This is a genomic window from Phreatobacter aquiterrae, assembly GCF_053471285.1.
Genome location: NZ_JBJPHW010000003.1, coordinates 1 through 55,624, shown reverse-complemented (window position 1 = coordinate 55,624; position 55,624 = coordinate 1). Strand labels below are relative to the sequence as shown.

Sequence of the window (55,624 nt, the reverse complement as noted above, 5' to 3'; positions counted from 1 at the left end):
CATGTCGATCTTCGCCGTCAACCACTGGCCCTGGTCGGAGATGGCGGTAAGCCGCTGTCCCGTCGCATCCATGCGCAGGGACGACAGTCCGCCGAAGCCGCGATAGTCGGATTGCAGTTCGAGGCCGCCGCGGTATTCGAAGGCGCCGAACTGCGTCTTCTCCGCCTCGCGCGGCGTGAAGGCGTTGATCGGGAACGAGCGGATTTCGATATCGACGGGTGCGCGCGGTACGGGCCCGCGCGCAGAGGCAGCCGTGACGGTGGCGGGCAGCATGAGCCCGCCGCCGACGAGCCCGAGAGCTTGCCGCCGCGTGAGGCGCGCCATCAGGCGACCCGGCGGCGCGGCGCGGCGTTGCCTTCGGCGGCGTGCTCGTCGAAAAGCTCGGCGAGCTTCTCGGTCATGGCGCCGCCCAATTCCTCGGCGTCGACGATGGTCACGGCGCGGCGATAGTAGCGGGTCACGTCGTGGCCGATGCCGATGGCGATGAGCTCCACCGGCGAGCGGGTTTCGATGTCCTCGATGATCCAGCGCAGGTGACGCTCCAGGTAGTTGCCGGGGTTCACCGACAGGGTGGAATCGTCGACCGGCGCGCCGTCCGAGATCATCATCAGGATCTTGCGCTGCTCGGAGCGGCCGAGCAGGCGCTTGTGCGCCCAGTCGAGCGCCTCGCCGTCGATGTTCTCTTTCAGCAGGCCCTCGCGCATCATCAGGCCGAGGTTCTTGCGCGCCCGACGCCAGGGGGCATCCGCCGCCTTATAGATGATGTGGCGCAGGTCGTTGAGGCGCCCGGGATTGGCCGGCTTGCCGTTCTGCAGCCAGAACTCGCGGGACTGGCCACCCTTCGAGGCGCGGGTGGTGAAGCCGAGGATCTCCACCTTGACGCCGCAGCGTTCAAGCGTGCGGGCGAGGATGTCGGCGCAGGTCGCCGCCACCGTGATCGGACGGCCGCGCATGGAGCCGGAATTGTCGAGCAGCAGCGTCACCACCGTGTCGCGGAACTTGGTGTCGCTCTCCTGCTTGAACGACAGCGCCGCCATCGGGTCCATGATGACGCGCGGCAGGCGGGCGGGATCGAGGATGCCTTCCTCAAGGTCGAAGTTCCACGACCGGTTCTGCTGCGCCATCAGGCGGCGCTGCAGGCGGTTGGCGAGGCGCGAGACGACCGGCCCGAGATTGGACAACTGCTTGTCGAGATAGGCGCGCAGCCGGTCGAGTTCCTCGGCGTCGCACAGGTCCGGCGCGTCGATGATCTCGTCGAACTTCGGCGTGAAGGGCTTGTAGTCGGGACCCCGGTTCTCGGCGCCCTGGCTCTTCGGCCGCCACGGCTCGCTGGCGTCCTCGGCGTCGCCGAGGTCGTTCTCGTCCGGCAGCTCGGCGGTCTCGGCGTCGGAGGCCTCCTGGGCGCCGTCCGGCGACTCGTCGGCCATCTCCTCGGCATCCTCCATCTGCATGCCGTCGGAGGATTCCTCGTCCTGGCTGTCCGGGCTCTCGCCCGATTCCGGCGTCTCCTGCTCCTGGGTGTCGGAATTGTCGTCGTTGTCCTCGTCGGAGCGGCCCTGCTCGTCGCCCATGTCGAGCGAGGTGAGGAGGTCGCGCACCGCCTTGCCGAAGGCGCGCTGGTTGTTCTCCAGGCCCACGAGCGCCTCGAGGTTCTTGCCCGCCTTGGTCTCGATCGTCTCGCGCCAGAGATCGACGATCTTGGCGGCCTGCGGCGGCGCCTTCTGGCCGGTCAGCCTCTCGCGCACCATGAGGGCGAGGGCATCCTCCAGCGGCGCATCGGCCTTGTCGGTGATGTCCTCGTACTTGCCCATGCGGTGGTAGTGGTCTTCGAGCCGCGCGGTGAGGTTCTGCGCGACGCCGGTCATGCGGTTGGAGCCGATGGCTTCGATGCGGGCGTTCTCCACCGCCTCGAAGACCGAGCGGGCCTGCTGGCCCTCCGGCGCCATGGAGCGGTGCATCTTGGGATTGTGAACGGCGAGCTTGAGCGCCATGGCGTCGCCATGGCCGCGCACGATCGCAGCGTCCTTGGCGTTCAGCTTGCGCGGCGGCTCGGGCAGGCGCGCCTTGTCGCCGACGAGGCCAGGCTTGTCGGCGGCATAGGTGACTTCCAGGTCGCGGCGGGCGATGGCGCGCATGCAGGAGGCGACGGAGCGCTTGAACGGCTCGGTCGGGCTCTCCTTGGAATTCGGCTTGGCCTTGGAATTGGAGCTCACGAAAGATCCTTTTTCAGCCAGATGCGGCGATGCCCGGGCGGAAAGTCGCCGAGTTCGCCGAAATTCTCATATCCCAGCTTCTGGTAGAAGCCGTCGCCCTGGAACGAGAAGGTGTCGAGATAGACATGGCGTGCGCCACGCCTCGCCGCCACCGCCTCGGCGCGGGCCATGAGTTCGGTGCCGAGACCCGAGCCGCGCAGGGCTTCATCGAGCCATACGAGCTCGATGAAGCACCAGTTCCACATCGTATAGCCGACGACGCCGCCCTTGATGACGCCCGCATCGTCGCGCACCGAGACGGCGAAGCGCTTCCACTTCGTCGGCCCCGCCTTCGCCGTGTTGTAGGCGATGAGGCCCTTCACGACGGCTCGCGCGGTCTCGGCGACGCGACTGTCCTCGGCGACGACGAGGCCGGCCTTCGGATGTTTCGTCCGGCCGGCCATGGCGTCTCCCCTGCCGGTCCTCAGCTCAGCGCCACGTTGACGGCGCTTTCCGGCAGTTCCTGGCCGAAGCAGCGCTGGTAGAACTCGGCGACCAGGGTGCGCTCCAGCTCGTCGCACTTGTTGAGGAAGGTGAGCCGGAAGGCGAAGCCGATGTCCTTGAAGATGTCGGCGTTCTCGGCCCAGGTCAGCACGGTGCGGGGGCTCATGACGGTGGAGAGGTCGCCGTTCATGAAGGCGTTGCGGGTGAGGTCCGCCACGCGCACCATCTTGTTCACCTGGTCGCGGCCCTCGGCCGTCTTGGCGAAGCTCTTCGCCTTGGCGAGGATGATGCCGACCTCGTGGTCATGCGGCAGGTAGTTCAGCGTCGTGACGATGGACCAGCGGTCCATCTGCGCCTGATTGATCTGCTGCGTGCCGTGATAGAGGCCCGTCGTGTCGCCGAGGCCGACCGTGTTGGCGGTGGCGAAGAGGCGGAAGGCCGGGTGAGGGCGGATGACGCGGCTCTGGTCGAGCAGCGTGAGACGGCCCGAGCTTTCGAGTACGCGCTGGATGACGAACATCACGTCCGGGCGGCCGGCGTCATATTCGTCGAAGCAGAGCGCGACATTGTGCTGGTAGGCCCAGGGCAGGATGCCGTCGCGGAATTCGGTGATCTGCTTGCCGTCCTTCAGCACGATCGCGTCCTTGCCGACGAGGTCGATGCGCGAGACGTGGCTGTCGAGGTTGACGCGGATGCAGGGCCAGTTGAGGCGGGCGGCGACCTGCTCGATGTGGGTCGACTTGCCGGTGCCGTGATAGCCGGACACCATGACGCGCCGGTTGAAGGCGAAGCCCGCGAGGATCGCCAGCGTCGTCGGCTTGTCGAACAGGTAGTCCGGATCAAGATCGGGGACGTGATCCTCGCCCTGCGAATAGGCGGGAACCACCATGTCCGAATCGATACCGAACGCCTGGCGCACGGAAAGGGTCGTATCCGGGAGCCCGGACACCTTGTCGGTCTGCACTGTCACGAAAGAACCTCCGATGCCGCGCGCGGCGCAGCGAGCCAAATCCGCATGATGGAACCAACCTTACCAGAACGCCGCGGGCCGCCGGAAGGGCGCCCTTTGCGGGAATGCCATTCGAAATTCTGATGCGTCGCATCAGGGGCGGAAGCCGCCCGTTCAGCAGAAGCCGACGGATTTCAGGTAGTTATACGCCTGAATGATCTCGCGCAGCTTGTCCTCGCGCGACCGGTCGCCGCCATTGGCGTCCGGATGCAGGCGTTTCGCCAGTTCCTTGAAGCGCGCCTTGATCTCTGCCGCGGTGGCGTGGATGTCGAGATTGAGCGTGTCGAGCGCCTTGCGTTCGGCATTGCGGATCATCCGCCCCTCGGGCTCGGCCGTGCGCTCGCTGGCCTGCCGCCAGTCCGCGCCGTCGAACATGCCGAAGGGGTCGGCGGCCTTGCGCGGATCGAAATCCGGCTTGGGGGCCTCGCGGCGGCCGGACTTCGTCCAGGAGTTGACGCCCATGCCCCAGGTCGGCCGGTGGCCGGTGATCGCGTCCTTCTGATAGGCCGCCACCGCCGCGTCGTTCATGCCGGCGAAATAGTTGTACTTCGCGTTGTATTCCTTGACGTGGTCCAGACAGAACCAGACGAACTGCCCTTCGTGGTCGCGGCCGAGCGGCGCCCGGTGCGTCGCCTCGCAGCCGCAGCCCTGGTGCGCGCAGACGCGCGTCCCCGGCCGGGCGCGGGTGCGCCGGTCGTCCTCGGGCTTGACCCGGATGCTGTCAAAATAGGGCGAGTCGATTTTCATGGGGGTCCGGCGAAGCAGATTGGCAATTATGGGGTCCAGGGCCGCCAGCGGCAAGGCGAGGCGGTGAGGCGGTGCCCTCCGGGGCCGCCCCCTTGACCGGGCCGGACCGGGCTGTGCAGGGTCCTTCGCCAACACGACCAGGCCTCCCGAGGAAATGCCCCCATGTCGATCATCCTGCGCTCGTCGCCTTTTTCCCCCTTCGGCCGCAAGGTGAAGCTGGCGATGATGCATCTGGGCCAATTCTCCGGCATCGAGGTCGTCAACACCGATACGATGAGCGCCGAGGATCCGATCCGCGCCCAGAACCCGCTGGGCAAGATTCCCGCTCTCATCCTCGACGACGGCATGGTGGTCTATGACAGCCGCGTCATCCTCGAATGGGTGGATCTCCAGGCGGGCGGCGGCGTGATCATCCCCGCCGAACCCCGCAAGCGCATCGAAGCCCTCACCCTGCAGGCGCTGGCCGACGGCATCATGGATGCCGGCATCCTGCAGCGCTACGAGGTCATGTTCCACAGCGAGGACCGTCGCGACGAGAAGTGGCTCACCCACCAGCGTGACAAGGTGGCGCGGGCGCTCAAGACCCTCGAGGCCGCGCCGCCTGCCGTCGAGGTCCATGTCGGCACGATCACGCTGGCCTGCGCGCTCGCCTACCAGGACTTCCGCTTCGAGGGCAAATGGCGCGCCGGCCATCCCCGTCTCGTGGCCTGGCTCGACGCCTTCGCCGCGCTGATGCCGGAGGCCTGGGCCGAGACGAAGCCCGTCATCTGAGCCGGAGGCTCATTCAAGCCCCAGGCGCAGCGCCGCCGCTGCCGCGATCGGCCCGAGAACCACGCTCATCAGGCTCAGCCCGACCAGGATGGTGAAGGGCTGGCCGAAGGGCAGCGGGCCGACGATCGCGGAGGTGGTGGCGGCGACGCCGAAGATCAGGACGGGGATCGTCAGCGGCAGCACCAGGATCGCCATCAGCAGGCCGCCGCGCCGGAGGCTGACGGCGAGCGCCGCGCCGACGGCGCCGATGAGGCTCAGCGCCGGGGTGCCCGCCGCCAGCGTCAGGACGACGGCGCCCATCGCCTCCGGCGGCACGTTGAGGAAAAGCCCGAGCATGGGGGCGGCCGCGACCAGCGGCAGGCCGGTCGCCAGCCAGTGCGCCGCCGCCTTCGCCGCGATGACCAGCGGCAGCGGCGCCGGCGCCATCAGCATGAGGTCGAGCGAGCCGTCGTCGGCATCCGCCTGGAACAGCCGGTCGAGGCCGAGCAGCGTCGCGAGCAGCGCACCGATCCACAGGATGGCCGGGCCGATCCGCGCCAGGAGGTTCATGTCCGGCCCGACCCCGAAGGGCACGATGGTGACGACGGCGAGGAAGAACACGACGCCCACCATGGCGCCGCCGCCGATGCGGACGGCAAGGCGCAGGTCGCGCAGGAAGACGGCCTTGAGGGGTGCGATCATGACGCCCGCCCGATCGCCAGTTCGCGCGTCGGCAGGCCGAGCGGCCCGTGGGTGGCCGCGAGGATCATGCCGCCGCCGGCGACATGCTCCACCATGATGCCGGCGAGGACCTTCTGGCTGGCAAGGTCAAGGGCTGCGGTCGGCTCGTCCAGAAGCCAGACCGGGCGGGCCACCGTCAGGAGGCGCGCGAGCGCCAGCCGCCTCCGCTGGCCGGCCGAGAGATAGCCTGCCGGCAGATCGGCCAGATGATCGATGCCGAGCCGGCCGAGCGCCGTTCCGGCATCCGTGCCGCCGCCGCCGAGGTAGTCTGTCCAGAAGGCGAGGTTCTCGGCGACCGTCAGCGATCCCTTGAAGGCGTCCTGGTGGCCGCAATAGTGGCACTGCTCGCCGATGGTCGCCTCGTCGTCGCCGCCGTCGAGCATCAGGCGCCCGGCCTCGATGCGGACGAGACCTGCGATCAGGCGGAGAAGACTCGATTTCCCGGCCCCGTTCGGACCGGTCACCTGCACGGCCTCGCCGCTCGCGACGGCGAAGCTAAGCCCGGCAAACACGACCCGTCCGCCGCGCTGGCAGGTCAGGGCATCGGCGGTGAGGCGCATCATGCCGCATTCCTACGCGACGAAAGGGTGATCTGCGAGGCGAGATTAGCGCTTCTAACCATATGGCGGGCTGATTGGAATCCCTCTATAACGCCGCCGATCGGCCGCCGCGTCTTCCCGCGTCGTTTTGTGAAGTGCTCCGCCCCGGGCGCGACGTCGGCCTCCAGAATGAGGGGATCATCGCCACATGTCGCTCGACAGCTTCAAGGCCCGCAAGACGCTCAAGGTCGGCTCCAAGTCCTACGTCTACTACAGCCTGAAGGAGGCCGAGAAGAACGGCCTCGCCGGCATTTCGGCCCTGCCCTTCTCGATGAAGGTGCTGCTCGAGAACCTGTTGCGCGCCGAGGACGGCCGCTCCGTCACCAAGGCCGACATCGAGGCGGTCGCCGCCTGGATCAAGGACAAGGGCAAGGCGGGCAAGGAGATCGCCTTCCGCCCGGCCCGCGTACTGATGCAGGACTTCACCGGCGTGCCCGCGGTCGTCGACCTCGCCGCCATGCGTGACGCCATGAAGGCGCTCGGCGGCGACCCGCAGAAGATCAACCCCCTCGTTCCCGTCGACCTCGTCATCGATCATTCGGTCATCGTCGACGAGTTCGGTTCGCCCAAGGCGTTCAAGAAGAACGTCGACCTCGAATATGCCCGCAACGGCGAGCGCTACCGCTTCCTGAAGTGGGGCCAGCAGGCCTTCAAGAACTTCTCCGTCGTGCCGCCCGGCACCGGCATCTGCCACCAGGTGAACCTCGAATATCTCGCCCAGACCGTCTGGACGAAGAAGGAAAAGGCCGTGAAGACGGTCAAGGGAAAGAAGACGACCGTCACCTACGAGGTCGCCTATCCCGACACGCTGGTGGGCACCGACAGCCACACCACCATGGTCAATGGTCTCGCCGTGCTCGGCTGGGGCGTCGGCGGCATCGAGGCCGAAGCCGCCATGCTCGGCCAGCCGCAGTCCATGCTGCTGCCCGAGGTCATCGGCTTCAAGCTGACCGGCCGGCTGAAGGAGGGCGTCACCGCCACCGATCTCGTGCTGACCGTCACCCAGATGCTGCGCAAGAAGGGCGTCGTCGGCAAGTTCGTCGAGTTCTACGGCCCCGGCCTCAACAACATGACGCTGGCCGACCGCGCCACCATCGCCAACATGGCCCCGGAATACGGCGCCACCTGCGGCTTCTTCCCCGTCGACGACGAGACGCTGAACTACCTGACCACCTCGGGCCGCAAGCCGGCGCGCATCGCGCTAGTGGAGAAATATTCCAAGGCCCAGGGGCTGTTCCGCACCAAGGCCTCGCCCGACCCGGTCTTCACCGACACGCTGGAGCTCGAGCTCGACACCGTCGTCCCGTCGATGGCGGGTCCGAAGCGCCCCGAGGGCCGCGTCGCCCTTGAGGCGGTCGGCGCCGGCTTCGCCGATGCGATGGAGAAGGACTACAAGAAGGCGGCCGAGATGGGCCGCCGCGTAAAGGTCGAAGGCCGCGATTACACCCTCGGTCATGGTGACGTCGCGATCGCCGCCATCACCTCCTGCACCAACACCTCGAACCCCGCCGTGCTCTTCGCCGCAGGCCTCCTCGCCCGCAACGCGGTCGCCAAGGGGCTGAAGACCAAGCCCTGGGTGAAGACCTCTCTCGCCCCCGGCAGCCAGGTCGTCGCCGAGTACCTGGCGAATTCGGGCCTGCAGAAGGATCTCGACAAGCTCGGCTTCAACCTCGTCGGCTTCGGCTGCACCACCTGCATCGGCAACTCCGGCCCGCTGCCAGCCGAGATCTCCAAGGCGATCAACGACAACGGCCTGATCGCCTCCGCCGTGCTCTCGGGCAACCGCAACTTCGAGGGCCGCGTCTCGCCCGACGTGCAGGCGAACTATCTCGCCTCGCCGCCGCTGGTCGTCGCCTACGCGCTCGCCGGTTCGGTGACCATGGACCTGACCAAGGAGCCGCTCGGCACCGACAAGAAGGGCAACCCCGTCTATCTCCGGGACATCTGGCCCTCCTCGCAGGAGATCAACGCCTTCATCGCCAAGAACGTCACCAAGAAGCTCTTCAAGGAACGTTATGCCGACGTGTTCAAGGGCGACGCCAACTGGGCAAAGGTGAAGGCGCCGACCGGCCAGACCTATGCCTGGGACGACAAGTCAACCTATGTGCAGAACCCGCCCTATTTCGTCGGCATGGACATGAAGCCGGACGCCGTCAGCAACATCGAGGGCGCCCGCATCCTCGGCCTGTTCGGCGACAAGATCACCACCGACCACATCTCGCCGGCCGGCTCCATCAAGGCGGCGAGCCCGGCGGGCAAGTATCTCATCGACAACAAGGTCGATGTCGCCGACTTCAACCAGTACGGCACGCGCCGCGGCAATCATGAGGTGATGATGCGCGGCACCTTCGCCAACATCCGCATCCGCAACCACATGATGGGTCCGAACGGCAAGGAAGGCGGCTTCACGATCCACTATCCCTCGAAGGAGGAGATGTCGATCTACGACGCCGCCATGAAGTACCGCGACGAGAAGGTGCCGCTGGTCGTCTTCGCCGGCGTCGAGTACGGCAACGGCTCCTCCCGCGACTGGGCGGCCAAGGGCACCAACCTGCTCGGCGTGCGCGCCGTGATCTCGCAGTCCTTCGAGCGTATCCACCGCTCCAACCTGGTCGGCATGGGCATCGTTCCCTTCACCCTCGAGGAGGGCACGACCTGGGCCTCCCTCGGCCTGAAGGGCGACGAGAAGGTCACCATCAAGGGCCTGGAGAAGGTGAAGCCGCGCCAGAAGATGGAGGCCGAGGTCACCTTCGCCGACGGCAAGGTGAAGAAGGTGCCGATCCTCTGCCGCATCGATACGCTGGACGAGATCGAGTACTTCAAGAACGGCGGAATCCTGCACTACGTCCTGCGCGACCTCGCCTCCTGACCCTGATCCTGATCAAATGACCGATGACGGCGGCTTGGCTTCGGCCCGGCCGCCGTTATTGTGTCTGGCTCGGGGGCGGGGGCTCACGGTCGTTTGCACGGTTCTCAACCAACCGTGAGTAGCCTCGAGGCTTGCCGTGGGCGTAAACAGCGCTCGCGGGAACGAGTGGGTTCTCGAGATCGGGGCGGAATCCGATGGTGTATGGCAGGCTGTTCGGCGGGCTCGTGCTCGCCCTCGTATCGTGGAGCGGCGTCAATGCAACGCCGGCCGAGCGTCCGCGGGCCGTGATCGAACTGTTCACCAGCCAGGGCTGCTCGTCCTGCCCGCCGGCCGACCGCTTCGTCTCCGAGATGGCCGACCGCCCCGACGTCATCGCCCTGACGCTCGCCGTCGACTACTGGGATTATCTCGGCTGGCGCGACACGCTCGCCAATCCGATCCATACCAAGCGCCAGAAGGCCTACGCCTATATGCGCGGTGACCGGCAGGTCTATACCCCGCAGATGATCGTCAACGGTATCGGCCATGCCATCGGTTCGGACCGCACGGCGGTCGAGCGGGTCATGGAGCAGACACGGGCCCAGTCCGGCGTGCTCGCCGTGCCGGTGACCGTCCGCGTTGCCGGCGACACGATCACGGTCACGCTGCCGCAGACCACCGTGGGTCTCAGCCCCGAGGCGCCCGCCACCGTCTTCCTGTTCGGGGTCTCATCGCGCCAGCCCGTCGAGATCACCCGCGGCGAGAATCGCGGCCAGACCGTCACCTATCGCAACGTGGTGCGTTCCCACGCCAATCTCGGCGAGTGGACGGGCGCCGCCCGCACCTTCACCGTCTCACGGGGTAATCTCGTTGCTCCGGAATGCGAGCGGCTGGCGGTGCTGGTGCAGGCCGGTACGCCGCGGCGTCCCGGTGCGGTCGTCGGCGCGGCGATGGTCGATATTCCGCCGCTGCTGGTCCACTAGGGCGCTTGCCGGCCCAACCGGGTCGGCCTTTGCCAAGGTTCCTCGCGTGATCGCGTTGTCTTCACGCGAACCGGATTCCACGTCGCTCGAAAGCACGCTGGAGGCGAGGGCTCACGCCCGCGCCAGCCACACCATGTCGGGCGCGACGATGCCGGGAACGTCCTCCTCGTCGATGCGGCGGACGGCATCCACCGACACCAGCTTCTCCGCGCCGAGCGGGCAGATGCCGAGGCGCACGAGTTCACGGCCGAGGCTCCTGCGAACGCGATCGGCGGCCGTCTCGGCGACATCGGCCTCGACGAAGCGCGTGGCCGCGAAGGCCTTGCCGGCCGACCCGTCGGTTTCTCCGCGGGCGTCACAACGATACCAGGGCATGATCCTGTCCAATTTGCTGATCAAACCTCTCTCAACCACGTCGACGTTGAGAGAGCGTTGAGAAGTTTGCTTAACCATTGATGCGCATCCATGCGCGTCATGGCATGGGTGTCGCGGCATGAGGAAAAGGTTCGATGGCTGAATGTGACCTGAAGGACGGCGCCATGATCTGGCCACGCCGCGCCCTGCTCCTCGGCGCGGGATCGTCCGTGCTCCTCGCCGCCTGTTCGGCCCCGCCCGTCCAGGCTCCGAGCCAGCCGAGCTTCTACCGCAACCTCGCGCAGGCGGGCGCGCGGGTGGACGCCGCCATGGCCGCTGACATGATCTCCGGCTTCCGCCGCAACAACGGCCGCGGAAACCTCGCCGTCGATCCGGTCCTGATGGCGGTGGCGGAGGCGCAGGCGGCCGCCATGACGCAGGCCGACCAGGTCGGCGTGCGCACCGGCGCCGTCGGCGCAAGGCTGACGACGGCCGGCTATCGGCACCGCACGGCGGTGGAGAACACCTCGGCCGGCTACCTGACGCTCGCCGAGGCCTTCTCCGGCTGGCGCGATTCGCCGCCGCACCGCGCCAACATGCTGAACCCGGCCGTCACGCGCCTCGGCATCGCCACCGGCTTCCGGCCGGGCTCGCGCTACCGTGTCTTCTGGGCGCTGGTGCTGGCCGAACCCACGGCGGCCGCCTGACCGGCGGACGCCGCGCGGTCAGACCGCGCACATCCCGCCGTCGACGCTGTAGACACCGCCGCTGCAGTAGCCCGCCGCGTCGGAGGCGAGGAAGGCGACCAGTTCGGCGACCTCGCCGACCGTCCCGTAGCGCCCCTGTGGCACGATGGCGGCGATGGCGTCATGGGCGGCCTTCGCGTCGGGGCTCTGGCCGGCATTGATCGAATCCATCATGCGGCTTTCGATCGGCCCGGGATTGACCGACAGCACGCGGACTCCGCGGGGACCCGCCTCGGCCGCGGCCGAGCGCGTCATGCCGATGACCGCATGCTTGGATGCTGTGTAGGCGGATAGCCCGGGTGTCCCCTTCAGGCCCGCGATGCTCGACGTGTTGATGACGCAGCCCGAGCCCTGACCGTACATGACCGGCAGCACGTGCTTCATGCCGAGGAAGACGCCGATGACGTTGACGTCGATCACCTGCCGGAAGGTGGCGAGCGGATAGTCGTCGATCGGCTTCACGACGCCTTCGATGCCTGCATTGTTGAAAAAGATGTCGATGCGCCCGAAGGCGTTCCGCGCTGCGGCGACGTAGCCGGCCACCGCCGCCTCGTCGGCGGCATCCGCTTCCACGGTCTCGTAGCGCGCGCCGGCCGGCATCTCGCCGCGCAGCGCGGAGAAATCGGAGCCGGGTCGGTCGACAGCGAGGATCGAGGCGCCGCGCCGGGCCATCAGGGCGGCCGCCGCGCAGCCAATGGCGCCATTGGCGCCGGTGATCAGGGCAACCTTGCCGTCGAGTGAGGTGCGTTCGGTCATGGAGCGTCTCCGGCTTGCAGGGTTCTCGGGATACGTGAAAACCCTAGCACTTCGGCGAGGCCGGCGCTTTGCGTGAGAACAAGTGCGCCAGCCGGCCGCCGCCCGATCAGGTCGGATCGCCCGAGGCGAGATACCACTCCATGATCTCGCGTCCCTGCATGAAGACGATCTCCGGGCGCGAGGCGAGTTCGGCCAGCAGCGCCTCCAGCACCGCGATCCGGTGCGGAACGCCCATGATGTAGGGGTGGATGGCGAAGGACAGCACCTTCGCCCCGCCCAGCGGCCCTTGGCTCTTCGCCTCGGAGATCAGGCGGTCGGCCTGCGCCAGCGTCCGGTCGAGAAATTCCCGCGCCGCATGATGCTGGATCATGACGAGCGGAATGTCGTTGAGCTCCACCGAATAGGGCATGGTCAGGACGTCGCCCGTGGCTGTCCTCAGGCGGCAGGGAAGGTCGTCCGCCACCCAGTCCGCGATATAGCGGATGCCGGCCTCGGCCAGATGGTCGGCAGTTTCCAGCGTCTCGGTGAGGCCGGGCCCGAGCCAGCCGACGACCGGCTCGCCGGTGAAGGCCGACAGCGTCTCGACCGTCTGGCGGATCATCGCCCGTTGGTCCTCGATGCGGTGGGTCGGCACCTGGTGCCAGCCGTGGCCCATGAACTCCCAGCCGGCGTCGCGCGCCGCGCCCGCGACCCGCGGGTAGTCGACCGCCACCGAGCCGTTGATCGAGAGCGTCGGGCGGATGGCGTGCCGCGCGAAGGCCTCGGTAAAGCGCCAGAAGCCGACGCGCATGCCGTATTCGTGCCAGGCCCAGTTGGCGATGTCCGGCTGCAGCGCGGCCCCCGTCGGCGCCACCAGCACCTGCCGCGGCATGGGGTTCTCGATCCGCCAGTTCTCGACGTTCACCACCGGCCAGACGGCGAGCAGTTTGCCGTCCGGCAGGGCGATGCGCGGCCGGTCGATGGAGGCCGTGTAGGGCAGGCGCTGTTCGGGGCGGAGGGGCTGGGTCAAGCGAAGCACGTCCCGGCCTCAGGCCGCCTTCTTGCCGTGATGGCTGTGCAGCTTGGCGCTCATCACCCGGCGGATGGCGTTGAACTCCGGGCTCGCCACGTCGCGCGGGCGCTGCAGGCCCAGCGGATTGTCGCTCTCGATCCGCCCCGGGCCGGGGGTCATCACCACCACGCGGTCGGCGAGGAAGATCGCCTCCTCGATGGCGTGGGTGACGAAGACCACCGTCAGGCCGGTCCGCTGCCAGATGTCGAGGAGTTCGTCCTGCAGGCGCTCCCGGGTCATGGCGTCGAGCGCCCCGAAGGGTTCGTCCATCAGCACGATCTCGGCGTCGTTCGCCAGCACGCGGGCGATGGCGACGCGCTGCTTCATGCCGCCGGAGAGCTGGTGCGGATAGGCATTGGCGAACTTCGTCAGGCCGACCAGTTCGATGAATTTGTCGACCGTCTCTTTCACCACCGACCGGGCGAGCCCGCGCGCGGCGGGGCCGAAGCCGATATTGTCGCGCACCGTGAGCCAGGGAAACAGCGCATAGTCCTGGAACACCATGCCGCGCGTCGGGTCCGGGCCCTTGATCGGCGTGCCCCACATGAGGGCCTCGCCGGACGAGGGCTGCTCGAAGCCGGCGATGATGCGCAGCAGCGTGGACTTGCCGCAGCCCGACGCCCCGATCAGGCAGACGAACTCGCCCTTGCGGATGGAGATAGTGGCGTCGTGCAGGGCGTTGATCGTCTGGTCCTGCAGCTTGAAGACCTTGGAGACCTGCTTGATCTCGATGATCGGCGTCTTGGATTCAGCCATGATGGGTCGGGCTCCAGGCGAGCAGGCGGTTGCCGATCATCACGACAATCCGGTCGGAGATGTAGCCGGCGATGCCGATGATGATCATGCCGCAGATGACGAGTTCGGTGCGTGACAGGGTGCGGCCGTCCATGATGACGGCGCCGAGGCCCTGCGGGACGCCGGTCATCTCGCCGACGACGATGACGAACCAGGCGAGGCCGAGGCCGAGCCTCAGGCCGGTGAAGATCGACGGCAGGGCTGCCGGCAGCACCACCTTGTAGAACTGGGCGTTGCCCTGGCATCCGAGCATGGAGGCGGCCTCGAACAGCTTCGGGTCGACCGAGCGGACGCCGAAGATCGTGTTGAGCAGGATCGGATAGAAGGCGCCGAGGCACACCAGCGCGAAGGCCGAGCGCGAACCGAGGCCGAAGAGGATCATGGAGAGCGGCAGCCAGGCGGTGACGGGAATGGGCCGCATCACCTGCAGGAACGGATCGAGCACCATGCGGGCGGTGGGTATGCGGCCGATCATCAGGCCGATCGGCAGGGCGAACAGCGCGGCCAGCGCGAAGCCGCCATAGACGCGGCTGATCGACGCGAAGAGATGGGTCAGGAGCGTCGCCGAAAAGGCGTCGTCATAGATGCCGCCGACGGCGAAATCGATCATGTACTCGCCGACCTCGTAGGGGGTCGGGATCAGGCGGGTCCAGCGTTGCGTGGTCGCCACCTGCCAGAAGGCGAGCAGCATGGCCGGCACGATCATCGCCAGCACCATCGGCTTGACCCGCTCCCACGGCGTCCTGCCGACCGGTTTTTCGATGATCACGGCCGCCGGGGGCGGCACCGTCTCAACCATCGCCATGATTGCTGTCCTCTCGTGCCGTGGAAACGGGAGGCGCCGCCCGCCGGATGGCGGACGACGCGGGTTCGGTCAGCCGTGTCAGGCCGAGATCTCGTTCGAGAACTTCGGGTTGAGGAACTTGGCGAAGTCGGGCAGGGCGCGGATCTGGCGCAGCGACAGCATCTGCTCGGCATAGGTCCGTGCCTGCTTCAGAACCGTCTCGTCGAGTTTCCAGGCATATTCGATGTTGTTCGCACCCAGCGCCTGCTCCACCGCGGCGCGGTTGGCGCCCAGCCGCTGGACCGTGGTATCCGCCACCACCTGCTTGTTGGCGTTCATGAACTCGACGGACTGACGATGAATCTTGAGCATCGTCCGGATCAGGTCCGGGTTTTTCGCGACCGTCTCCTCATGAGTGCCGAAGATCATGTTGAGGCCACCCATCGCGGTGCCATAGGGATACTCGACCAACTGGCCGACGCCCGAGGTGATCGACAGGGCCGGTCCCGGCTCGGCGCCGACATAGGCGTCGATGTCGCCGCGCGATAGCATGGCGTGCATCTCGCCAAAAGGCACACGTACGGAGGTGATGTCGCGGATGGACAGCCCCTCCATGCGCAGGCGTTCCATGATGAAGACCTCCTGGGTCGAACCCGGCCAGATGCCGACGCGCTTGCCCTTGAGGTCCTTCACCGTCTTCACGTCGGAACCGGCCTTGGAGATGACGCCCATGCCCTTGTTGGAGAGGGCGCCGACGACCACGACCGGCTCCCCGGCCGCCGCGCCGAGGATGGCGGCGGCGATGCCGAAGGTGCCGAAGTCGACCGACTTGGTGACGACGGCGTTCTTGCCGTCGGTGGGGGAGTCGAAGGTGATGATCTCGATCTTCGTGCCGGCCGGGGCGAACTTCTCGTAGAAATGCGGCGGCATGGAATGGATGAGGCGCAGCGCGCCCATCTTGATCACGCGCTCCTGGGCGCGCAGCACCGAGGGGGCCGAGAGAGTGCCGGCGGCAAGGCCGGCCCCGATAAGGAAGTGACGACGGACGATCATGTGCGTGGCTCCTGTGAAAGGGGATGCGGGCTGACGCCCGTCTGCTTGTTGGGGCCGGCGGCCAGGGGCATGCCGGGGATGCGATGGGCGGGCTTCATGCTGCCGCTCCCGACAGCGAGGCGATGTAGGCGCGCCAGCCGCCATGGGCGGTGATGTCCTCGGCGCCGATGAGACCCTCGGTCTCCACGAGGAAGCCCTTGGGGGTCGTGCCGTCGGCAAGGCGAAGCGTGCCGATGCCGAGGGGGGAGGGAATGCCGGCGACGAAGGTGCCGAAGCCGGCAGGCGGCAGGGCCCAGACCTCGCAGGCGATGGCCGCTCCGGTGCCGGATGCGACGCGGATCAGCCCCGGCCGTTTCGGCGGCCCCCCCGCGAGGGCATGGAGCCGATAGTCGGGCGTCGTCTGGACGACCCGACGGAAGGCCGCGCCGCGGCTGGTCAATTCGCCGTTGAGCGGCATGCCGGAGAGGTGCGCGCCCACCACCACGATCTCGATCAGGTCGTCCGGGGCGATGTCGACGGGCATATTGGTCGGGGTCATGATCGCCTCCTCACGCCGCGACCGATGCCGCCGGACGGCGGCGGTCGCCCGCCGCCGCGACGAAGGCGGCGCCAAGGCGCATGAGCGCGGCATCGCTGCCCCTCGGCCCGATCAGCGTGATGCCGGCCGGCAGGCCGTCGGCGCGGAAGGGTCCGGGAACGGAGAGGGCGGCGAGATCGAGGAGGTTGACGAAGTTCGTATAGGTGCCGAGGCGGCTGTTGGGGCCGATCGGGTCGGCGGCGAGATCCGCAAGCATCGGGAAGACCGGTGCGGTGGGCACCACCAGCGCATCGACCCTTGTCCAGACCTGTTCGGTGGCTCGCCTGAGGTCGGCGAGCCGGTACAGCCCCTCGAAGGCGTCGGTGGCGGAGAAGCGTCCGGCCGCTTCGACGATCTGCCGCGTGACCGGATGGACGTCGCCGGCATTCGTCGCGAGGAAGGACCGCATGGCGGCATGCCGCTCGGCAACCCACGGCCCCTCATAGAGCAGCTTCGCCACGGCGAAGAAGGGCGTGAGGTCGACGGGCGTCGTCGCGCCGGCGAGCGGGGCCAGCAACCCGAGTGACGCCTCGAAGGCGTCGGCCATGGCGGCGTCGCCGAAGAACAGGCGGTCGGCCGCGCGCGGCAGGCCGAGGGTCCGCAGCGGCGGGGCGGTCGCCGGCGTGTCGGCCGCGACGGGACGCGAATAGGCGTCCTCGGCGTCGAAGCCACGCAGGACCTCATAGGTGCGCCAGGCATCGTCCGGCGTGCGGGAGAAGACAGAGACGCAGTCGAGCGTGCGGCAGGCCGGCAGCACGCCGCGCGTCGAGACGGCGCCGAGGGAGGGCTTGAGGCCGACGAGGTCGTTGAGCCCTGCCGGCACGCGGCCTGATCCGGCCGTGTCGGTGCCGAGCGCGATCGGCACGATGCCCTGCGCGACCGCGATGGCCGAGCCGGAGGACGAGCCGCCCGGCACCCGCGCCGGATCGAAGGCGTTGCGCGGGATCGGATAGGGCGAGCGCACCCCGACGAGGCCCGTGGCGAACTGGTCGAGATTGGTCTTGCCGATGACGAGCGCCCCCGCCGCGACGAGCTTGTCGACCACCGCCGCGGACCGATCCGGAACATGGGCGAAGGCCGGGCAGGCGGCCGTCGTCGGCAGGCCGGCGACGTCGATATTGTCCTTCACCGCGACCGGCACGCCCCAGAGCGGAAAGCGGGCGGGATCGAAGGCGGGCAGCCGCGCCGCATCCGCCAACACATCGGCCTCGGCGCGCAGATGAATGAAGATGCCGGGGTCGTCGACCACCGCGATGCGCCTGTAGAGGGCAGCGATCACCGCCCGCGGTGGTTCCCCGGCGGCGTAGGCGGCGTGCAGGTCGGCAATGGTCGGTGCAACGTCCGTGGGCATAGGTCCAGCTCGTGTCTGGGCCATGCCTCGCAATCGATGTGCCAACCCCACGGGAGCGTGTCGCGGCGATGGCGGATGGACCGTCACGGCACGCGGCGGTCATCCCACGCGATTGTTATCATGAAAGAAAACGACTGGGCGTCAGGACTGCTGGCGCAGCAGATGCGCCGCACGCCCTGGCCACGGTATTGTATGCAATGCTGTGATAAATTCGACAATATGATGAAAAAATAGGCGATGAGACGCGCTGCGCTCAGTCGCTGGCCAGGACGAGCTCATCCCAGGCGCGGGCGGCAAGCCCAATATGATCCCGCATCGCCGCCGCGGCCTTCGCGGCTTCCGCCCGCTGGATCGCCTCGACCACGGCGTCGTGCTCCCGATGCGACCGGGCGAGCCGGTCCCGCCCTTCGAACTGGGCGCGGCGGAAGGGAGCGAGCCGCCGCCGCGTCGCCGACGCGAGTTCGCCAAGATAGGAATTGTGCGAGCCGCGATAGATGGCGACATGGAAGGCGATATTGGCGGCGCTGTAGCCGTCGAGATCGCCAACGCGGACCAGGGCGGCCATCGAGCGGTGAAGTTCGTCCAGCGCCACCCGTTCCTCGCGGGTCATCTTGATGGCGCAGAGCCCGGCGCTCAGCGCCTCCAGCTCGCCCATGACGGCGAACATGTCGCGCAACTGGTCGTGGTCGGGTTTGGCGACGACGGCGCCGCGATGGGGCCTGATTTCGACGAGGCCGGACGAGGACAACTGCCGCAGCGCCTCGCGCACGGGCGTGCGCGACACCGCATATTCAGCGGCGATCTGCGCCTCGTCGAGGGGCGATCCCGGCTTGAGGCGCCCCGAGACGATCGCTTCGGCGAGGCGCGTCTGCAACTGCTCGGAGCGGGTGCCCCGGGCGGAGGAGGCGCGGGCCATGGCGGGGCTGTCGGATGTGGCGGAGACGCTCATCGTGATCGTTTCAGGGCAGGATGGTCGGCAGTCCGAGTCTGATCGGCCCCACCTGCAGCCGGCCGTCGGCGGCGCGCAGGTTCAGGACCCGGCCGGGCCGGCCCTCGACGTCGGCGGGGCGGCTCGCCATCGAGATGGCGCCCGAGGCGAGCGGTCCGAGCGTGGCGCCGAGACCGGTGGCGCGCAGCGCGGCCGGCACGTCGGCGACCTTGAGTTCGATTTCGCCGTCGGGCTTGCCCTCGGGGGTCAGCCGCAGCGTGCCCTTGGCGATGCCCAGCGCCGGGCCCTGCACGAGGCGCAGCAGCACCAGATCCACCGAGCCGCCGGCCGCCTGCCACTGGCGCACGGCCAGGATATGCGGACGGCTGGGGGTCCTGAGGATCTTGCGCGCGACCATCTGCAACTCGGCATCGACGGGCTCTGTTCCGGCGAGGGCGAAGGTGGCGGTCTTCAGGCTCGCCACCACGTCGATACTCACCGGATCGGACCGGTTGGGCCGGGTGTGGAGTTCGCCGCGCGCCGCCTTCACCAGCGTCGTGCCGTCGCGCACGACTTCCAGGTCGCTGACGGCGATGTTGGAGCTGTCATAGCCGCCGATGGTCAGTTGCGCCGAAGCCTGGGCCAGCCGCCACGTGGCGGTCAGCACTGACGGGTCGCCCTCGGTGACCACCGACATCGGCCCGGTCCACTCGGAGATCACATGGCCGGGGCTCCAGATTTGCGACACCACCTTCAGGCGTTCGAAGCGGAAGGTCTGATAGGGACGGGCCTCGTCCCTGAGTTCCACCACCGGCCGCGTGCAGGTGATCTCCATGCGGAACGGATAGCCACCGCGCGTGCGCTCCCCGCACTGGATGACGCGGCCGTTGGCGGCCTCGGCCGTCTGCCAGCGCTGGATGGCATCCTCGGCGCGATGGGCGCCCCATGACCAGACCGCGCTCCAGCCGCCGATGGCGGCGGCAATGACGACGAGAGGAAGCAGGAATGTTCTGAGTCGCATGTACTCCGTCCGGTATCGGTGCTTGCGCCGGCAGGGCAGGGTCTATAGCAGAACCGGCGCCCGTCGTCCCTCACCCCTGCAGCACGAATGAATCAGCAATCAGGCGATCTTTGGGTGTTCGGCTATGGCTCGCTCATGTGGCGGCCCGGCTTTGAGTTTCTCGAACGGGCTCCGGCGCGGCTCATCGGCCTGCATCGCTCCCTCTGCGTCTATTCCCACGTCCACCGGGGCACGCCGGAACGGCCGGGTCTCGTCCTTGGCCTGGATCGTGGAGGCGCATGCCGCGGCATGGCCTTCCGCGTGGCGGCGGCGCTGCGGGAAGAGACCATCGCCTACCTTCGCGAGCGCGAGCAGGCGACGTCGGTCTATCTGGAGGTCGAGAGGGTCGTGACGCTCGAGCAGCCCGGCGCGCCCCGCGTCAGGGCGCTGACCTATGTGGTCGACCGGGGGCATACGCAATATGCCGGCCGCCTGCCCCTCGACAAGCAGTTGCACATCGTCCGGCAAGGCCATGGCCATTCCGGAGCCAACCCCGACTATGTGACCAATACGGTGAAGGCGATCGAGGACCTCGGCTTCCGCGACCACGACCTGCACTGGCTCGCATCGCGGCTCTGAACGGTCAGATCGCGTCACCGCGCAGAAGCTTCGGCACGTCGCCGGTGATGCCGGCGGCCTGGCGGATGAAGAAGCCCTTGAGGCCCGGCATGCGGTCGACGAGGCCGAGGCCGAAATCGCGGACGGCGCGAAGCGGCTGCGAGCCGTTGGAGAACAGCCGGTTCAGCCCGTCGGTCGCCATGCCCATCACCGCCGTGTCGAAGCGCCGCCAGCGCTGGTAGCGCGCCAGAACGTCGGGCGAGCCATGGTCGAGGCCGAGGCGTGCCGCATCGGCGATGCACTCGGCCAGCGCCGCCACGTCGCGGAAGCCCATGTTGATGCCCTGGCCGGCGATCGGGTGAATGACATGAGCCGCGTCGCCAACCAGGGCGAGGCGGTCGGCAACGAAGTCCCGCGCGACCTTCAGGCCGAGAGGATAGGCGGCGGGCCTGTCGAGCACGGTGATCTCGCCGAGGCGATGGCCGAAGCGCGTCTCCAGTTCGTCGAGGAAGAGTTCGGCCGGCAAGCGGCACAGACGCCCGGCGCGGCCGGTTTCCTCGGTCCAAACAATCGACGACCGGCGCCCGGTCAGCGGCAGGATGGCGAAGGGACCAGCGGGCAGGAAGTGCTCCTCGGCGCGCCCCTCGTGGTCATATTCGTGGCCGACCGTGCAGACGACGCCGGACTGGCCATAGTCCCAGCCGACGGTGCGGATGCCGGCGAGTTCGCGCAGGCGGGACTTGCCCCCGTCGCAGGCGACCAGCAGTCCGGCCGTCATGGCCGTGCCGTCGTCCAGCGTGACGTGCGTCGATGCCGGGCCAGCCTCGAAGGCGTTCACGGAGGTCGGCCTCATCTCCACGCCCAGGGCCCGCGCCCGGTTCCACAACGCGCGGGTGACGGTGGCGTTCGGCGCCATGTGGGCGAAGGGTTCGCCGGGTGAGACCTCGCCGGCGAAGGTGAGAAAGACCGGCCTGACGACGTCGAGCGTCCGGCTGTCGGTCACGATCATGTCGAGGATCGGCTGCGCCTCCGGCGCGATCTCGTCCCAGACGCCCACCGTCTCGAACATGCGGCGCGCGGCGGCCGCGAAGGCGGAGGCGCGGCCCTGGTCGGCGGGCGGCGCCGCAATGGCCGGGTCGGCGATGGTGACGGAAAAGGCGGAGCCGAGTGCGGTCTTGACCGCAACCGCCAGGGACAGGCCGGCAAGGCCGCCGCCGGCAATGAGGAGGGCGGTGCGATCGGGTGACATCTGGTCCTGTCTCATGAGCACGATCTAGCTCATCTCGGGCGCCGATGAAATCGGCACCTCGCCGCAGGGCATCACACCAGGGGGAGGGCGCTCAGCGAAGCAGCCATGATTCACTGTTCACGCGGGAACCGCGTGCCGAATGTCGTCGGCTGTGGCTGCTCAGCCGCGAACTGCGAGATTGACCGCCTTCGGACCTTTGCCGCGCTTGTCGGGCTCCAGTTCGAACGACAGTTTCTGCCCCTCCGCCAGACTTGCCAGTCCCGAACGCTGGACAGCCGAGATATGGACGAAAATGTCCTTGCCACCATCGTCGGGTTTGATGAAGCCGTAGCCTTTTTCCGTGTTGAAGAACTTGACGGTCCCCGTCATCGACATGCCGGTCAGCCTTTCCGAATGCACTGCCGGTTCCGCACGATTGCGAACCTGCCTCGGGCTCCGGACCAGGAATATCCGCGATGCCCCGGACCCAAGACGAGGCCGGACCGCCGCCAGATCCGTGCCGCCCGGATCCGAGAGCCAAGAAAAGCGTAACTCGGAATTTCTGGGCTGCACAGCCCCCTTTCGTACAATCAGCGAGGGTTTCGCTGCGTCAATCGGGCTGATCTCCAAAGCGGCAAAGAAGAGGTGGCGCACGGGACTGGCGATATACGCCACGTGGTCACGTTCTCGTCGGTTGTGCAGATGGCTAGTCGCTCGCCATTGGGAGTCTTCAGGCAGATGCTGTCGCCGACCAGCCAGCTGCGCCCCTCGGCCCGGCAGGTGCAGGGCGGAAGGTTGACCGGAGGTCCTGGCGTGAAGGGGATGCGACGCGGCGCGTCGGCGGGCTGCGCCGCCGCCTCGAGGGCGGCGGTGACCATGGCGGTGATGAGGACGGCCGCACGGCGCATCTGTCTACGTTATCACCCGCTGGGCCTCCGTCCAGTGTCAAAGACGCCGCGGCTCAGGCGGGCCGGGCGGCGGTCATCATGTAGTTGACGGAGAGATCGCCCGTCTCCGTCCAGCGGTCGCGCAGCACGTCGTAGCGCACGCCGCGGCGGTCCGTCACGGTCAGCCCCGGAGCGGTCATGGCCGCCGCCAGCTCCTCCGGCGTGACGAACTTGTCCCATTCATGGGTGCCGCGCGGCAGCCACCGCAGCACATATTCCGCGCCGACGATGGCCAGGGCGTAGCTCTTCAGCGTGCGGTTGATCGTGGCCATGAACAGGAGCCCGCCGGGCTTCACCAGCGCGGCGCAGGCGTCGACGAAGAGTGCGACATCGGCGACGTGCTCCACGACCTCCATGGCGAGGACGATGTCGAAGCGCTCTCTGGCGGCGGCGAGATCCTCCGCCGTCGTGCAGCGGTAGTCGACCGCGAGGCCGGATTCCGCCGCATGCAGCCTCGCGGTCTCGACATTGGTCTGGGCCGGGTCGATGCCGGTGACGATGGCGCCCATGCGGGCGAGCGGTTCGCAGAGCAGCCCGCCGCCGCAGCCGATATCGAGCACCTTCAGCCCCGTCAGCGCATTGAGCGCCGTCCGGTCGCGCCCGAACCGGTCGCAGGCAGCCTCGCGGATATAGGACAGCCGCACCGGATTGAACTTGTGCAGCACGCTCATCTTGCCCGTCGGGTTCCACCATTCGGCAGCGAGACGGGAGAATTTCTCGACTTCGCCGGGGTCGAGGGTCGTCGCGGCGGTTGGACTGGTCGGGCTCATGGCTGCCGATCCCTGGCATTCGAAATGCTGATGGACTGCGCGTTGCCTTACATCCGATCGGCCGTTATGCATACGCGCCTTTTTGACCCAATGGCGCCTGTCGCGCCGGATTGCCTCAAGCCATGCCTCGCCTCGTGATGAAGTTCGGCGGAACCTCCGTCGCCAACGTCGACCGCATCAAGAACGTCGCGCGTCACGTCAAACGCGAGGTTGCGGCCGGCTATCAGGTGGCCGTGGTCGTCTCTGCCATGTCGGGCAAGACCAACGAGCTCGTTGCCTGGTGCAAGGATGCGGCGCCACTCTACGACCTCGCCGAATACGATGCCGTGGTCGCCTCCGGCGAGCAGGTGACGTCCGGCCTCCTCGCCATCGTGCTGAGCGCCATGGGCATCAAGGCGCGCTCCTGGCAGGGCTGGCAGATCCCCATCATCACCGACGAGGCCTACTCGGTCGCGCGCATCGTGGACATCCCCTCGGCCAATCTCGACGCCGCCTTCGCGGCCGGCGAGGTCGCGGTCATCTCCGGCTTCCAGGGCGTGTCCCGCCAGACGAACCGCATCGCGACCCTCGGCCGCGGCGGTTCCGATACCTCGGCTGTGGCGGTCGCGGCCGCCATCGGGGCGGAGCGCTGCGACATCTATACCGACGTCGACGGCGTCTACACCACCGATCCGCGCATCGTTCCGAAGGCCCGCCGCCTCGACAAGGTCGGCTTCGAGGAGATGCTGGAGATGGCCTCGCTGGGCTCCAAGGTCCTGCAGGTCCGCTCCGTCGAGCTTTCGATGATTCATGGCGTGCGCACCTATGTCCGATCCTCCTTCGACGATCCGGACAATCCGCAGAGCGGCACGCTCATCTGCGACGAGGAGGAAATCGTGGAAAAGCAGGTCGTGACCGGCATCGCCTTCTCGAAGGACGAGGCCCAGGTGAGCGTGCGCGCCGTCGCCGACAAGCCGGGCGTCGCCGCGGCGATCTTCGGCCCGCTCGCCGAGGCCAACATCAACGTCGACATGATCGTCCAGAACGTGTCGTCCGACGGCGCCACCACGGACATCACGTTCACGTGCCCCGGCGCCGACCTCGAGCGCGCCCGCCACGTCCTGATGGATGCCAGGGACGCCATCGGCTTCAAGGCGATCGAGACCGCCTCGGACGTGGTCAAGGTGTCCTGCATCGGCGTCGGCATGCGCTCGCATGCGGGCGTCGCCGCCAGGGCCTTCAGGGCGCTGGCTGACAAGGGCATCAACATCCGCGCCATCACCACCTCGGAGATCAAGTTCTCCGTGCTGATCGACGCCGCCTACACCGAGCTTGCTGCACGGACGCTTCACACGCTCTACGGGCTCGACAAGGCCGGCTGAGGCCACAAGAGGACTTCCCGGACCGCTGCGCCTTCCCATGGGTCAGCCGGCTCAAGGTTGCCCGCAACCGGCTTTGCAAACCGCAACGCCCCCCTTAATGGTGGTCGGGCGGCGCAAGGCTCGCCGCTCCGTATGCACAACAGTGGGCAGACCGCCCAGATCGTGACAATGCCGATGCGTCCCGCATTCGGCGGACCGCGTCTTCTGCTCCGCCGCCTCCGCGAGGTGATGGCGGAACAGATCTCGGCGCAGGAACGCCTCGACAAGATCGTCGTGCTGATCGCGGCCAACATGGTGGCCGAGGTGTGCTCGGTCTATGTCCTGCGCGTCGATAGCACGCTCGAGCTGTATGCGACGCAGGGCCTCAACCGTGAGGCGGTCCACCACACGGTCATGCGCGCCGGCGAGGGCCTCGTCGGCAAGGTCGCCCAGACGGCCGAGTCGCTGAACCTGTCGGACGCCCAGGAACATCCCTCGTTCTCGTTCAAGCCGGAGACGGGTGAGGAGATCTTCCACTCCTTCCTCGGCGTCCCGATCCTGCGCGGCGGCAACACGCTCGGCGTCCTCGTCGTGCAGAACCGCGCGCACCGCAGGTACGAGGAGGACGAGGTCGAGGCGCTGCAGACGACCTCGATGGTGCTCGCCGAGATGATCGCCTCGGGCGAGCTCTCGGCGCTCGCCCCTCCCGGCCAGGAACCCGCGGCGCGCCGGCCGCTGCATCTTCCCGGAGAGGGTCTCGCCGAAGGCGTCGGCCTCGGCCACGTGGTGCTGCACGAGCCGCGCATCCAGGTCACCAAGCTGATCGCCGACGACCCGAACCGCGAACTGGTGCGCATCGAAGCGGCGATCGAGGCGCTGCGCGCCGAGATCGACCACATGCTCGACGACGAGGACGTGGCGCGCGGTGGCGAGCACAAGGACATCCTGGAGGCCTACCGGATGTTCGCCCACGACCGCGGCTTCGTGCGCCGCCTCAAGGAGGCGATCGGCACCGGCATCACCGCGGAAGCAGCGGTCGAGCGCGTCCAGTCCGACAACCGTGCGCGCATGATGCGCCAGACCGACCCCTATCTGCGCGAGCGCATGCACGATCTCGACGATCTCGCCAACCGGCTGATGCGCCAGCTGACCGGCGAGAAGGGCGAGGTCCGCATGGAGCTCCCCGAGAACGCCATCGTCGTCGCCCGCCACATGGGCCCGGCGGCGCTGCTCGACTACGACCGCACGCGCCTGCGCGGCCTCGTGCTGGAGGAGGGCGGGGCGACCAGCCACGTCGCCATCGTTGCGCGCGCGCTCGGCATTCCGACGGTCGGGCAGGCGGAAAACATCACCAGCCTCGCCGATCCGGGCGATGCCATCATCATCGACGGCGCCACCGGCGAGGTGCATCTCAGGCCGACCAGCGACGTCGAGAGCGCCTATGCCGAGAAGGTGCGCTTCCGTGCCCGGCGGCAGGCGCAATATGCCGCCATCCGTCACCTGCCGACGGTGACGAAGGACGGCGTCGAGATCAAGCTGAACCTGAACGCCGGCCTGATGGTCGACCTGCCCTTTCTCGAGGAGACCGGCGCCAACGGCATCGGCCTCTTCCGCACGGAACTGCAGTTCATGGTGGCGAATGCGCTGCCGCGCACCGCCGAACAGCTCGACCTCTACCGCAAGGTCCTGGACGCGGCCGGCAATCGCCCCGTCACCTTCCGCACCCTGGACATCGGCGGCGACAAGGTCCTCCCCTACATGGAGGTCATCCAGGAGGAGAACCCGGCCATGGGCTGGCGGGCCATCCGCCTGGGCCTTGACCGGCCGGGCCTGCTGCGCAGCCAGGTGCGCGCCATGCTGCGGGCCGGCGCCGGGCGCGAGGTGCGCATCATGTTCCCGATGGTGGCGGCGGTCGAGGAGTTCGACGCCGCCAAGGCCATCGTCGAGCGCGAGTTGACCCATCTGCGCCGTCACGACCACCGCATGCCCGAACGGGTCCAGATCGGCGTGATGGTCGAGGTGCCGGCCTTGCTGTTCCAGCTCGACGAACTGCTGCCGCGGGTTGACTTCCTGTCGGTCGGCTCCAACGATCTCGTGCAGTTCATGTTCGCCGTGGACCGCGGCAACAACCGTGTCGCCAACCGCTTCGAGGTCATGTCGCCGCCGATTCTCAGGGCGCTGCGCACCCTGGCGCGCAAGGGCCACGAGCATGGCAAGCTGGTGACGCTCTGCGGCGAACTCGCCTCCCGCCCGCTGGAGGCCATGGCGCTCGCCGGGCTCGGCTATCGCTCGCTGTCGCTGTCGCCCGCGGCGATGGGACCGGTGAAGTCGATGCTGCTCGACCTCGATCTCGGCCGCTTCTCCGCCCTGCTCGACGACCTGATCGACCAGCCGCGGCAGGGGTCCTCCATCCGCCAGCGCCTGCGCGATTTCGCCGAAGCCGAGGGCGTGAGCCTCTGATGCTGCCGGTCGCCAAGCTCGAGGCTCTCGTCGTCCGCCGCGATCTCGTCGAGGCCGAGCTCTCCGCGGGCGTGGAGGGCGAGCGTTACGTCACCCTGTCGCGGGAGTTCTCGGAGCTGTCGCCGGTGGTGGAGGCGATTACTGCCTATCGCGCGGCGCAGGCCGAGCTTGCCGACCTCGAACAGCTCATCGCCGACCCCGCGACGGATCGGGAGATGGCGGCTCTCGCCCATGACGAGAAGCCGCTGCTCGAGGAGAAGATCGCCCGGCTGGAGCATGAGCTGCGCCTCGCACTGCTGCCGAAGGATGCCGCCGACGCCAAGAACGCCATTCTGGAGATCCGCGCTGGCACCGGCGGCGACGAGGCCTCCCTCTTCGCCGGCGATCTCTTCCGCATGTACGAGCGCTACGCGGCGCTGCAGGGCTGGACGACAGAATTGATCTCGGCGAGCGAGGGCACGGTCGGCGGCTTCAAGGAGGTCGTCGCGGAGATCCGCGGCGTCGGCGCCTACGCGAAGCTGAAGTTCGAGAGCGGCGTTCACCGCGTGCAGCGCGTTCCGGCGACGGAATCGGGCGGGCGCATCCACACCTCGGCCGCGACCGTCGCGGTGCTGCCGGAGGCCGAGGAGGTCGACGTCGCGATCCATGACGACGACCTCAGGATCGACGTCATGCGCGCACAGGGTGCCGGCGGCCAGCACGTCAACAAGACGGAATCGGCGGTCCGCATCACTCATATCCCGACCAACACCGTCGTGCTGGTGCAGGACGAGCGCTCCCAGCACAAGAACCGTGCCCGCGCCATGGCCATCCTGCGCTCGCGCATCTTCGACGAGGAGCGCCGGCGCCTCGCCGCCAATCGCGCCGAGGATCGCAAGCTGCAGGTCGGCTCCGGCGACCGCTCCGAGCGCATCCGCACCTACAATTTCCCGCAAGGGCGCGTCACCGACCATCGCATCGAACTGACGCTCTACAAGCTGCCCGAGATCATGGCCGGCACGGCGCTGGGCGAGATCCTCGATGCCCTGATCGCCGATCATCAGGCCAGCCTGCTCGCCCTCGAGGGCGTGTCGTGATCGCCGCCGGGACGCCGTTCGCGGAAGCGCGACGGCTGGCTGCGGGACGCCTCGTGGCAGCTGGTGTGGACGATGCCGCGCTGGAAGCGCGCCTGCTGTTGAAGCTCGCCTCGGGGATCGATGTCGCCCTGCCGGTCGCCGCGTCGGGTGGCTGCCTTGATGCCGAGCAGGCAGGCCAGTTCGACCGCCTTCTCGCGCGCCGGATCGCTCACGAGCCGCTCGCCCGGATCGCCGGTCAAGGCGCGTTCCACGGCCTCGATCTCGCCTTGAACCCGGCCTGCCTGATCCCCCGCGACGACACCGAGGCCATCGTCGAGGCGGCGCTGGCGCTTCTGCCAGTCGACGCTCCGGCGCGGGTGCTCGATCTCGGTGTCGGGCCGGGGACGATCCTGCTCGCGATCCTCAGCGAGCGTCCGGCGGCAACGGGCCTTGGCGTCGACCTGTCGGAGGACGCGCTTGCCGCCGCGCGGGCGAATGCGGGCGCGCTGGGTCTGGGGGACCGCGCTGCGTTCAGCCGGGGGCGCTGGACCGAAGGGCTCGACGGGCCGTTCGACCTCATCGTCTCCAACCCGCCCTACATCCCCTCGGCCGACTGTGACCGTCTGGAACCGGAGGTGGCGTTGCACGATCCCCGTCTCGCCCTCGATGGCGGCGTCGACGGGCTCGATGCCTATCGCGCCATCTTCGCCGATGCCGGGCGCCTGCTGGCGCCGGGCGGACATGCCCTCGTCGAGATCGGCATCGGCCAGACGCCGGACGTGGCGGGGATCGCCGCGGTGAACGGCTTCCGGCTGGTCGGGCTACGGTCAGACCTCTCGGCCATTCCGCGCGCGCTGGTGTTCAGGCCCGACTGATGGTCGCGCCGGTCAGTCCCGGCCGAGCGCAAAGACGGTCGCGTGATATTCGGCCGAGTCGGTGAAGCCGACGTCGAACGTGACAGCCACCACCACCGCGATGCTGCGGCCGCTCTCATTGCGGTAGACATCCGTGACGCGCGCCGCCTGGAAGCAGGTCTTCGGCGGCAGGATGAAGGGCAGCGCGACATTCTGCTCGCGGAAGGCGTTGGGTGTGCGGGTCGCTGCTTCCGGGTCCCAGGAGGGGATGTCCGGCTTCAGGGTGATGGTCAGCGTGTGGCTCTCGCTGGTCGCCCGGTCGCGGCAGGCAAGATCGGTATCCTCCGGAACCGGCATCTGCGCGGTCACCGTGTATTTGATCGACGTGCCGGGATGGGTGCCAATGATGTCGGGCTCCGCCATCACCCGCACCGGGCCGGCAACCTCGGAGATGTCGGTCAGGGCGAAGCCGCCGAGCCGGCGGCCGGGGTCCGTCAGCCGCAGGGCCTGAAGCGGCCGTCGCGTCACGCCGCGCGTCCAGCGGCGGACGGCTTCGGTCGAGGCGGTTGTATCGTCGTCCTCCTTGAAGCGGAAGCCGCGCATGGCGGCGCGGCGCGGATCCTGCGCCTCGCTGTCCCAGGCGACCTGTGAGACCCCGCGTGGGAAGCCAGGGGCGGAGCGGCCGGTCGCGGCGTCGGCGACATCGACGGCGAAGGCGCCCTTCTCGTTGACGCCGTCGCCGCCGTCCTGCTCGAAGCCGAAATAGCGACCGTCCGGCGAGAAGCCGAGGATGCGCAGGTTCGGGGCGCTGCCGAGCTCGCGCCCTCCTGCAAGACCGGTGGCGGCAAGGACGAGAGCGCCTGCAAGGGTAAGGCTGCGGCGGGCGGGCATGGAGAACCTCTGGGCTCCGGGACGGTGGCGCATCTCCATCGCCCATTCCGGCCTCGGCACCATGTCGCCGGCGAGGAGGCGCTGTTTCCCCTGTTGCCGTTGCACAAACAAAAACCCCCGGCCGCGAGGCCGGGGGCTCTGGGATGGCGGGGACGCCGGATGCCCGATCGGGCAGAGATTACTCTTCGCGCTGGCCGAGCAGGGCCATCAGGAACTGAAACATGCCGACGAAGTCGATGTAGAGCTGCAGGGCGCCGAAGATGGCGGCCTTCTGCACCAGCGATCCGTCATTCGCATAGGCCAGGCTGTAGATGTACTCGTTCTTGATGTTCTGCGTGTCGTAGGCGGTGAGGCCCGCGAACACGAGGACGCCGACGACCGAGATGATCCACTGCAGCATGGTGGACGGCGTGCCGGTGAAGGCGGCGATGCCGATGTTGACCAGCATGGCGATGATCAGGCCGAACAGGCCCATCATCAGGAAGGTGCCCATGCCGGAGAGGTCACGCTTGGTCGTGTAGCCCCACAGCGACAGCGCGCCGAACGAGGCGGCCGTGATGAAGAACACCCGGGCGACCGAGGTGTGGGCATAGACGAGCAGGATGGTCGTCATCGACACGCCGACGAGAGCCGCATAGATCCAGAAGGTGATCTGGGCCGCGGGCGCGCTCAGCCGGTCGGCACGGAACGACAGCAGCATCACCACGCCGAGCGGGGCGAGGATGACGACGAACTTGAACCAGCTCGCGAACAGGAAGGCGCCGAAGGGCGTCAGATACTGATTGCCGGCCACGCGCATGGCGCCGCGCGCCGTGCGGGCGGCAAGGTTGGCGTCGCCGGTGACCGAGAGCATGTAGATGCCGAGTGCCGCCATGCCGGTGATGGCGAGGCCGATCATCATGTAATTGTAGACACCGACCATGTAGGAGCGCAGCCCCTGGTCGATCTGCGCCTGCGGGACCGCGGTCGGCTGGCCATAGCCATAGCCGCCGTAGGTCTGGGCGTTCGGATCGTAATGAGACATGGAAGAACCTCTGGCTTTCCCCTTGAGGCGGACCAGTCGATGATCCACCCTCCGCGGTGCAATATGGATGAGCCTGTGGCGGACACAAGGGCTCTGGTGCGCCAAACGCAGTAAATCCGGGCTTAGCGGCTCTTTGTCGCAAGTGTTGCACGGTCCGCCGGACAGCGCTCGTCGCCTCACATGTTGCGTAGCACAGGCGCCGGCTTTTCCCCAAGTGCCCGCCAGGTGCCGACGAGGCCGAATCCGACCGTCAGAACGATGGCGAGGACGATGATGCCCAGCGCCTGGAGCGGCGCGAAGGCGAAGGGGATGTTCATCACCTGCGTCGTCACCACCCAGGCGGCGACGCAGCCGGCCGCCAGGCCGAACAGGGCGGTGACGGTGCCGAGCAGCGCGTACTCGGTCGCGTAGGTGCCGATCAGCATGGCGCGCCGCGCCCCGAGCGTCTTCAGTATCACCGCGTCATAGACCCGCGCCCGGTGTCCCGCGGCCAGCGCCCCGGCCAGCACGAGGATCGCGGCCACCAGCGTCACGATGCTGGCGCCGCGGATGCCGGTGGCGATCTGGGTCGCGAGTTGGCCGACCGCCTCCAGCGCATCCTTGACGCGGACCGTCGTCACGGCGGGGAAGGCGGCCGCGACCGCCTGGAGGAGCGCGATCTCCTCCGCCGCCGTGGTCGTGCCGGGATAGGTGAGCGTCGCCAGATGGGCGTGCGGCGCGCCGCGGAAGGTGTTCGGCGAGAAGGAGACGATGAAGTTGATGCCGAGATTGTCCCACTGGATCTGGCGGAAATTGGCGATGCGGGCGGTGATGTTGCGGCCAAGCACGTTGACCGTCACCTCGTCGCCGATCTTCAGCCCGAAGCCCTGTCCCATCCGCTCGTCGAAGGACACGAGAGGCGGTCCGGCATAGCCTTCCGGCCACCACTCTCCCTCCACCACGCGGGAGTTCTTCGGAACCGTCGCCGAATAGGTGATGCCGCGGTCGCCGCGCAGCGCCCAGGCGATGTCCTCGCGGGCGCGGATCTCCTCCACCGGCCGCCCTCCGAGCCTGACGAAGCGTCCGCGCAGCATGGGCACGCGGTAGAGTTCGGCCCCCGGCGCCTTTTCGGCGACGAAGGCGTCGAAGCGCTCGGCCTGGGCGTTGACGATGTCGACGAAGAAGAAGGCGGGCGCCCGGGCCGGCAGCGCATCCTCGATCTGCCGGCGGAAACTGGCATCGACCAGCGCGATGACCGCGAGCAGGGTGAGGCCGAGGCCGAGCGACAGGACGACCGAGGGGGTCAGCGCCCCGGGCCGGTGCAGGTTGGACACGGCGAGCCTCAGGCTCGTGCGCCGCGACCGCGGCAGGCGTGCGGCAACCGCCATGATGCCCGATGCCACGAGGCGCAGCGCGACGAATATGCCGGCCGCGCCGGCCATGAAGCCCATGGCGAGGCGCGGGTTGAACGAGGTCGCGACCGCCAGCGTCACCAGAATCGCCAGCGTCAGCGCGACCATCGCGAGATAGCGGCCGCGCGGCCAGCGACGCTCCCCGTCCACGGTATCGCGGAACAGCGCGGAGACCGGCACATCATGCGCCCGTCCGAGCGGCCAGAGCGCGAAAGCCAGGGCGACGAGCAGGCCGTAGGCGGCGGCCGTCGCCAGTTCTCCCGGATGGACGGACGTCGCGACCGGCACCGGAATGGCCGAGCCGAAGGTGGCCACCACCGCGGACGGCAGGATCGAGCCGATGACGAGCCCGATGATCGTGCCGACGACGGCGAGCAGGCCGACCTGGGTCAGGGTCGCGGCGAAGACCATGCCGCCGGTCGCGCCGAGCGCCTTCAGGGTCGCGATGTCGTCGCGCTTGCGGTCGACGAGGCTCGCCACCGCATTGGCGACGCCGACGCCGCCAACGAGCAGGGCCGTCAGTCCGACGAGGGTGAGGAACTGCGAGAAGCGCTCGATCTGCGTCGTCAGTTGCGGCGAGGCGTTCATCCGGGTGCGGATTTCGAAGCCCGCCTCGGGAAAACGCGCGCGCATGTCGGCAATCACCCGGCGGATATCGGCATCGCTCGTCTGGCTGGAGCCGAGGCTGAGCTGGTACATCCAGCGGATCAGCGATCCCGGCTGGATCAGGCCGGTGCGGCGGAACGCATCCAGCGACAGAATGAGGCGGGGTCCGAAGCCGATGCCGCCGGCGAGCCGGTCCGGCTCGCTGCGGATGACGCCGGCGATCCTGACGGCGAGGTCGCCAAGCACCAGTTCGTCCCCGACCTTCAGGTCGAGACGCGCCAGCAGCGTCGGCTCGACGAGTACGCCGTCCCGGCCGTTCGCCGGTCCAAGCGCCTCCGGCGTCGTCCGTGCGGGTTCGGCCTCGAGCGTGCCGACAAGGGGGTAGAGACCGGGATCGACGGCCTTGATCTCGACGAGCGAGGACTTGGCGGCATCGCCCTCCGTGCCCGTCCGCGCCATGGCGCGGGTCGTGGCCATGGTGGCGACGACGCCTCGATCTCCGAGCGCGCGCACGATGGCCTCCGGCAGTTCCCGGTGCAGCACCTGGAACGAGGCGTCGGCGCCAAGGATGACGCGACCCTCGCGGTTTAGGCCCTCGACGAGCCCGCGCGCAAAGGACCCCACCCCGGCGATGGCCGCGACGCCCAGCGCGATGCAGGCGATGAAGGTGCCGAAGCCTCGCAGGCCGCCGCGCAGGTCGCGGAGGCCGAGGCGGATGGCGGTGGGAAAGCGGGCAGGCCGCGCGACGAAGCCGCTCACCCGACACGCTCCGCGGTCCTGACGTCCTCGACGATGACGCCGGATCGGAGCCTGACGACGCGGTCGCAGCGTTCCGCCAGTGCGCGGTCGTGGGTAACGAGCACCAGCGTCGCCCCGCGCTCGGCCTGCTTGGCGAACATGAGGTCGATGATGGTCCGCCCCGTCGTCTCGTCGAGATTGCCGGTCGGTTCGTCGGCGAACAGGATGTCCGGCTTGACCGAAAGAGCGCGCGCGAGCGCCGTGCGCTGCTGCTCGCCACCCGACATCTGCGTCGGATAGTGGTCGAGGCGCCCGCCGAGGCCCACCGCCTCCAGTTCGTCGGCCGCCTTCTCGAAGGCGTGGCGGTCGCCCGCCAATTCCAGCGGAACGGCGACGTTTTCCAGCGCCGTCATGGTCGGGATCAGGTGGAACGACTGGAAGACGATGCCGGCATGGCGGCCGCGAAACCGCGCCAGCGCGTCCTCGTCGAGCCCGGTGATGTCGGTCCCGGCCACGTTGACCGTTCCGGAATCCGGGCGCTCGAGGCCCGCCATGACCATCAGCAGCGTCGACTTGCCGGAGCCCGAGGGACCGACCAGTCCGACCGACTCGCCTCGTCCGATGGTGAGCGACAGCCCTTTCAGGATATGGACGCGGGATGCGGCCCGGCCGAGCGAGAGCTCCACGCGGTCGAGGATGATGGCGTTGTGTGCTTCGGCAAGCACCTGGGTCGGAACGGGCATGGGTCTGTCGGTCGCTTCGCCTGAAGGCCGCATGTTGCGGCAGTGCACACGCGACCCTAGATGGCAATTGTCTCGGACTTTTGGAAGGCAAGCTCTGTGCGACACTTCGTGATCGGCCTCCTCGCCTGTCTTCTTCTTGCAGCGCCCGGCCCGGCGAGCGCCCAGCAGGACAGGCCGATCGCCATCGTCGCGCTGGGAGACAGCCTGACGGCGGGCTACCAGCTGCCGCCGGGCGACGCCTTTCCGGTCAAGCTTCAGGCGGCGTTGAAGGCGAAAGGGCTGAACGTGACCGTCGAGAATGCGGGCGTGTCAGGCGATACCTCCACCGGCGGCCTGGAGCGCCTGGACTGGGCGGTCGGCGACGGTGTCGATGCGGTGATCCTCGAACTCGGCGCCAATGACGCGCTGCGCGGCATCGACCCGGCGGTGACCCGCCGCAACATCGACGAGATCATCACCCGGCTGAAGGCGCGCGGCGTTGCGGTTCTGCTCAGCGGCATGCTGGCGCCGCCGAACATGGGGCCGCAGTTCGCGGCAGCCTTCAACCCGATCTTCCCGGAGCTTGCCGCCAGCCACGGCGTGCTGTTCGACCCGTTCTTCCTGGAGGGCGTCGCGGCCGAACGCGACCTCAACCTGTCCGACGGCATGCATCCCAACGCCCGCGGTGTCGACGCGATCGTCGCCCGCATCCTTCCCAGGGTCGAGGAACTCATCGCACAGGTGCGATCGCGCCACGGCGGTTGACGCGTCCGCGACGGCCTCCTAATCCCGGGCATCTCCCCAAACGATCGGCTTGTCCCCATGCAGACCCGTCCCCTCGGCCGCACCGGCGTGAACGTTCCCGTCGTGTGCCTCGGCACCATGACCTTCGGCGAGCAGAACACGGAAGCCGAGGGCCATGAGCAGATGGACTATGCCGTCTCGCGCGGCATCACCTTCTTCGACACGGCCGAAATGTATGCGGTGCCGCCGAAGCGGGAGACCTACGGCTCCACTGAGCGCATCATCGGCTCCTGGCTCAGGAAGCGCGGCCGGCGTGACGACATCTTTCTGGCCTCGAAGGTCGCCGGCGCCGGACAGATGGACTGGTTGCGCCCGGACGGCGCGCCGACCCGGCTCACCCGCGTCCAGATGCAGACGGCGCTCGACCAGAGCCTCAAGCGGCTCGGCACCGACTACATCGATCTCTACCAGCTGCACTGGCCGGAGCGTCCGGCCCCCTTCGGCGCCAACCCGACCCGCTTCGACTCCGAGCTGTGGAAGCCGCGCGAGGATGAGACCCCGATCGCCGAACAGCTCGACGTGCTGAGTGATTTCGTCAAGGCCGGCAAGGTGCGCTTCATCGGCCTGTCCAACGAGAGCGCCTGGGGGACCATGTCCTTTCTCAGGGAGAGCGAAGCGCGCGGCCTGCCGCGCGTCCAGTCGGTGCAGAACGCCTATCACCTGCTCAACCGCACCTACGAGACCGCCATGGCGGAAGTCACGCTGCGCGAAGAGGTGGGGCTGCTCGCCTACTCGCCGCTGGCGCAGGGGTTCCTGACCGGCAAGTATCTCGACGGCGCCCGTCCGCCGGGGGCGCGGGTCACGCTGTTCGACCGCCAGCAGCGCTACCAGAAACCCGGCTCCGAGCCGGCCATCAGGGATTACCTCGCGATCGCGCGCGAGGCCAGCCTCGACCCTGCCGCACTCGCCATCGCCTTCGTCGTCAGCAGGCCCTTCGTGACTTCGGCTATCATCGGCGCGACGTCGATGGCGCAACTGAAGACGGCTATCGATGCCGGCGAGGTGGCGCTGTCGGCGCAAACGCTGGCGGCTATCGATGCCGTCCACCAGTTGCGGGGCAATCCCGCGCCGTGAGCCGCCGGGGAAAGCCGGAGAATCCTCTTGGAATCCGGCCGCGGACCGGATAATGATCTTCAACAAGATTCGAGGCGGCCCGGGGTCTGCTCCGCGCTTCGAACGCAACATCAAACAGGTCTGGTGGGGTTTGGCACGTCGGAGGCAGGCGCGAGGGGCGCCTTGATCCGATCCCGAGTGAAGGACGAAGCGCACAGGATGCGCGCGGGGCATGACGGAAAGTCGTCGCCCCGAACCCTGAAGATCGCTGATCTGCCGCACGTGGCAAGGCCGGGAACGACAGCCCGAGTGCTCCGCCCGCGACAGGCCAAAGGACCCGGATGCACCGCCTGGACGCGGGCTCCGCTTGAGGAGGTCGATAAAGGACCGACATGAGAAACAGCAACAACAAGCGCATGCGCGGCCGCAACAATCGCGGCGGCGGCAAGGGCCCCAATCCGCTGTCGCGGAGCTACGAGTCCAACGGACCGGACGTGAAGATCAGGGGCACGGCCCAGCACGTCGCGGAGAAGTATCTCCAGCTCGCCCGTGACGCCCATTCGTCCGGCGATCCTGTTTCGGCCGAGAGTTATCTCCAGCACGCCGAACATTATTTCCGCCTCATTGCCGCCGCCCAGGAGGCGCTCCGCCAGCAGCAGATGCCCCGCGTCGAGGGCCAGCAGGCGGATGACGAGGGCGAGGACGAGGACGATGACGATTTTGCGTCCCCGTTCGACAAGCGCTTCGAATCGCCCGTCGTGGCGAAGCCCGAGCCGCCGCCCCAGCCGCCGCGCGACTTCGGTGGCGGACAGCGGGACTACCAGGGCCAGCGCGATTTTCAGGGTCAGCGCGACTTCAGTGGCGGCCAGCGCGAGTTTGGCGGTGGTCAGCGCGACTTCCAGGGCCAGAATCGCGGTGATCGTTTTCCGGGCGGCGGACAGCAGCGTTTTCAGGATCGCCAGGATCGACCTGACCGGCAGGATCGACCTGACCGGCAAGATCGACCTGACCGGCAGGATCGCCCGGACCGGCAGGAGCGTCCGCGCCCGCAGCACGACCCTGTAGCCGGCGAGCAGCCGGATATCGGCGGTGCCGGGCCGGAGGGCGAAGGCGGCTTCGCGCGGGACGGCCAGCGCGCCGACGGCAGGCCTTTCGAGAGCCGCCGCGAGCGTTTCGAGCGCCGTCGCGCCGAGCGTTTTGCAGAACGTCAGGCCCGCCGTGACGTCGGTGACGATGCGCCGGAAGGGCCGTCCGTGCAGCCCGCCGCTCCGGCGCGCGAGGACGATGTGGGCCTTGGCCTTCCGTCCTTCATCACCGGCGGCAGCGTGGTTGCGCCTGTCGTGGCCGACGAGCCCGCCGCCCCCGCGCCGCGCGTGCGCAAGCGCCGCACGCCGCGTGTCGAGGATGATCCGGTCGACGCCTCCGGCGAAAAGACGCCCGCGGCGGAGTAATCCTCCCCAGCCAATTGAGACGATGAGGGCGTGCCACCGGCGCGCCCTCATGCGTTCGGGGCCTTGCCCTCATGCGGCCGGGCGCGGTAGAGCGCGCCCACGCTCAAAGAGGACACGACCATGGCGACGCACAAGCTTCTCATCCTTCCCGGCGATGGCATCGGCCCGGAGGTCATGGCCGAGGTCGAGAAGGTGGTGGCCTGGTTCGGCAGGCAGGGCGTCGCCAGCTTCGAGACGGAGCGCGGGCTTGTTGGCGGCACCGCCTACGACGCCCATGGCGAAGCGATCTCCAACAGCGACATGGCCCTCGCCCAGGCGGCCGACGCCGTGATGTTCGGCGCCGTCGGCGGCCCGAAATGGTCGGACGTGCCCTATGCGAAGCGCCCCGAGGCGGGCCTGCTGCGCCTGCGCAAGGATCTCGGCCTGTTCGCCAACCTGCGTCCCGCCATCTGCTTCCCGGCGCTGGCCGCGGCCTCATCACTGAAGACCGAGGTGGTCGAGGGTCTCGACATCCTCATCGTCCGCGAGCTGACCGGCGGCGTCTATTTCGGCGAGCCGAAGGAGATCGTGACGCTGGAGGACGGCCAGCAGCGCGCCGTCGACACCCAGCTCTACACCACCTCCGAGATCGAGCGGATCAGCCGCGTCGCCTTCGAGCTGGCGAAGACCCGCCGCAACAAGGTCTCCTCGGCGGAGAAGCACAACGTCATGAAGTCGGGGGTGCTGTGGAAGCAGGTCGTCACCCGCGTGCACAAGGCCGAATTCCCCGAGGTCGAGCTCGAGCATGTGCTCGCCGACAACTGCGCCATGCAGCTGGTGCGCTGGCCGAAGCAGTACGACGTGATCGTCTGCGACAACCTCTTCGGCGACATCCTCTCGGACGTCGCGGCCATGCTGACCGGCTCGCTCGGCATGCTGCCGTCGGCCTCGCTCGGCGCCGAGGATCCGGGCACCGGCAAGCGCAAGGCGCTCTACGAGCCGGTCCACGGCTCGGCCCCCGACATCGCCGGCAAGGGCGCCGCCAATCCGATCGCGACGATCTCGTCCTTCTCGATGGCGCTGCGCTATTCGTTCAAGGCGATCGAGGCGGCCGACATGCTCGACAAGGCGATCACCAACGTGCTGGCAAGCGGTCTGCGCACCGCCGACATCCGGTCGGACAACACCCACCTGATCGGTACGGCCGCCATGGGCGACGCCATCATCAAGGAACTGCAGCACCTGGCGGGCTGAGCCCACGCCGCGACGGCAGGCTGGCGCGGCGGGTGCCGCACCCGTTCCGGTTCAGGTCCGGAAGTCGATGTTGAGGCCGGGCTTGGTCATCTGCTTCGGCTGCTTCGACGTGCCGATGGTCGCGGTGAAACCTTCCATGCGCGACAGGTGCTGGCGCGCTTCCGGCGACAGCGTCACCGTCACGTTGGCGACCTTGGTGCGCGGCGCCGACGTGGTCTGGCGCACGGCGCTCGCCGAGGGCAGGCCTCCCGCGTTTTCTCCCGTCGGTCCGGTAGCACCGGCGCCGATCTGACCGATGGCCATGGCAGCCTCCTCCATTCTGGTTGGCGGAGACCTTGGCGAATTATGGTTAACCGGCGGTTAACCGGGCGTTCCGGTTTGCCCTGGGCGGTTCAGAGCCGGGTGAAGCGCAAGGGCGCCGGGCGCCCGTTGCGGTCCGTTACGGCGGATGCGGGAGGCGTCGTCGCGGCCTGCGCCGGGCAGGGCTGGCGGGCGAGCTCGGCTCTCGCGAAAAGCGTGCCGATGGCGCCGTCCCGCACGCCGACGGCGAACAGGCGGTCGATGAAGCACGAGGCCTCCTGCCGGCTGACGATCTCCGGGCCGCCGTTGCACACCCAGCCCGCGATGCGCAGCGCCGCGTCGGGGGCGTGAAGCATGAAGCCGAGGCAGGCCTTCGGGCCGTGATCCGTATCGAGCATGAGGTCGGCGGCTGCCATGGGTCCGAACTTGGTGGCCAGCGGAAGCGGGCTCGGCGACACCTGCACAGCGGCGCCGAGATCGGCGGCAACCGACGCGAGATCCTCGGCGGCGGTCGCTGAGGGCATGTCGCCGCGATCGACGACGAGGGCGGCATGGCGGCGCACGTCCGCCGCCTCGCCGAACTGGAAGAGTTCGCGCGACAGGCCGTCGGAGCGCCTGAGATGGGTCGTCTCCATGCCGAGCGGCTTCCATCGCGGCGCGTCGACGTCGAACCCGCCGTGGCGGGCGGCGACGCTGCGCCACACCGGCGGAGGCTCGGCCGCGGCCTCGGTCGCCATCGTCGCGCGCAGCGGCGCATCGGACGGGTAAGCCCGGCCGGCGATGGTCCAGACCAGGGTCGAGGCGAGGACGACGATGGTCGCGAAGGCCATGAGGGCGAGCACGGCGGACCGCGTGCGGCCATCCGGAAGCCTCACGCCCTGCTCCAGCCTGATGCGCATCCCATGCCCTCCCCGGTCTGCTGGGGTCATCGTGCGCGGGCGACGTCGTGATCCGGTTGAGGGACATGGTTGACGCCAGGTGAACGGGCAACGTGGTGAACGCTTGGTAAGGCCGGCCTGACATGGCGTTGCCGGACCGCAACAGCCCGGCAAAAGCTGGTTTCCCTAGCGCAAGGACTCGTTGACTCTCGCCACGGAATTTCTTCACTCGGCAACTGAAGAGAAACCGATCGGCCCTCTTTCTCGGCGCGTCACCGCCGGGTGGAAAGGGCGGCTTGGGAGAGGGTCATGGGAACTGGATGGACGCGGCCTCTGGCCGCCGCGGCGGTGGCCGCCTGCGCATTGGCTGGTATTTTAGCACCACGAGACGCCGCGGCGCGCGAGGTGGTCCGCATCAACGTCAATGCGGAGCCCGGCACGATCATCATCCGCAATTCCGAGCGTCGCCTCTATCTCGTCCAGGGCAACGGCACGGCCATCCGCTATCGGGTTGCCGTCGGCCGGCAGTCCGAGCAGTGGGAGGGGCGCACCGTCATCAACGGCCGGCATGTGCGACCGGCATGGTCGCCGCCCGCCGTCGTCAGGCGTGCCAATCCTCGCCTTCCGGACGTCATCCCCGGCGGCGCGCCGAACAATCCCATGGGCGAGGGCGCGTTGACCCTCGCCGGCGGCGAATACGCCATCCACGGCACCTCGGCCAGCATGCGCCGGTCGGTCGGAACCGCTGCCTCCTTTGGCTGCTTCCGCATGCTGAACGAGGATGTCGTCGACCTGATGAACCGCGTCGGCGTCGGCGCCCAGGTGATGGTCACGCGCTGAGCGCGGCATCCCCGCTTGAAATTCGAAGGCCGCGCCTGGGCAAGGCGCGGCCTTCATTGTTCGTGGCTCAGGCAAGATCGGCCAACCAGCGGCGGGCGAGTGTCACGTCGGCCTGGGTGAGGCCATGGCCGGCGGGCAGGACCTCGTGCGCGACGCCGGCGCCCGCCGCGGTGAGTTGGCCTGCGAGCTGGACGGCATCCGCCTCGGGCACGATCGGGTCCATGGCCCCCGAAAGGATCAGCACCTGCTTGCCCGAGAGGTCTGCCCTGGGCGGGTCCGGCAGCGGCACCATGGCGCGGATCAGCACGGCGCCGGCCAGCACCTCCGGACGCAGCAGCATCAGCGCGGCGGCGATGTTGGCCCCGTTCGAGAAGCCGACGGCGATGGGCGCCGACAGCCCGTGCCGCGCCTGAATATCGGCGACGAAGTCTGCCAGCTCGTGCGCGCGCCGGACGACGTCCTCATGGTCGAACACGCCTTCCGCCAGACGGCGGAAGAAGCGCGGCACGCCGTTCTCCAGCACCCGTCCGCGCGGCGACAGCAGGGCGGCGCCCGGCGCGATCATCTGCCCGAGCGGCAGGAGGTCGGTCTCGTCACCGCCCGTCCCGTGCAGCAGGAGAAGGGGCGCGGCGCCCGGCATCGCGCCAGGAACGAAACGATAGACGAAGTCAACAGCGGGACTGGTGGCGGTAGTCATGGCGCAGGTCTCCTCGGGGGGATGGTCGCCGCGCCCTGGGCACTGGTACGGCGACACGTCGCGTTCAGGGTCAGTCGAGGGACGGAAGCACGGCCTCGATGCGGGCGCGTTGCGTCTCGTATTGCGCCGGCAGCTTCAGGGCCTCGCCCAGCGTCTCCGCCGGCTCGTCCACCGCGAAGCCGGGCGTGTCGGTGGCGATCTCGAACAGCCCGCCACCCGGCTCGCGGAAATAGACCGAGCGAAAGTAGTTGCGGTCGCGCTGTTCGGTGACGCGCTGGCCGTGCTGCGTCCTCAGCCGCTCGACCATCGCCGCTTGTGCGGCGTCATCGGCCGCACGGAAGGCGATGTGATGCACCGAGCCGGCCCCCTCGCGGCCGGGCAGGAACCCGCCGGCGGCACGGATGTCGACGATGCCGCCGAGGGGATTGCCCGGAACACGGTAGCGCGTGACGGAGCCCTCGGTCGCCTCCTGCGCGAAGCCAAACACGTCGGTCAGGATCGCGCCGGTCGCTTCGCCCTTCTCCAGCAGCAGCGAGACGCCGTGGAAGCCGCGGATCGCGTGCGCGTCGGGAATGCCGCCGCCCGTCCAGGCCGGCTCGGCGCCGCTGCCCGGCACGCAGGCGAGAGCCAGGCGCATGCCGTCCGGATCGCGGAAGGCGAGGACGGATTCGCCGAAGCGCTTCTCGATCGTCTCGTGTGGCACGCCCTTCTCGACGAACCGGTGCGTCCACCAGCCGAGCGCGCCTTCCGGCACGCGGAAGACCGTCTCCTGCGTCTGGCCGATGCCGAGCCGTCCGGGCGCGGCATGCTCCCAGGGGAAGAAGGTCAGGATCGTTCCGGGGGATCCCGCGGCGTCGCCGAAATAGAAGTGGTAGGTGCCGGGATCGTCGAAGTTGACGGTCTTCTTGACCAGCCGCAGCCCCAGCACCTCCGTGTAGAAGGCGAGGTTACGGCGGGCCGGGCCGGAAATGGCGGTGACATGATGAATGCCGTTGGGGGACATGGCGAACCTCCTGCCGACGCCCGTTGCGTCGTGCAGACGGCAAGATAGGCACGCTGGACCCTGTCGCTAGCGCAAATGCCTTGCGCGGATGCAAGATAATCGTGCGGCTCCTCCCATCGCTGCGTGCGAGGCTGGCGAGGCGGTCTGCTCAGTTCGCCTTGGGGAAGACGTAGATGAAGGTCGCGAGGCCCGTTTCCGGCGTGGTCGCGGGATCGCGGACATATTCCTCGACGAAGGCGTCCTCGGCGGTGATCGAGCGCTCGTCGAGGTGGTTGGTGATCTCGTCGTAGGTCTGCTCGATGGTGTCGTAGCCGCCGTGATGGACAAAGCGCAGCGCCTTGCCCGCCGGGGTCTGCCCCGGCTTGGCCGGCGCGTAGCTCTCGGCAGGCTTGTCGATCGCGCGGACGGGCAGGATCGCCTCGTAGTCGACCGAGTCGTCGGAGGAGGACACGAAGCGGATCATCGCCGGCCCGGAGGCGACGGCGCCCTGCGCCTGCGCGAGCACGCTCAGGTCGGCAATCGCCTTGCGGAACGTGCCGTAGAGGTCGTCCCAGGTCGTCTTGCCGGAGAGGACGAGGGCAGGCCTCGCCTCCAGCGTGACCTCGTCGCCGAACCCTGCGGCCTGGATGGCCTCGTCGGTGGGGAGGACGCTGTCAGTGCCCACCGGCGCTGCGGGTGCGGTCGCATCGGGCGCCGGGGCGGGAGCCGACGGCGGCGTTGCAGGGAGAGGGACGGTCTGTGCAGCGGGCGGTGGCGTGACGGCCGGTTGGGCTTCAGCCCGTGGGCCCGCCAGCCCGAGCACGAGCATCGTCAGCGCCGCCAGTGTCGTCCTGTCGATCGGCCGTCCGTTCCGCCCGCTCATGTCGTGCCCATGCCTCCCAGCCCGCCGTCGCCCGGACGATTTTGGACTTGGCGAGGATAGCCTATATAAAACCCACGCAACGTGTCCTCCTCATCACATTCCCTGACCAACTCCCACGGGAGATAACGGGTCCCTGCCATGAGCCCGCTCGCCAACCATCCGTTCTGGAAGATGAACGGCGCCGGCAATGAGATCGTCGTCGTCGACCTGCGCGCCTCCAGCCACGTCGTCACCGCCGTCGAGGCGCGGGCGATCGCGGCTGACGAGCATTCGCGCTTCGACCAGATGATGGTGCTGCACAGGCCGCGCACGCCCGGCACGCGCTGTTACATCCGCATCTACAACACGGACGGATCGCAGGCGGGGGCTTGCGGCAACGGCACGCGCTGCGTCGCCTGGGTGCTGGCCGAGGAGGACGGGGCCGACAGCTTTCTGGTCGAGACCGTCGCCGGCCTTCTCGCCTGCCGCCGGACCGGCCCGCACGCTTTCTCCGTCGACATGGGCGAGCCGCGCTTCGGCTGGCAGGACATTCCGCTCGCCGAGGAGTTCCGCGACACGCGCGCCATCGAGCTCCAGATCGGCCCGATCGACGCGCCGATCCTGCACTCGCCCTCGGTCGTCTCGATGGGCAATCCGCACGCCATCTTCTGGGTCGACGATCCCTATGCCTACGACCTGACGAAGATCGGACCGATGCTGGAGAACCATCCGATCTTCCCCGAGCGCGCCAACATCTCGCTCGCGGCGGTGACGGCGCGCGACCACATCGTCCTCTGGGTCTGGGAACGCGGGGTCGGCATCACCCGCGCCTGCGGCTCCGCCGCCTGCGCCGCCCTCGTCTCTGCGGCGCGCACCAAGCGCACCGATCGCGCCGCCACCGTGTCGCTGCCGGGCGGCGACCTGTTCGTCGAGTGGCGCGAGGACAATCACGTCATCATGACGGGGCCGACCGAGGTCGAGCATCAGGGCACCTTCGCCCCCTCCCTCTTCGCCACGGCCGCCTGACGCCATGGATGCCCCGCGCTCCTCCGTCGAGGTCGTGACCTTCGGCTGCCGGCTGAACACGTCGGAATCCGAGGTGATGCAGCGGCTTGTCGCCGAGGCCGGGCTGACGGACGCCATCGTCGTCAACACCTGCGCCGTCACCGCCGAGGCGACGCGGCAGGCCCGACAGGCCATCCGCCGCATGAAGCGCGAGAACCCGAACGCGCGCATCGTGGTCACCGGCTGCGCCGCGCAGACCGAGCCCGAGGTCTTCGCCGAGATGGCCGAGGTCGACCGTGTCATCGGCAACGACGAGAAGATGAAGGCGGAGGCATGGGGCGAGACCCGGCAGGCGCTGTCGCGCGGTCCGGATTTCGGTGTCGCGGCTTCCGAGAAGGTCGCCGTCAACGACATCATGGCTGTGCGCGAGCAGGCGCTGCACCTCGTCGACGGGCTTACCGGCCGCTCGCGCGCCTTCGTGCAGGTGCAGAACGGCTGCGACCACCGCTGCACCTTCTGCATCATTCCCTTCGGCCGCGGCAACAGCCGGTCCGTGCCGATGGGCGAGGTGGTGGCGCAGGTCCGCAAGCTCGTCGAGAACGGCTACCGCGAGGTCGTGCTGACCGGCGTCGACATCACCAGTTACGGACAGGGGCTTCCGGGAGAACCGAAGCTCGGGGCGCTCACCAAGGCGATCCTCAGGCATGTGCCCGAGCTCGAGCGCCTGCGCATCTCCTCCATCGATTCCGTCGAGGCCGATCCCGACCTGATGGACGTCATTGCCGGCGAGGCGCGGTTCATGCCGCACCTGCACCTGTCGCTGCAGGCCGGCGACGACATGGTGCTGAAGCGGATGAAGCGCCGGCACCTGCGCGACGACGCCATCCGTTTCTGCGAGGACGTCCGCTGCCTGCGCCCCGATATGGTGTTCGGCGCCGACATCATTGCCGGCTTCCCGACCGAGACCGAGGAGATGTTCGCCCGCTCGCTCGCCATCGTCGACGAATGCGGGCTGACGCACCTCCACGTCTTCCCGTTCTCCCCGCGACCCGGCACACCGGCGGCGCGGATGCCGCAGGTCCCCCGCGACGTCGTCAAGGATCGCGCCCGCCGCCTGCGCGAGAAGGGGGAGGCGGCGCTTGCCGCCCATCTCGACGCCATGGTGGGGAAATCCTTCGCGGTTCTGTCCGAGACGAACAGCATGGGCCGCACGGAACACTTCACGCCAGTGCGTCTCGTCGCACCGGTCGAGCCGGGCCGCATCGTCTCCCTCGCCATTGCCGGCCACGACGGCCGCGAGGCCATCGCCGCCTGACCCTCGTCCTACAGCTCCTGCACGTTCCGCTCGGCCCGGCGGATGGCGAGCCGGACGGCGGCCGGAACCGGCTCGATGACCGGCACGGGCAGTTGATCGGCGATCTTGCGTGCCGCCACCGCCAGCGGCCCTCCACCGATAACGATCGCCTTCGCGCCGAGTTCCCGCACGGCGCGCCGTCCCGCCTCCAGCAGCGCCAGGCCGAGGCCCTGCCGGTCGGCCATGACCTGGTGCACGTCGCCGCCGGTGAGGACCGTGCCGAGGAAGAGGTCGCCGTGGCCGTAGGCTTCGGCGCGCCGGGCGATGGAGTCCGTCAGATCGGGTGTCGTCGTCACCACGGCGAAGCGGCCGTGGCGCGCCGCCTCCGCCATGCCGGCCTCGGCAATCCCCGTGACCGGCACGGCGATGCTGCGCCTGAGGTCCTCGAGAGCCGGGTCGCCGAAGGCGGCGATGATGACGCCCTGGTAACCGAAGGGCGGGCGCGCCGCCATGAGCGTCGTGACCGCGTCGCGGCCGATCTCGAGTTCGGCCGGCCCGGTGATCAGCGGAACGCCGAAGGGCGCCGACATGCCGTCGATCTCGATCGATGGCGCGCTCTCGCGGGCGATCCCGACCATCGCTGCCGTGGTGGCGTGGCTGGTGTTGGGATTGATCAGCAGGAGCCGCATCAAAGACCCGCCGGGTGAGGAATGGCCGGGGCCGACACGATATCGGCGCGGATGGAACCGGGGAATGTCGGCGGGGCGGAGCACGCTGTAGCCAGCCGCCTCGTCCCGCGCCGGCCGTCGCCGGCCCTGTGCCCGTCCTCGCCCATGTCCATCGTCCTGCCTCCGGGCGGCTGCCGCCGTGCTGCCGCCCTCGTGGGCATTGCGGCAGCAAGAGGCGTGCCTTCCGGCTTGCCTGCCCCCTGCGACGGCGATCCGCCTCGATTCCGGGCGCGTCATGCCGCGGGCGCCGATCCCGACGTGATGCCGGAAGCGGCAGTTTGCCTCCGGACCGATCTCTCGTCACCCGCGTCCCCGCATGGCCGGACGGGGCTTGGTGCGGCTGGCAAGGCGCTGTGATTTCGCGCAGCATGGGGCCCTTCCCACCCGCCGGCCAAGCCGGTCATTCGTCAGGTGCCTGCCCCATGAGCCATGAACTGATCGTCGCCCTCGGTGAGCGGCATTACCGGGTCGAGCGGCCGTTCGGCGCCTGGCCGCAGAACGCCGGCTTCGTCACCGATGTGACGGTGGACGGACGCGGCCACGTCTTCGTCATGCTGCGGCACGACCCGCTGGTGCATCCGGCCGATCCGCGCGTCATCGAGCTCGATCCGGAAGGCCGCTATCTCGCCGGCTGGGGTGGCGCGGAGATCGCCGATTCCCACATGCTCACCGCCACGGCCTCCGGTCATCTCATCGCCGTCGACCGCGACATGCACGAGGTCATCTGGTTCACCCCTGACGGCCAGCGGGTCGGCCAGCTCGGCCAGCGCGGACAGCCCCATTCGCCCTTCAACCACCCCACCGACGTCTCCATCGCTCCGTGGGGCGACATCTACGTGTCCGACGGTTATGGCGCCGCGCTGGTGCACCGCTTCGCCCCCGACGGTCGCCACCTGCAGAGCTGGGGCGGGCAGGGGTCCGAGGACGGCCAGTTCGTCTGGCCGCATTCGCTCTGGACCTTCGCCGACGGCCGCGTCGTCGTCATCGACCGCACATGGAACCGCGTGCAGGTCTTCGACGGCGAGGGCCAGCACCTTGAGACCTGGCACGACTTCTACCAGCCGGTGGGCATCTGGGGCGACGCGGAGGGCAACGCCTACATCACCGACATGGTGCCGAGCTTGACCAAGATCGCGCCCGACGGCACCCGCATCGGCCGTTGCCGTCCGATGCTCAACGGCGCGCACGGCCTCTATGGCACGCCGTCCGGCGACATCCTGCTCGCCGAGGGCAATCCCAGCCGCCTGACGCGACTGAAACTGCTGGGATGACATCGCAGACCAGTTGCCAAAGCCCGCCCTTGAGGCTAAAAGCCGGCGCGATTGCCGCCTTAGCTCAGCTGGTAGAGCACCTCATTCGTAATGAGGGGGTCGTAGGTTCGAATCCTATAGGCGGCACCAATCATTTCAATGAGTTCGACGGGTTCTAGAGCCCACTGCCCTTGTCGGTGTGCTTGTTCTGTTCGTTCTTGATCCCGCCCTGCTGTTGATGCCCCTTTTGGGCCTCGTCGCCCTTCGGCCAGGCCTTGGGCGGGTTCTGGGTATCCGGCTTCATCTTGGGATGGAGTTCGCGGTTCATGATGATCCTCCTGTTGGTTTGAGGGAAACCATCAGTCCCACAGCTCTGTTCCCTGCCTTGGCTGCTTGATGCCGGGTGGGTTCGCGGCGGGACACGTGGCTGGACGAGGCTGGGGCGCTGCAGAGACCTCTGCCGGATGGCAAGCCAGTGATTGTGGCCAGCATGGCAGGCGCTTGGGTGAGAACGTCTCAGGACGTGCAGGCGGCCCGGCGGCCGCGACGCGATCTTCCCGCTCGTGTAACGCGACCGCATCGATCGCCGTCACGGCGGGAACCGCCAGCGTTCAGGATCCTCGTCGCCGGCATCACGGCTGAAGAACTCGGACACGTGGAGCTGGTGAGCAACGGCGTCGCCATGCTCAATAACGGCCCGGACTCCGACGCCGACGAAAGCGACGGCGGAGATATCGCCAACGCGCCCTAGGAGATGATGAAGGACATTCGTCTGGCAAGCGGCTTCTTCTCGCATGCCGGAGGCGCAACCCCCGTCAACGCCAACGGCGCAGTGTGGAACAATGATTTCGTCACCACCACCGGCAACATCATCGTCGACCTGCTCCACAACTTTCATCTCGAGTGCGGCGCGCGGCTTCACAAGCTGCGGGTCTATGAGACGTTGACGGATCCCACCGGCCGGGAAGTCTGCGGCTACCTTCTCGTGCGAGGCTCCGTGCACGCGCATGCCTATGGGTTGGCCCAGAAGAACCTCACAGGCGTCGATATCGAGAAGATGCTGCCGACGCCCGACATCAACCTGGACAAGATTCCGGAGTGCCAGAAGTACCTGGACGAGGGGTCTCATCGTCGCCTCTACGCGTTCAGCCCGGAGGACTACCGGGATATCGCGGGCGTGTGGACAGGCAAGGCCCTGCCCGGCGATCCGCCGGGTGAACTGGAGGTGGTCGAAGGCATGCCGGAAGGCGGCAAGAGGTGGCGGTTAACTGGGAACTCGCGACATCTGTCGTTCTACCAGTCAGATGGTTCTCGTCGGGACGTTGGCCCGGTCCAAGCACGATGCGGGTCCACATGCTCTCGACGAAAACGGGTCACCTTCGACATGACGCAGTTGGCTGAAGGCCCAGGGCGGGCAGCAGACTCCCGCGGCACATGGGCGCGTTGCGGCGACATGCGATACTGCAGTACTCGTCGCCATGGGGTTCCGGTCCTCAACCAAGCCCATGCATGACGGGAACGATGGCGCGTGAGGGCGACCCGCCACGCAGGCCCCGCTGCCGAACGGACCGGAAATGGCCCGTCTAGGCAGGCCCGGACGTTGGTTGATATTCACCAAACGGGATGCAGCCTCGTCGATTCTGTCTTCGGCCCGACGATGGAGACTTGCGGCCCGACAGGCGAGGCTCGCGGATCATGTATCCTTGCATCGGTCCTGATCATCACAGGCGCCCCTGGTGACCTTGTCCTGAGGAGTTCCGATGGCTCTACCAACCCTCGCCCCCTTCGCGGAGGTGGCGCTGCTGCTGGGGATGGCGGCCGCGATCGGACTCGTGGGCATTCTGATTCGACAGCCGCTGATCGTCAGCTTCCTCGCGGTCGGCCTCATCGCCGGTCCATCGGCGCTGGATGTCGTCCGCTCCAACGCCCAGATCGACCTCCTCGCCAAACTCGGTATCGCCGTCCTGCTGTTTCTCGTCGGCATCAAGCTCGATGTGAAGCTGATCCGTTCGCTCGGTGCAGTATCGCTGATGACCGGGCTCGGACAGGTCGCCTTCACATCGATCTTCGGATATCTGATCGGCTTGGCCTTGGGGCTCGATCATCTGACCAGCCTCTATGTGGCTGTCGCGCTGACGTTTTCGTCGACGATCATCATCGTCAAGCTGCTCTCGGACAAGCGCGAGATCGATTCTCTCCACGGCCAGATCGCGCTCGGCTTCCTGATCGTTCAGGACCTCGTGGTCGTGCTCGCCATGATCGCGCTCTCCGCCATCGGCATCGGGTCGCAGGCTGACGGGCATGGCAGCGGATCGGTCCCCATGGTGCTGGCCTCAGGTCTGGCCATGGTGGGCCTGGTCGTCGTCTTCGTCCGCTACATCGCCACGCCCCTGACCGAACGGCTGGCCCGCTCACCGGAGCTTCTGGTGGTCTTCGCGATTGCCCAGGCGACGATGTTCGCCGCACTCGGTGATCTGGTCGGTCTTGGCAAGGAAGTCGGGGGTCTGATGGCGGGGATTTCCCTCGCATCGACACCCTATCGCGAGACGATTGCGGCGCGGCTTGCGCCGCTGCGCGATTTTCTCCTGCTGTTCTTCTTCATCGCGCTAGGCGCCACGCTCGACCTGTCGCTCCTCGGTGCCCATGTCACGGCCGCCGTCGTGTTCTCCCTGTTCGTGCTGATCGGCAACCCGCTTGTCGTCCTCGCCATCATGGGAGCGATGGGCTACCGCAAGCGGACGGGGTTCCTTGCCGGCCTCACGGTGGCGCAGATCAGCGAATTCTCGCTCATCTTCATGGCCATGGGGGTGAGCCTGGGACATGTGTCGAAGGATGCCCTGGGGCTCGTCACGCTGGTCGGCCTCGTGACGATCGCCGCCTCGACCTACATGATCACCTATTCCCACCAGCTCTACGCGGTGTGTGAACCGCTGCTCGGCATCTTTGAGCGGCGCGGCGCTCCGCGAGAGACCCGGGCGGGGATCCCTGCCGGGTCCGGCCCGCCCGCCGAGGTGATCCTCTTTGGGCTCGGGCGGTTCGGCACCGCCATCGGCCTGCGTCTTCAGAAGCGCGGGATGAAGGTCATGGGCGTGGATTTCAACCCGCTGGCGGTCCGCCGCTGGCAGGAACTGGGGCTGGACGCGCATTTCGGCGACGCGACCGATCCGGAGTTTCTCGCGGACATGCCTCTCCAGCAGGCCGGCTGGATCGTCTCGACGGTTCCCCAGCACGTGACCGGCCTGAGCCAGGAGAACACCAACGCCACGATTCTCCAGTTGACGCGGTCGGCCGGATTTCAGGGCCGCATCGCCGTGGCGTCCCATGCGTCAAAGGAAGCGGGCGTCCTGCTCGCTGCCGGCGCCGATGTCGTCCTTGAGCCGTTCCAGGACGCCGCCGACCGCGCCGTCGAACTGCTGTGCGGCGGCCAGGAGGCGGGGCGCACCGACTTCCCCGAAATCGACACGGAGGGCCGTCAGGTGATCTGATCCATGTTCGGCACTTATGCTGAAGAGAAGAGCAGCATGCCGACCTCTCAGTTCATGTAGATCGATCAAGTCTCAAATAGACAAAATGGAATTCGCATATACCCTCAGCGTGTCGCGAATACTGGCGAAACGCCACTGCGCGTGCCGCTATTTATACGATTGAGATACGTCAATTGACGAAGGTCGCGCGTCCACTACATTGCGCGTCTCGCTGTCGACACTGACTTGACCGTTGGAGGCCCCATGAAACGGATCCTGGTAGCGACCGACTTTTCGACGCGATCCGATCGCGCAATCCGACGGGCCTCGTTGCTTGCTCGCAAGAGCGGAGCCGCGATCTCGCTCCTGCACGTCGTCGACGGCGACCGGCCGGACTACCTCGTGTCACTCGACCGGGACGCGGCAGAGAAAGCTCTTGCGGAACTCTCCCGAACGATCCGCGACGTTGACGGCCTCGCCTGTGACTATCGGGTGACCCTGGACGATCCCTTCGAGGGCATCGTGGCGGCGACCGGGACGATGCAGGCGGATCTGCTGGTGATCGGCCCGCACCGACGCCAGATCCTGCGCGACGCCTTCGTGGGCACAACGGCCGAACGGGTCATCCGCCACAGCCAGGTCCCGGTCCTGATGGCCAACGGTCTCCCCGCCGGTCCCTACCGGCATGTTCTGGCCGCATCTGATCTGTCAACCTACTCGGCCGAGGCCGTGGGTGCCATGGCCCGCCTCGATCTGGCCGCCGGTGCCGAGGTCTCCCTGTTCCACGCGATCGATATTCCGGAGGTGGCGCTGATGATCCGCGCGCCGACGCCGCTTCAGGAGATCAAGCACCATATCGGATCGCGCGAGGCCGCAGCAGCCGACGAACTGCGCGCTTTTGCCGGCACATTGCCGCTGGTTCCGCGGCATTGCATCGCGCGGGCGGCGGAGGGCACGACGGCCACCGCCGTCCTCCAGGCGGCGGCGACTGCCGAGGCCGATCTCATCGTCATCGGCACGCGTGGCCAGTCCGGCTTTTCGCGGTTTCTGCTGGGGAGTGTCGCGGAGGCCGTGCTGCGGTCCGCGACGATCGATGTCCTCGTGGTTCCGCCGGCAGACCAGATCGCCGCGCCATGACGTCGTGCTCGTCAGCACCGTCGCTGACAGGCGGCCCGCCGCCGGCAAAGGAAGGACACGACGATGACCGCGATGATCACGGCGCTGGCGATCGCGATGCTGTTGCTGGCGAGCGGCGTTGTCCTGCGGCTCACCTCGCCCTGGCTGGCCCGGCTCTTCCTGCCGGCCTCGCTGATCGGTGGCCTCGTCGGACTCATGCTCGGTCCTGACATGCTGGGCAAGGCCGTCGCCGTCGCCGCGGGCGATGGCCATGCGCTGGCCGCGGGGATGATCACGGGCGAGGCGAGGGCGGTGATGGCGCAGATCCCTGGCCTTGCCATCTCCGTCGTCTTCGCCGCCCTGTTTCTCGGCGAGCGCATTCCGGGTCCGGCGGAGATCTGGCGTATCGCCGGGCCGCAGGTCGCATTCGGCCAGACGCTGGCCTGGGGCCAATATGTGGTCGGCATGGTTCTCGCCATAGCCGTCCTGACCCCGGTTTTCGGGTTGCCACCCGTGGCAGGCGCCCTGATTGAAATCGGATTCGAGGGCGGCCATGGCACCGCGGCCGGTCTCGCCGCAACCTTCGAGGCTGTCGGATTTCCCGAGGGTCGGGACCTGGCTCTCGGCCTCGCAACCGTCGGGGTCGTGGCCGCCGTTCTCATCGGCGTGGCCCTGATCAACTGGGCGGCACGGCGCGGAATCATCGATCCCTCGGGAAGGCTCGTCGGTGCGGGCCCCGCCCCTTTGCAGGAAGAGACGATGCGGCCGGCACGGTCGCTCGACGATGTCATCGCGCCGCTGTCGATGGCCGCCGTCTTCATTGCCCTCTCGATCGGGCTCGGATGGCTCATCCTGCGGACGCTGACCCTTGCCGAGCAGTCGGTCGTGCCGCCCCAGGCCCCCGGGGTTCTCGGCCACATGCCGCTCTTTCCCTTCGCCATGATCGGCGGGGTCATCGTCCAGCAGGTGATGACCGCCTTCGGGCATCAGGCGCTGATCGACCGCCGGATGGTGCGTGCGCTCAAGGGTCTCGCCCTCGATCTGCTGATCCTGTGCGCTGTCGCCACCCTGTCGCTCGCCGCCATCGGGACGCACCTCGTGCCTTTCGCGTTGCTGGCGACGGCCGGCATTGTCTGGAGCGTCGCCTGCTTTGCGCTGCTGGCGCCTCTCCTCATGCGGGAATGGTGGTTCGAGCGCGCCATCGCCGATCTCGGACAGAGCCTTGGAATGACGGCGACCGGGCTGATGCTGCTGTCGATGAGCGACCCGGGAAGCAGAAGTCCGGCGCTCGCCAGCTTCGGCGCCAAGCAATTGCTGTTCGAGCCGATCGTCGGCGGCGGCCTGTTCACCGCCGCCGCCATGCCCCTGATCGCCGCGTTTGGACCATGGCCGGTCCTGGCGTTCACCGGGGTGGCTACGGTGTTCTGGCTGACGCTCGGGTTGATCCTCTTCGGCGGCGGACGGGCCGAACCCGGACGAGAGCACGCCTCATGATCCGCCATGCCGCGACGCTGCCGCCATCGCTCCCTGCAACTTCGAGAACACCAGAATCGAGACGCCGATGAGGGAACAGTGGGGATCGAGCGCAGGGTTTGTCGTCGCCACGATCGGCGCGGCGGTCGGGCTCGGCAATATCTGGCGATTCGCCTATGTCACCGGCGAGAACGGGGGCGCGGCCTTTCTTCTGATCTATCTCGGTTTCGTCCTGGTCATCGGCCTGCCGCTGATGATCGCCGAACTGGCGCTCGGCCGCAGGGCGGGCGCCGATGCGGTCGCCGCCTTTGAGCATGGCCAGGGGTCTTCGGTCTGGCGCCATGCCGGCTGGCTCGGCGTGATCGCGGCGGGCCTCATCCTGAGCTACTACGCCGTGATTGCGGGCTGGGCGCTGCGTTATGTCTTCGGAGCCGCGACGGGAGAGCTCTGGGGCTCGACGGGCACGGGCTTTGGCGCCTATTTCGAGGCCTTCATCAGCCATTCCGTCGAGCCGATCCTCTGGCAGGCGGCGATGCTGGCGGCGGCGGCGCTCGTGGTCAGCGCGGGCATCAAGGGCGGCATCGAGCGGATCAACCGGTGGCTGATGCCCGCTCTGGCGATGATCGTGCTGCTGCTGGCCGCCTTCTCGGTAACGCTGCCGGGCGGCACGCGCGGCGTGGCGTTCATTCTCGCCCCGGACTGGAGCGCCTTTTCGCGCCCGGCGGTCTATCTCAATGCGCTCGGCCAGGCCTTCTTTTCGCTCGGCGTCGGCATGGCGGTCTTCATCACCTATGGCAGCTATCTCGACCGGGGCACGAGCATTCCCCGTGCGGCTGTGGCGGTTGCAGCCGGCGACACGCTCTTCGCCATCCTGGCCGGGCTTGCCATCTTTCCGGCGGTCTTCGCTTTCGGAGGCGACCCGGCTGCGGGGCCGAGGCTCGCCTTCATCACGCTGCCACAGGTCTTCGTCCAGATGCCGGGCGGCTCCGTCATCGGCCTCGTCTTCTTCCTTCTGCTGGCGGCGGCGGCGCTGACATCCATGATTTCTCTGCTCGAGGTTCCCGTGTCCGTCGTGGTCCACCGCACCGGGCGGTCGAGACCGGCTGCGGTCGCCATGGTGACCCTTGCCGTCTTTCTGGCCGGACTGCCCTCGGCGCTGAGTTACGGCGTGCTGGAGCGCTGGAAGATCGGCGGGCTGCCTCTGCTGGATCTGGTCGATCAGACGACCTCCAACATCCTGCTGCCGCTGTGCGGACTGGCCTGCGCAGTCTTCGTTGGATGGCGTCTGGCCCCGGCAACGGCGCTCGCAGACGCCGATCTCGGCAACACCCGGGTCGGATGGGTCTGGTGGTGGCTTCTCAGGGTCGTGGCGCCTGCCACGATCGTTCTCATTCTCCTGCGGTCGTTCGCATGGTTGTGAGCAAGGTGGTTGCCGTCTCCGCGAGCCCCGGCACGATGCCCTGGCCCCGAGGCCGCAAGTGATGAGCGGGATCATCGTCATGCTCGCCGCACTCGCGGCACTGGTCATCCTGACCTATCGCGGCGCCAGCCTGCTGCTCAGCGCGCCGGCCCTTGCCGTCCTGGCCGTGCTCGTCGCCGAGGGCGGGCCGGTTCTGGCGACCTTCACCCAGGTCTTCATGCCGGCAACCGGGCGTTTCATCATTCTCTATTTCCCGCTCTTTCTGCTGGGCGCCGTCTTCGGCAAGCTGATGGAGGCCAGCGGCAGCGCAAGGGTTCTCGCCGATGCCTTGAGGGACGGCCTCGGGCCGCGACACGCAATCC

Annotated in this window: 50 protein-coding genes, 1 tRNA gene and 3 pseudogenes (1 of these 54 cut by a window edge); 24 read left to right on the top strand and 30 right to left on the bottom strand. The window is 68.2% G+C overall.

What is annotated here, in order from left to right; all coding sequences use genetic code 11:
- The 5 genes from ACJ4V0_RS05285 to ACJ4V0_RS05265 form a co-directional block, all read right to left on the bottom strand.
- On the bottom strand, positions 1-324 hold the 5' end (the start) of the coding sequence (locus ACJ4V0_RS05285; RefSeq protein WP_448298519.1) for an esterase-like activity of phytase family protein. Its footprint begins 708 nt before the window's first position; 324 of the gene's 1,032 nt are visible here — the first part of the coding sequence; it begins with the start codon at positions 322-324; its stop codon lies beyond the left edge, outside the window.
- Positions 324-2,213, bottom strand: coding sequence for a cobaltochelatase subunit CobT (cobT, locus tag ACJ4V0_RS05280; protein ID WP_448298518.1), 1,890 nt, complete (start codon positions 2,211-2,213; stop codon positions 324-326). Before cobT ends, ACJ4V0_RS05285 begins: the two co-directional genes overlap by 1 nt.
- Entirely contained in the window at positions 2,210-2,656 is a 447-nt protein-coding gene (locus ACJ4V0_RS05275) for a GNAT family N-acetyltransferase (RefSeq protein ID WP_448298517.1), read from the bottom strand. The genes cobT and ACJ4V0_RS05275 overlap by 4 nt, the downstream gene beginning before the upstream one ends.
- A gap of 20 nt (positions 2,657-2,676) precedes the next feature.
- Positions 2,677-3,666 carry a cobaltochelatase subunit CobS gene (gene cobS / locus ACJ4V0_RS05270; RefSeq protein ID WP_448298516.1) on the bottom strand — a complete coding sequence of 330 codons (990 nt, stop codon included), beginning with the start codon at positions 3,664-3,666 and terminating at the stop codon, positions 2,677-2,679.
- Positions 3,667-3,819: 153 nt separating this feature from the next.
- A complete protein-coding gene (locus ACJ4V0_RS05265; protein ID WP_448298515.1) occupies positions 3,820-4,452 on the bottom strand; it encodes a J domain-containing protein in 633 nt (210 codons plus the stop codon).
- 162 nt (positions 4,453-4,614) lie between these two features.
- On the opposite strand from ACJ4V0_RS05265, the gene ACJ4V0_RS05260 reads away from it, so the two are divergent.
- The gene (locus ACJ4V0_RS05260; protein ID WP_448298514.1) at positions 4,615-5,223 is read left to right on the top strand and encodes a glutathione S-transferase family protein; all 609 of its coding nucleotides are present in this window, start codon (positions 4,615-4,617) and stop codon (positions 5,221-5,223) included.
- 9 nt (positions 5,224-5,232) lie between these two features.
- Here ACJ4V0_RS05260 and ccmB read toward each other — a convergent pair whose 3' ends face one another.
- Both ccmB and ccmA read right to left on the bottom strand, forming a co-directional pair.
- Entirely contained in the window at positions 5,233-5,904 is a 672-nt protein-coding gene (ccmB, locus tag ACJ4V0_RS05255; RefSeq protein ID WP_448298513.1) for a heme exporter protein CcmB, read from the bottom strand.
- Entirely contained in the window at positions 5,901-6,503 is a 603-nt protein-coding gene (gene ccmA / locus ACJ4V0_RS05250) for a heme ABC exporter ATP-binding protein CcmA (protein WP_448298931.1), read from the bottom strand. Before ccmA ends, ccmB begins: the two co-directional genes overlap by 4 nt.
- A gap of 187 nt (positions 6,504-6,690) precedes the next feature.
- On the opposite strand from ccmA, the gene acnA reads away from it, so the two are divergent.
- Both acnA and ACJ4V0_RS05240 read left to right on the top strand, forming a co-directional pair.
- On the top strand, positions 6,691-9,411 hold the full coding sequence (acnA, locus tag ACJ4V0_RS05245) for an aconitate hydratase AcnA (protein WP_448298512.1): 2,721 nt from the start codon (positions 6,691-6,693) through the stop codon (positions 9,409-9,411).
- A gap of 197 nt (positions 9,412-9,608) precedes the next feature.
- Entirely contained in the window at positions 9,609-10,373 is a 765-nt protein-coding gene (locus ACJ4V0_RS05240) for a DUF1223 domain-containing protein (protein ID WP_448298511.1), read from the top strand.
- Between the two features lie 111 nt (positions 10,374-10,484).
- Here the strand turns inward: ACJ4V0_RS05240 and ACJ4V0_RS05235 are convergent, their stop codons facing one another.
- Positions 10,485-10,748: a hypothetical protein gene (locus ACJ4V0_RS05235; RefSeq protein ID WP_448298510.1), complete on the bottom strand. Its 264-nt coding sequence runs from the start codon at positions 10,746-10,748 to the stop codon at positions 10,485-10,487.
- Between the two features lie 134 nt (positions 10,749-10,882).
- Here ACJ4V0_RS05235 and ACJ4V0_RS05230 point away from each other — a divergent pair, with 134 nt between their 5' ends.
- Entirely contained in the window at positions 10,883-11,434 is a 552-nt protein-coding gene (locus tag ACJ4V0_RS05230) for a CAP domain-containing protein (RefSeq protein ID WP_448298509.1), read from the top strand.
- 18 nt (positions 11,435-11,452) lie between these two features.
- Here ACJ4V0_RS05230 and ACJ4V0_RS05225 read toward each other — a convergent pair whose 3' ends face one another.
- The 8 genes and pseudogenes from ACJ4V0_RS05225 to ACJ4V0_RS05190 all read right to left on the bottom strand — a co-directional run bounded on the left by ACJ4V0_RS05225 (position 11,453) and on the right by ACJ4V0_RS05190 (position 19,789).
- Positions 11,453-12,229: an SDR family NAD(P)-dependent oxidoreductase gene (locus tag ACJ4V0_RS05225; protein ID WP_448298508.1), complete on the bottom strand. Its 777-nt coding sequence runs from the start codon at positions 12,227-12,229 to the stop codon at positions 11,453-11,455.
- A 106-nt stretch (positions 12,230-12,335) separates the two neighbouring features.
- Positions 12,336-13,238, bottom strand: coding sequence for a polysaccharide deacetylase family protein (locus tag ACJ4V0_RS05220; RefSeq protein ID WP_448298507.1), 903 nt, complete (start codon positions 13,236-13,238; stop codon positions 12,336-12,338).
- An 18-nt stretch (positions 13,239-13,256) separates the two neighbouring features.
- Positions 13,257-14,036, bottom strand: coding sequence for an ABC transporter ATP-binding protein (locus tag ACJ4V0_RS05215; protein ID WP_448298506.1), 780 nt, complete (start codon positions 14,034-14,036; stop codon positions 13,257-13,259).
- Positions 14,029-14,781: an ABC transporter permease gene (locus ACJ4V0_RS05210; RefSeq protein WP_448298930.1), complete on the bottom strand. Its 753-nt coding sequence runs from the start codon at positions 14,779-14,781 to the stop codon at positions 14,029-14,031. Before ACJ4V0_RS05210 ends, ACJ4V0_RS05215 begins: the two co-directional genes overlap by 8 nt.
- A gap of 177 nt (positions 14,782-14,958) precedes the next feature.
- Positions 14,959-15,912 carry an ABC transporter substrate-binding protein gene (locus ACJ4V0_RS05205; protein WP_448298505.1) on the bottom strand — a complete coding sequence of 318 codons (954 nt, stop codon included), beginning with the start codon at positions 15,910-15,912 and terminating at the stop codon, positions 14,959-14,961.
- A gap of 94 nt (positions 15,913-16,006) precedes the next feature.
- Positions 16,007-17,840, bottom strand: a pseudogene (atzF, locus tag ACJ4V0_RS05200) (allophanate hydrolase).
- Positions 17,841-18,093: 253 nt separating this feature from the next.
- Complete coding sequence (locus ACJ4V0_RS05195; protein WP_448298504.1) at positions 18,094-18,789, bottom strand: GntR family transcriptional regulator; 696 nt, start codon at positions 18,787-18,789, stop codon at positions 18,094-18,096.
- Between the two features lie 10 nt (positions 18,790-18,799).
- Positions 18,800-19,789: a DUF2125 domain-containing protein gene (locus ACJ4V0_RS05190; RefSeq protein ID WP_448298503.1), complete on the bottom strand. Its 990-nt coding sequence runs from the start codon at positions 19,787-19,789 to the stop codon at positions 18,800-18,802.
- 87 nt (positions 19,790-19,876) lie between these two features.
- Here ACJ4V0_RS05190 and ACJ4V0_RS05185 point away from each other — a divergent pair, with 87 nt between their 5' ends.
- On the top strand, positions 19,877-20,407 hold the full coding sequence (locus ACJ4V0_RS05185; protein WP_448298502.1) for a gamma-glutamylcyclotransferase: 531 nt from the start codon (positions 19,877-19,879) through the stop codon (positions 20,405-20,407).
- A gap of 4 nt (positions 20,408-20,411) precedes the next feature.
- On the opposite strand, the gene ACJ4V0_RS05180 is transcribed toward ACJ4V0_RS05185, so the two are convergent.
- The 3 genes from ACJ4V0_RS05180 to ubiG form a co-directional block, all read right to left on the bottom strand.
- Positions 20,412-21,650: a ubiquinone biosynthesis hydroxylase gene (locus ACJ4V0_RS05180; RefSeq protein WP_448298929.1), complete on the bottom strand. Its 1,239-nt coding sequence runs from the start codon at positions 21,648-21,650 to the stop codon at positions 20,412-20,414.
- 144 nt (positions 21,651-21,794) lie between these two features.
- Positions 21,795-22,010 carry a cold-shock protein gene (locus tag ACJ4V0_RS05175; RefSeq protein WP_108178899.1) on the bottom strand — a complete coding sequence of 72 codons (216 nt, stop codon included), beginning with the start codon at positions 22,008-22,010 and terminating at the stop codon, positions 21,795-21,797.
- 565 nt (positions 22,011-22,575) lie between these two features.
- Complete coding sequence (gene ubiG, locus ACJ4V0_RS05170; protein ID WP_448298501.1) at positions 22,576-23,331, bottom strand: bifunctional 2-polyprenyl-6-hydroxyphenol methylase/3-demethylubiquinol 3-O-methyltransferase UbiG; 756 nt, start codon at positions 23,329-23,331, stop codon at positions 22,576-22,578.
- Between the two features lie 122 nt (positions 23,332-23,453).
- Between ubiG and ACJ4V0_RS05165 the strand changes: the two genes are divergently transcribed.
- The 4 genes from ACJ4V0_RS05165 (at position 23,454) to prmC (ending at position 29,061) form a co-directional block, all read left to right on the top strand.
- A complete protein-coding gene (locus tag ACJ4V0_RS05165) occupies positions 23,454-24,692 on the top strand; it encodes an aspartate kinase (protein WP_448298500.1) in 1,239 nt (412 codons plus the stop codon).
- 174 nt (positions 24,693-24,866) lie between these two features.
- Positions 24,867-27,131, top strand: coding sequence for a phosphoenolpyruvate--protein phosphotransferase (gene ptsP, locus ACJ4V0_RS05160; RefSeq protein WP_448298499.1), 2,265 nt, complete (start codon positions 24,867-24,869; stop codon positions 27,129-27,131).
- Positions 27,131-28,207 carry a peptide chain release factor 1 gene (prfA, locus tag ACJ4V0_RS05155; RefSeq protein ID WP_448298498.1) on the top strand — a complete coding sequence of 359 codons (1,077 nt, stop codon included), beginning with the start codon at positions 27,131-27,133 and terminating at the stop codon, positions 28,205-28,207. The genes ptsP and prfA overlap by 1 nt, the downstream gene beginning before the upstream one ends.
- Positions 28,204-29,061: a peptide chain release factor N(5)-glutamine methyltransferase gene (gene prmC / locus ACJ4V0_RS05150; protein ID WP_448298497.1), complete on the top strand. Its 858-nt coding sequence runs from the start codon at positions 28,204-28,206 to the stop codon at positions 29,059-29,061. The genes prfA and prmC overlap by 4 nt, the downstream gene beginning before the upstream one ends.
- Before the next feature lie 12 nt (positions 29,062-29,073).
- On the opposite strand, the gene ACJ4V0_RS05145 is transcribed toward prmC, so the two are convergent.
- From ACJ4V0_RS05145 to ACJ4V0_RS05130, 4 genes are all read right to left on the bottom strand, one after another.
- Positions 29,074-29,931, bottom strand: coding sequence for a hypothetical protein (locus tag ACJ4V0_RS05145; protein WP_448298496.1), 858 nt, complete (start codon positions 29,929-29,931; stop codon positions 29,074-29,076).
- Positions 29,932-30,109: 178 nt separating this feature from the next.
- On the bottom strand, positions 30,110-30,955 hold the full coding sequence (locus ACJ4V0_RS05140) for a Bax inhibitor-1/YccA family protein (RefSeq protein WP_448298495.1): 846 nt from the start codon (positions 30,953-30,955) through the stop codon (positions 30,110-30,112).
- A 176-nt stretch (positions 30,956-31,131) separates the two neighbouring features.
- Positions 31,132-33,711 (bottom strand): ABC transporter permease, encoded by a 2,580-nt coding sequence (locus tag ACJ4V0_RS05135; RefSeq protein WP_448298494.1) that lies wholly within the window; start codon positions 33,709-33,711, stop codon positions 31,132-31,134.
- Positions 33,708-34,433, bottom strand: a complete 726-nt coding sequence (locus tag ACJ4V0_RS05130) for an ABC transporter ATP-binding protein (protein ID WP_448298493.1) — start codon at positions 34,431-34,433, stop codon at positions 33,708-33,710. Before ACJ4V0_RS05130 ends, ACJ4V0_RS05135 begins: the two co-directional genes overlap by 4 nt.
- A 60-nt stretch (positions 34,434-34,493) precedes the next feature.
- On the opposite strand from ACJ4V0_RS05130, the gene ACJ4V0_RS05125 reads away from it, so the two are divergent.
- From ACJ4V0_RS05125 to leuB, 4 genes are all read left to right on the top strand, one after another.
- A complete protein-coding gene (locus tag ACJ4V0_RS05125) occupies positions 34,494-35,177 on the top strand; it encodes an arylesterase (protein WP_448298492.1) in 684 nt (227 codons plus the stop codon).
- Between the two features lie 57 nt (positions 35,178-35,234).
- Positions 35,235-36,290, top strand: a complete 1,056-nt coding sequence (locus tag ACJ4V0_RS05120) for an aldo/keto reductase (protein ID WP_448298491.1) — start codon at positions 35,235-35,237, stop codon at positions 36,288-36,290.
- A 371-nt stretch (positions 36,291-36,661) separates the two neighbouring features.
- Positions 36,662-37,720, top strand: a complete 1,059-nt coding sequence (locus ACJ4V0_RS05115) for a DUF4167 domain-containing protein (protein ID WP_448298490.1) — start codon at positions 36,662-36,664, stop codon at positions 37,718-37,720.
- 120 nt (positions 37,721-37,840) lie between these two features.
- Positions 37,841-38,953 (top strand): 3-isopropylmalate dehydrogenase, encoded by a 1,113-nt coding sequence (gene leuB / locus ACJ4V0_RS05110; RefSeq protein ID WP_448298489.1) that lies wholly within the window; start codon positions 37,841-37,843, stop codon positions 38,951-38,953.
- 51 nt (positions 38,954-39,004) lie between these two features.
- Here leuB and ACJ4V0_RS05105 read toward each other — a convergent pair whose 3' ends face one another.
- Both ACJ4V0_RS05105 and ACJ4V0_RS05100 read right to left on the bottom strand, forming a co-directional pair.
- The gene (locus ACJ4V0_RS05105; protein WP_448298488.1) at positions 39,005-39,256 is read right to left on the bottom strand and encodes a hypothetical protein; all 252 of its coding nucleotides are present in this window, start codon (positions 39,254-39,256) and stop codon (positions 39,005-39,007) included.
- Positions 39,257-39,345: 89 nt separating this feature from the next.
- On the bottom strand, positions 39,346-40,152 hold the full coding sequence (locus ACJ4V0_RS05100; RefSeq protein WP_448298487.1) for a hypothetical protein: 807 nt from the start codon (positions 40,150-40,152) through the stop codon (positions 39,346-39,348).
- Between the two features lie 288 nt (positions 40,153-40,440).
- Between ACJ4V0_RS05100 and ACJ4V0_RS05095 the strand changes: the two genes are divergently transcribed.
- Positions 40,441-40,971, top strand: coding sequence for a L,D-transpeptidase (locus ACJ4V0_RS05095; protein ID WP_448298486.1), 531 nt, complete (start codon positions 40,441-40,443; stop codon positions 40,969-40,971).
- 67 nt (positions 40,972-41,038) lie between these two features.
- Here ACJ4V0_RS05095 and ACJ4V0_RS05090 read toward each other — a convergent pair whose 3' ends face one another.
- From ACJ4V0_RS05090 to ACJ4V0_RS05080, 3 genes are all read right to left on the bottom strand, one after another.
- Positions 41,039-41,668, bottom strand: a complete 630-nt coding sequence (locus ACJ4V0_RS05090; protein ID WP_448298485.1) for an alpha/beta hydrolase — start codon at positions 41,666-41,668, stop codon at positions 41,039-41,041.
- A gap of 70 nt (positions 41,669-41,738) precedes the next feature.
- Complete coding sequence (locus ACJ4V0_RS05085; RefSeq protein ID WP_448298484.1) at positions 41,739-42,671, bottom strand: ring-cleaving dioxygenase; 933 nt, start codon at positions 42,669-42,671, stop codon at positions 41,739-41,741.
- A 148-nt stretch (positions 42,672-42,819) separates the two neighbouring features.
- On the bottom strand, positions 42,820-43,533 hold the full coding sequence (locus tag ACJ4V0_RS05080; protein ID WP_448298483.1) for a GyrI-like domain-containing protein: 714 nt from the start codon (positions 43,531-43,533) through the stop codon (positions 42,820-42,822).
- Between the two features lie 138 nt (positions 43,534-43,671).
- Between ACJ4V0_RS05080 and dapF the strand changes: the two genes are divergently transcribed.
- Together dapF and mtaB are read left to right on the top strand one after the other, a co-directional pair.
- Positions 43,672-44,538 (top strand): diaminopimelate epimerase, encoded by an 867-nt coding sequence (gene dapF, locus ACJ4V0_RS05075; protein WP_448298482.1) that lies wholly within the window; start codon positions 43,672-43,674, stop codon positions 44,536-44,538.
- A 4-nt stretch (positions 44,539-44,542) separates the two neighbouring features.
- Positions 44,543-45,832 (top strand): tRNA (N(6)-L-threonylcarbamoyladenosine(37)-C(2))-methylthiotransferase MtaB, encoded by a 1,290-nt coding sequence (gene mtaB / locus ACJ4V0_RS05070; protein ID WP_448298481.1) that lies wholly within the window; start codon positions 44,543-44,545, stop codon positions 45,830-45,832.
- Positions 45,833-45,840: 8 nt separating this feature from the next.
- Here the strand turns inward: mtaB and ACJ4V0_RS05065 are convergent, their stop codons facing one another.
- Positions 45,841-46,500 carry an aspartate/glutamate racemase family protein gene (locus ACJ4V0_RS05065; RefSeq protein WP_448298480.1) on the bottom strand — a complete coding sequence of 220 codons (660 nt, stop codon included), beginning with the start codon at positions 46,498-46,500 and terminating at the stop codon, positions 45,841-45,843.
- A gap of 461 nt (positions 46,501-46,961) precedes the next feature.
- Here ACJ4V0_RS05065 and ACJ4V0_RS05060 point away from each other — a divergent pair, with 461 nt between their 5' ends.
- The gene (locus ACJ4V0_RS05060) at positions 46,962-47,810 is read left to right on the top strand and encodes an NHL repeat-containing protein (protein WP_448298479.1); all 849 of its coding nucleotides are present in this window, start codon (positions 46,962-46,964) and stop codon (positions 47,808-47,810) included.
- A 53-nt stretch (positions 47,811-47,863) separates the two neighbouring features.
- A tRNA-Thr gene (locus tag ACJ4V0_RS05055) sits at positions 47,864-47,939 on the top strand.
- Positions 47,940-47,964: 25 nt separating this feature from the next.
- Here ACJ4V0_RS05055 and ACJ4V0_RS05050 read toward each other — a convergent pair.
- Positions 47,965-48,117, bottom strand: coding sequence for a hypothetical protein (locus tag ACJ4V0_RS05050; protein WP_448298478.1), 153 nt, complete (start codon positions 48,115-48,117; stop codon positions 47,965-47,967).
- Positions 48,118-48,399: 282 nt separating this feature from the next.
- Here ACJ4V0_RS05050 and ACJ4V0_RS05045 point away from each other — a divergent pair.
- The 6 genes and pseudogenes from ACJ4V0_RS05045 to ACJ4V0_RS05020 form a co-directional block, all read left to right on the top strand.
- Positions 48,400-49,062: pseudogene (locus tag ACJ4V0_RS05045) on the top strand (manganese catalase family protein); the annotation flags it as partial.
- Positions 49,063-49,549: 487 nt separating this feature from the next.
- Complete coding sequence (locus ACJ4V0_RS05040; RefSeq protein WP_448298477.1) at positions 49,550-51,274, top strand: cation:proton antiporter; 1,725 nt, start codon at positions 49,550-49,552, stop codon at positions 51,272-51,274.
- A gap of 243 nt (positions 51,275-51,517) precedes the next feature.
- Positions 51,518-52,390, top strand: a complete 873-nt coding sequence (locus ACJ4V0_RS05035; protein ID WP_448298476.1) for a universal stress protein — start codon at positions 51,518-51,520, stop codon at positions 52,388-52,390.
- A gap of 63 nt (positions 52,391-52,453) precedes the next feature.
- A complete protein-coding gene (locus ACJ4V0_RS05030) occupies positions 52,454-53,863 on the top strand; it encodes a sodium/glutamate symporter (RefSeq protein ID WP_448298475.1) in 1,410 nt (469 codons plus the stop codon).
- A gap of 67 nt (positions 53,864-53,930) precedes the next feature.
- Entirely contained in the window at positions 53,931-55,262 is a 1,332-nt protein-coding gene (locus tag ACJ4V0_RS05025) for a sodium-dependent transporter (protein WP_448298474.1), read from the top strand.
- 61 nt (positions 55,263-55,323) lie between these two features.
- Positions 55,324-55,624 (top strand): annotated as a pseudogene (locus ACJ4V0_RS05020) (GntP family permease); the annotation flags it as partial.

Bases quoted from the DNA above. Each gene is read 5' to 3' on its own strand.
- ACJ4V0_RS05275 (WP_448298517.1), bottom strand. From the start codon at position 2,656: ATGGCCGGCCGGACGAAACATCCGAAGGCCGGCCTCGTCGTCGCCGAG.
- leuB (WP_448298489.1), top strand. From the start codon at position 37,841: ATGGCGACGCACAAGCTTCTCATCCTTCCCGGCGATGGCATCGGCCCG.
- ACJ4V0_RS05235 (WP_448298510.1), bottom strand. From the start codon at position 10,748: ATGCCCTGGTATCGTTGTGACGCCCGCGGAGAAACCGACGGGTCGGCC.
- ACJ4V0_RS05060 (WP_448298479.1), top strand. From the start codon at position 46,962: ATGAGCCATGAACTGATCGTCGCCCTCGGTGAGCGGCATTACCGGGTC.
- ccmB (WP_448298513.1), bottom strand. From the start codon at position 5,904: ATGATCGCACCCCTCAAGGCCGTCTTCCTGCGCGACCTGCGCCTTGCC.
- ACJ4V0_RS05050 (WP_448298478.1), bottom strand. From the start codon at position 48,117: ATGAACCGCGAACTCCATCCCAAGATGAAGCCGGATACCCAGAACCCG.
- ACJ4V0_RS05260 (WP_448298514.1), top strand. From the start codon at position 4,615: ATGTCGATCATCCTGCGCTCGTCGCCTTTTTCCCCCTTCGGCCGCAAG.
- ACJ4V0_RS05035 (WP_448298476.1), top strand. From the start codon at position 51,518: ATGAAACGGATCCTGGTAGCGACCGACTTTTCGACGCGATCCGATCGC.
- ACJ4V0_RS05100 (WP_448298487.1), bottom strand. From the start codon at position 40,152: ATGCGCATCAGGCTGGAGCAGGGCGTGAGGCTTCCGGATGGCCGCACG.
- ACJ4V0_RS05025 (WP_448298474.1), top strand. From the start codon at position 53,931: ATGAGGGAACAGTGGGGATCGAGCGCAGGGTTTGTCGTCGCCACGATC.
- ACJ4V0_RS05180 (WP_448298929.1), bottom strand. From the start codon at position 21,650: ATGAGACAGGACCAGATGTCACCCGATCGCACCGCCCTCCTCATTGCC.
- ACJ4V0_RS05125 (WP_448298492.1), top strand. From the start codon at position 34,494: ATGGCAATTGTCTCGGACTTTTGGAAGGCAAGCTCTGTGCGACACTTC.
- ACJ4V0_RS05130 (WP_448298493.1), bottom strand. From the start codon at position 34,433: ATGCCCGTTCCGACCCAGGTGCTTGCCGAAGCACACAACGCCATCATC.
- ACJ4V0_RS05145 (WP_448298496.1), bottom strand. From the start codon at position 29,931: ATGCCCGCCCGCCGCAGCCTTACCCTTGCAGGCGCTCTCGTCCTTGCC.
- ccmA (WP_448298931.1), bottom strand. From the start codon at position 6,503: ATGCGCCTCACCGCCGATGCCCTGACCTGCCAGCGCGGCGGACGGGTC.
- ACJ4V0_RS05175 (WP_108178899.1), bottom strand. From the start codon at position 22,010: ATGTCGATGACGGGGACCGTCAAGTTCTTCAACACGGAAAAAGGCTAC.
- ACJ4V0_RS05190 (WP_448298503.1), bottom strand. From the start codon at position 19,789: ATGCGACTCAGAACATTCCTGCTTCCTCTCGTCGTCATTGCCGCCGCC.
- ubiG (WP_448298501.1), bottom strand. From the start codon at position 23,331: ATGAGCCCGACCAGTCCAACCGCCGCGACGACCCTCGACCCCGGCGAA.
- ACJ4V0_RS05030 (WP_448298475.1), top strand. From the start codon at position 52,454: ATGACCGCGATGATCACGGCGCTGGCGATCGCGATGCTGTTGCTGGCG.
- prfA (WP_448298498.1), top strand. From the start codon at position 27,131: ATGCTGCCGGTCGCCAAGCTCGAGGCTCTCGTCGTCCGCCGCGATCTC.
- ACJ4V0_RS05205 (WP_448298505.1), bottom strand. From the start codon at position 15,912: ATGATCGTCCGTCGTCACTTCCTTATCGGGGCCGGCCTTGCCGCCGGC.
- mtaB (WP_448298481.1), top strand. From the start codon at position 44,543: ATGGATGCCCCGCGCTCCTCCGTCGAGGTCGTGACCTTCGGCTGCCGG.
- ptsP (WP_448298499.1), top strand. From the start codon at position 24,867: ATGCGTCCCGCATTCGGCGGACCGCGTCTTCTGCTCCGCCGCCTCCGC.
- ACJ4V0_RS05215 (WP_448298506.1), bottom strand. From the start codon at position 14,036: ATGGCTGAATCCAAGACGCCGATCATCGAGATCAAGCAGGTCTCCAAG.
- dapF (WP_448298482.1), top strand. From the start codon at position 43,672: ATGAGCCCGCTCGCCAACCATCCGTTCTGGAAGATGAACGGCGCCGGC.
- ACJ4V0_RS05230 (WP_448298509.1), top strand. From the start codon at position 10,883: ATGGCTGAATGTGACCTGAAGGACGGCGCCATGATCTGGCCACGCCGC.
- ACJ4V0_RS05080 (WP_448298483.1), bottom strand. From the start codon at position 43,533: ATGAGCGGGCGGAACGGACGGCCGATCGACAGGACGACACTGGCGGCG.
- ACJ4V0_RS05185 (WP_448298502.1), top strand. From the start codon at position 19,877: ATGAATCAGCAATCAGGCGATCTTTGGGTGTTCGGCTATGGCTCGCTC.
- ACJ4V0_RS05065 (WP_448298480.1), bottom strand. From the start codon at position 46,500: ATGCGGCTCCTGCTGATCAATCCCAACACCAGCCACGCCACCACGGCA.
- ACJ4V0_RS05120 (WP_448298491.1), top strand. From the start codon at position 35,235: ATGCAGACCCGTCCCCTCGGCCGCACCGGCGTGAACGTTCCCGTCGTG.
- ACJ4V0_RS05040 (WP_448298477.1), top strand. From the start codon at position 49,550: ATGGCTCTACCAACCCTCGCCCCCTTCGCGGAGGTGGCGCTGCTGCTG.
- acnA (WP_448298512.1), top strand. From the start codon at position 6,691: ATGTCGCTCGACAGCTTCAAGGCCCGCAAGACGCTCAAGGTCGGCTCC.
- ACJ4V0_RS05225 (WP_448298508.1), bottom strand. From the start codon at position 12,229: ATGACCGAACGCACCTCACTCGACGGCAAGGTTGCCCTGATCACCGGC.
- ACJ4V0_RS05085 (WP_448298484.1), bottom strand. From the start codon at position 42,671: ATGTCCCCCAACGGCATTCATCATGTCACCGCCATTTCCGGCCCGGCC.
- ACJ4V0_RS05115 (WP_448298490.1), top strand. From the start codon at position 36,662: ATGAGAAACAGCAACAACAAGCGCATGCGCGGCCGCAACAATCGCGGC.
- ACJ4V0_RS05195 (WP_448298504.1), bottom strand. From the start codon at position 18,789: ATGAGCGTCTCCGCCACATCCGACAGCCCCGCCATGGCCCGCGCCTCC.
- ACJ4V0_RS05090 (WP_448298485.1), bottom strand. From the start codon at position 41,668: ATGACTACCGCCACCAGTCCCGCTGTTGACTTCGTCTATCGTTTCGTT.
- ACJ4V0_RS05140 (WP_448298495.1), bottom strand. From the start codon at position 30,955: ATGTCTCATTACGATCCGAACGCCCAGACCTACGGCGGCTATGGCTAT.
- ACJ4V0_RS05210 (WP_448298930.1), bottom strand. From the start codon at position 14,781: ATGATCGTGCCGGCCATGCTGCTCGCCTTCTGGCAGGTGGCGACCACG.
- ACJ4V0_RS05095 (WP_448298486.1), top strand. From the start codon at position 40,441: ATGGGAACTGGATGGACGCGGCCTCTGGCCGCCGCGGCGGTGGCCGCC.
- ACJ4V0_RS05265 (WP_448298515.1), bottom strand. From the start codon at position 4,452: ATGAAAATCGACTCGCCCTATTTTGACAGCATCCGGGTCAAGCCCGAG.
- ACJ4V0_RS05105 (WP_448298488.1), bottom strand. From the start codon at position 39,256: ATGGCCATCGGTCAGATCGGCGCCGGTGCTACCGGACCGACGGGAGAA.
- ACJ4V0_RS05165 (WP_448298500.1), top strand. From the start codon at position 23,454: ATGCCTCGCCTCGTGATGAAGTTCGGCGGAACCTCCGTCGCCAACGTC.